This is a genomic window from Bradyrhizobium sp. Crot121, assembly GCF_059512385.1.
The window spans coordinates 1-52,766 of the sequence record NZ_JCAMOR010000056.1 but is presented as its reverse complement, the minus strand read 5'-3'; the positions used below and the strand labels follow the sequence as shown (position 1 = coordinate 52,766).

The 52,766-nt window shown below is 63.6% G+C and carries 50 protein-coding genes; 29 read left to right on the top strand and 21 right to left on the bottom strand.

Going from position 1 to position 52,766, the window contains the following annotated elements; all coding sequences use genetic code 11:
• Positions 1-176: 176 nt before the first annotated feature.
• Entirely contained in the window at positions 177-4,031 is a 3,855-nt protein-coding gene (gene metH / locus AC5ZGW_RS33255; protein ID WP_130228500.1) for a methionine synthase, read from the bottom strand.
• Positions 4,032-4,063: 32 nt separating this feature from the next.
• Positions 4,064-4,960, bottom strand: coding sequence for a methylenetetrahydrofolate reductase [NAD(P)H] (gene metF, locus AC5ZGW_RS33250; protein WP_130228501.1), 897 nt, complete (start codon positions 4,958-4,960; stop codon positions 4,064-4,066).
• A gap of 383 nt (positions 4,961-5,343) precedes the next feature.
• Here metF and AC5ZGW_RS33245 point away from each other — a divergent pair, with 383 nt between their 5' ends.
• Positions 5,344-6,363, top strand: coding sequence for an LLM class flavin-dependent oxidoreductase (locus tag AC5ZGW_RS33245; RefSeq protein ID WP_130228502.1), 1,020 nt, complete (start codon positions 5,344-5,346; stop codon positions 6,361-6,363).
• Positions 6,364-6,486: 123 nt separating this feature from the next.
• Here AC5ZGW_RS33245 and AC5ZGW_RS33240 read toward each other — a convergent pair whose 3' ends face one another.
• Complete coding sequence (locus AC5ZGW_RS33240; RefSeq protein ID WP_130228503.1) at positions 6,487-7,347, bottom strand: prephenate dehydratase; 861 nt, start codon at positions 7,345-7,347, stop codon at positions 6,487-6,489.
• Positions 7,348-7,368: 21 nt separating this feature from the next.
• Positions 7,369-8,109 carry a 3-deoxy-manno-octulosonate cytidylyltransferase gene (locus AC5ZGW_RS33235; protein ID WP_130228504.1) on the bottom strand — a complete coding sequence of 247 codons (741 nt, stop codon included), beginning with the start codon at positions 8,107-8,109 and terminating at the stop codon, positions 7,369-7,371.
• A gap of 202 nt (positions 8,110-8,311) precedes the next feature.
• Here AC5ZGW_RS33235 and AC5ZGW_RS33230 point away from each other — a divergent pair, with 202 nt between their 5' ends.
• From AC5ZGW_RS33230 to AC5ZGW_RS33205, 6 genes are all read left to right on the top strand, one after another.
• The gene (locus AC5ZGW_RS33230) at positions 8,312-8,857 is read left to right on the top strand and encodes a c-type cytochrome (protein ID WP_130228505.1); all 546 of its coding nucleotides are present in this window, start codon (positions 8,312-8,314) and stop codon (positions 8,855-8,857) included.
• A 204-nt stretch (positions 8,858-9,061) separates the two neighbouring features.
• Positions 9,062-10,957: an extracellular solute-binding protein gene (locus AC5ZGW_RS33225; protein ID WP_130228506.1), complete on the top strand. Its 1,896-nt coding sequence runs from the start codon at positions 9,062-9,064 to the stop codon at positions 10,955-10,957.
• A gap of 14 nt (positions 10,958-10,971) precedes the next feature.
• Complete coding sequence (locus tag AC5ZGW_RS33220; RefSeq protein ID WP_165435428.1) at positions 10,972-12,837, top strand: extracellular solute-binding protein; 1,866 nt, start codon at positions 10,972-10,974, stop codon at positions 12,835-12,837.
• A 3-nt stretch (positions 12,838-12,840) separates the two neighbouring features.
• Entirely contained in the window at positions 12,841-13,950 is a 1,110-nt protein-coding gene (locus tag AC5ZGW_RS33215) for a microcin C ABC transporter permease YejB (RefSeq protein ID WP_130228508.1), read from the top strand.
• A complete protein-coding gene (locus AC5ZGW_RS33210; RefSeq protein ID WP_130228509.1) occupies positions 13,950-15,128 on the top strand; it encodes an ABC transporter permease in 1,179 nt (392 codons plus the stop codon). Before AC5ZGW_RS33215 ends, AC5ZGW_RS33210 begins: the two co-directional genes overlap by 1 nt.
• A gap of 11 nt (positions 15,129-15,139) precedes the next feature.
• A complete protein-coding gene (locus AC5ZGW_RS33205) occupies positions 15,140-16,765 on the top strand; it encodes an ABC transporter ATP-binding protein (RefSeq protein WP_130228510.1) in 1,626 nt (541 codons plus the stop codon).
• A gap of 267 nt (positions 16,766-17,032) precedes the next feature.
• Here AC5ZGW_RS33205 and AC5ZGW_RS33200 read toward each other — a convergent pair whose 3' ends face one another.
• A complete protein-coding gene (locus tag AC5ZGW_RS33200; protein WP_130228511.1) occupies positions 17,033-17,875 on the bottom strand; it encodes a C40 family peptidase in 843 nt (280 codons plus the stop codon).
• Positions 17,868-19,250: a leucyl aminopeptidase family protein gene (locus AC5ZGW_RS33195; RefSeq protein WP_130228512.1), complete on the bottom strand. Its 1,383-nt coding sequence runs from the start codon at positions 19,248-19,250 to the stop codon at positions 17,868-17,870. Before AC5ZGW_RS33195 ends, AC5ZGW_RS33200 begins: the two co-directional genes overlap by 8 nt.
• Positions 19,251-19,364: 114 nt before the next feature.
• Between AC5ZGW_RS33195 and AC5ZGW_RS33190 the strand changes: the two genes are divergently transcribed.
• Positions 19,365-20,174: a tetratricopeptide repeat protein gene (locus AC5ZGW_RS33190; RefSeq protein WP_130228513.1), complete on the top strand. Its 810-nt coding sequence runs from the start codon at positions 19,365-19,367 to the stop codon at positions 20,172-20,174.
• A gap of 156 nt (positions 20,175-20,330) precedes the next feature.
• On the opposite strand, the gene AC5ZGW_RS33185 is transcribed toward AC5ZGW_RS33190, so the two are convergent.
• The 9 genes from AC5ZGW_RS33185 to AC5ZGW_RS33145 all read right to left on the bottom strand — a co-directional run bounded on the left by AC5ZGW_RS33185 (position 20,331) and on the right by AC5ZGW_RS33145 (position 29,232).
• Positions 20,331-21,305: a type II secretion system F family protein gene (locus AC5ZGW_RS33185; RefSeq protein WP_130228515.1), complete on the bottom strand. Its 975-nt coding sequence runs from the start codon at positions 21,303-21,305 to the stop codon at positions 20,331-20,333.
• A gap of 10 nt (positions 21,306-21,315) precedes the next feature.
• The gene (locus AC5ZGW_RS33180; RefSeq protein WP_130228516.1) at positions 21,316-22,293 is read right to left on the bottom strand and encodes a type II secretion system F family protein; all 978 of its coding nucleotides are present in this window, start codon (positions 22,291-22,293) and stop codon (positions 21,316-21,318) included.
• 11 nt (positions 22,294-22,304) lie between these two features.
• On the bottom strand, positions 22,305-23,768 hold the full coding sequence (locus tag AC5ZGW_RS33175; protein ID WP_028165101.1) for a TadA family conjugal transfer-associated ATPase: 1,464 nt from the start codon (positions 23,766-23,768) through the stop codon (positions 22,305-22,307).
• A gap of 18 nt (positions 23,769-23,786) precedes the next feature.
• Positions 23,787-25,052, bottom strand: coding sequence for a CpaE/TadZ family protein (locus AC5ZGW_RS33170; protein ID WP_130228517.1), 1,266 nt, complete (start codon positions 25,050-25,052; stop codon positions 23,787-23,789).
• Positions 25,049-25,798 carry a CpaD family pilus assembly protein gene (locus AC5ZGW_RS33165; protein ID WP_130228518.1) on the bottom strand — a complete coding sequence of 250 codons (750 nt, stop codon included), beginning with the start codon at positions 25,796-25,798 and terminating at the stop codon, positions 25,049-25,051. The genes AC5ZGW_RS33170 and AC5ZGW_RS33165 overlap by 4 nt, the downstream gene beginning before the upstream one ends.
• Before the next feature lie 9 nt (positions 25,799-25,807).
• A complete protein-coding gene (locus tag AC5ZGW_RS33160) occupies positions 25,808-27,259 on the bottom strand; it encodes a type II and III secretion system protein family protein (RefSeq protein WP_433994518.1) in 1,452 nt (483 codons plus the stop codon).
• A 41-nt stretch (positions 27,260-27,300) separates the two neighbouring features.
• Entirely contained in the window at positions 27,301-28,098 is a 798-nt protein-coding gene (cpaB, locus tag AC5ZGW_RS33155) for a Flp pilus assembly protein CpaB (protein WP_028165105.1), read from the bottom strand.
• Positions 28,099-28,226: 128 nt separating this feature from the next.
• Positions 28,227-28,751: an A24 family peptidase gene (locus AC5ZGW_RS33150; RefSeq protein ID WP_130228576.1), complete on the bottom strand. Its 525-nt coding sequence runs from the start codon at positions 28,749-28,751 to the stop codon at positions 28,227-28,229.
• A gap of 316 nt (positions 28,752-29,067) precedes the next feature.
• Complete coding sequence (locus tag AC5ZGW_RS33145) at positions 29,068-29,232, bottom strand: Flp family type IVb pilin (protein WP_130228575.1); 165 nt, start codon at positions 29,230-29,232, stop codon at positions 29,068-29,070.
• Between the two features lie 485 nt (positions 29,233-29,717).
• On the opposite strand from AC5ZGW_RS33145, the gene AC5ZGW_RS33140 reads away from it, so the two are divergent.
• The 3 genes from AC5ZGW_RS33140 (at position 29,718) to AC5ZGW_RS33130 (ending at position 31,619) form a co-directional block, all read left to right on the top strand.
• Positions 29,718-30,233 (top strand): pilus assembly protein N-terminal domain-containing protein, encoded by a 516-nt coding sequence (locus tag AC5ZGW_RS33140; protein WP_130228574.1) that lies wholly within the window; start codon positions 29,718-29,720, stop codon positions 30,231-30,233.
• Positions 30,234-30,390: 157 nt separating this feature from the next.
• Positions 30,391-30,972 (top strand): TadE/TadG family type IV pilus assembly protein, encoded by a 582-nt coding sequence (locus tag AC5ZGW_RS33135; RefSeq protein ID WP_130228573.1) that lies wholly within the window; start codon positions 30,391-30,393, stop codon positions 30,970-30,972.
• Between the two features lie 8 nt (positions 30,973-30,980).
• Positions 30,981-31,619, top strand: coding sequence for a TadE/TadG family type IV pilus assembly protein (locus AC5ZGW_RS33130; protein WP_349645108.1), 639 nt, complete (start codon positions 30,981-30,983; stop codon positions 31,617-31,619).
• Between the two features lie 86 nt (positions 31,620-31,705).
• Here AC5ZGW_RS33130 and AC5ZGW_RS33125 read toward each other — a convergent pair whose 3' ends face one another.
• The 3 genes from AC5ZGW_RS33125 to AC5ZGW_RS33115 form a co-directional block, all read right to left on the bottom strand.
• Complete coding sequence (locus AC5ZGW_RS33125; RefSeq protein ID WP_028165110.1) at positions 31,706-31,918, bottom strand: cold-shock protein; 213 nt, start codon at positions 31,916-31,918, stop codon at positions 31,706-31,708.
• A 263-nt stretch (positions 31,919-32,181) separates the two neighbouring features.
• The gene (gene infA, locus AC5ZGW_RS33120) at positions 32,182-32,472 is read right to left on the bottom strand and encodes a translation initiation factor IF-1 (protein ID WP_027579226.1); all 291 of its coding nucleotides are present in this window, start codon (positions 32,470-32,472) and stop codon (positions 32,182-32,184) included.
• 25 nt (positions 32,473-32,497) lie between these two features.
• Positions 32,498-33,925: a DEAD/DEAH box helicase gene (locus AC5ZGW_RS33115; RefSeq protein WP_130228571.1), complete on the bottom strand. Its 1,428-nt coding sequence runs from the start codon at positions 33,923-33,925 to the stop codon at positions 32,498-32,500.
• Between the two features lie 571 nt (positions 33,926-34,496).
• Between AC5ZGW_RS33115 and urtA the strand changes: the two genes are divergently transcribed.
• The 15 genes from urtA (at position 34,497) to AC5ZGW_RS33040 (ending at position 48,815) form a co-directional block, all read left to right on the top strand.
• Positions 34,497-35,822, top strand: a complete 1,326-nt coding sequence (urtA, locus tag AC5ZGW_RS33110) for an urea ABC transporter substrate-binding protein (protein WP_130228570.1) — start codon at positions 34,497-34,499, stop codon at positions 35,820-35,822.
• A gap of 91 nt (positions 35,823-35,913) precedes the next feature.
• Positions 35,914-37,527 (top strand): urea ABC transporter permease subunit UrtB, encoded by a 1,614-nt coding sequence (urtB, locus tag AC5ZGW_RS33105; protein WP_130228569.1) that lies wholly within the window; start codon positions 35,914-35,916, stop codon positions 37,525-37,527.
• Positions 37,524-38,699, top strand: coding sequence for an urea ABC transporter permease subunit UrtC (gene urtC / locus AC5ZGW_RS33100; RefSeq protein ID WP_130228568.1), 1,176 nt, complete (start codon positions 37,524-37,526; stop codon positions 38,697-38,699). The genes urtB and urtC overlap by 4 nt, the downstream gene beginning before the upstream one ends.
• Positions 38,696-39,457, top strand: coding sequence for an urea ABC transporter ATP-binding protein UrtD (urtD, locus tag AC5ZGW_RS33095; RefSeq protein ID WP_028165115.1), 762 nt, complete (start codon positions 38,696-38,698; stop codon positions 39,455-39,457). Before urtC ends, urtD begins: the two co-directional genes overlap by 4 nt.
• Positions 39,458-39,460: 3 nt before the next feature.
• Positions 39,461-40,156 carry an urea ABC transporter ATP-binding subunit UrtE gene (urtE, locus tag AC5ZGW_RS33090; protein ID WP_028165116.1) on the top strand — a complete coding sequence of 232 codons (696 nt, stop codon included), beginning with the start codon at positions 39,461-39,463 and terminating at the stop codon, positions 40,154-40,156.
• A gap of 30 nt (positions 40,157-40,186) precedes the next feature.
• Positions 40,187-41,023 carry an urease accessory protein UreD gene (locus AC5ZGW_RS33085; protein ID WP_130228567.1) on the top strand — a complete coding sequence of 279 codons (837 nt, stop codon included), beginning with the start codon at positions 40,187-40,189 and terminating at the stop codon, positions 41,021-41,023.
• Positions 41,024-41,050: 27 nt separating this feature from the next.
• The gene (locus tag AC5ZGW_RS33080; RefSeq protein WP_028165118.1) at positions 41,051-41,353 is read left to right on the top strand and encodes an urease subunit gamma; all 303 of its coding nucleotides are present in this window, start codon (positions 41,051-41,053) and stop codon (positions 41,351-41,353) included.
• Positions 41,354-41,485: 132 nt separating this feature from the next.
• Positions 41,486-41,791, top strand: coding sequence for an urease subunit beta (locus AC5ZGW_RS33075; protein WP_028165119.1), 306 nt, complete (start codon positions 41,486-41,488; stop codon positions 41,789-41,791).
• Between the two features lie 100 nt (positions 41,792-41,891).
• Positions 41,892-42,431 (top strand): HD domain-containing protein, encoded by a 540-nt coding sequence (locus AC5ZGW_RS33070; protein WP_130228566.1) that lies wholly within the window; start codon positions 41,892-41,894, stop codon positions 42,429-42,431.
• A 25-nt stretch (positions 42,432-42,456) separates the two neighbouring features.
• Positions 42,457-44,169: an urease subunit alpha gene (ureC, locus tag AC5ZGW_RS33065; protein ID WP_130228565.1), complete on the top strand. Its 1,713-nt coding sequence runs from the start codon at positions 42,457-42,459 to the stop codon at positions 44,167-44,169.
• Positions 44,170-44,217: 48 nt separating this feature from the next.
• Positions 44,218-44,517, top strand: coding sequence for a putative quinol monooxygenase (locus tag AC5ZGW_RS33060; protein WP_028165122.1), 300 nt, complete (start codon positions 44,218-44,220; stop codon positions 44,515-44,517).
• Between the two features lie 12 nt (positions 44,518-44,529).
• Entirely contained in the window at positions 44,530-45,156 is a 627-nt protein-coding gene (locus tag AC5ZGW_RS33055; RefSeq protein WP_130228564.1) for an urease accessory protein UreE, read from the top strand.
• Positions 45,143-45,874 carry an urease accessory protein UreF gene (locus AC5ZGW_RS33050; protein ID WP_130228578.1) on the top strand — a complete coding sequence of 244 codons (732 nt, stop codon included), beginning with the start codon at positions 45,143-45,145 and terminating at the stop codon, positions 45,872-45,874. Before AC5ZGW_RS33055 ends, AC5ZGW_RS33050 begins: the two co-directional genes overlap by 14 nt.
• Positions 45,875-46,096: 222 nt before the next feature.
• The gene (gene ureG / locus AC5ZGW_RS33045; protein WP_130228563.1) at positions 46,097-46,747 is read left to right on the top strand and encodes an urease accessory protein UreG; all 651 of its coding nucleotides are present in this window, start codon (positions 46,097-46,099) and stop codon (positions 46,745-46,747) included.
• Positions 46,748-47,156: 409 nt separating this feature from the next.
• Positions 47,157-48,815, top strand: a complete 1,659-nt coding sequence (locus AC5ZGW_RS33040; protein ID WP_130228562.1) for a CHASE domain-containing protein — start codon at positions 47,157-47,159, stop codon at positions 48,813-48,815.
• Between the two features lie 316 nt (positions 48,816-49,131).
• On the opposite strand, the gene AC5ZGW_RS33035 is transcribed toward AC5ZGW_RS33040, so the two are convergent.
• Together AC5ZGW_RS33035 and AC5ZGW_RS33030 are read right to left on the bottom strand one after the other, a co-directional pair.
• Positions 49,132-49,680: a sigma-70 family RNA polymerase sigma factor gene (locus AC5ZGW_RS33035; protein WP_027579243.1), complete on the bottom strand. Its 549-nt coding sequence runs from the start codon at positions 49,678-49,680 to the stop codon at positions 49,132-49,134.
• Positions 49,680-49,892 (bottom strand): NepR family anti-sigma factor, encoded by a 213-nt coding sequence (locus AC5ZGW_RS33030; RefSeq protein ID WP_028165127.1) that lies wholly within the window; start codon positions 49,890-49,892, stop codon positions 49,680-49,682. Before AC5ZGW_RS33030 ends, AC5ZGW_RS33035 begins: the two co-directional genes overlap by 1 nt.
• A 275-nt stretch (positions 49,893-50,167) precedes the next feature.
• On the opposite strand from AC5ZGW_RS33030, the gene AC5ZGW_RS33025 reads away from it, so the two are divergent.
• Both AC5ZGW_RS33025 and AC5ZGW_RS33020 read left to right on the top strand, forming a co-directional pair.
• Positions 50,168-50,974, top strand: a complete 807-nt coding sequence (locus AC5ZGW_RS33025) for a response regulator (protein WP_130228561.1) — start codon at positions 50,168-50,170, stop codon at positions 50,972-50,974.
• Between the two features lie 264 nt (positions 50,975-51,238).
• Positions 51,239-51,403 carry a Flp family type IVb pilin gene (locus AC5ZGW_RS33020; protein WP_130228560.1) on the top strand — a complete coding sequence of 55 codons (165 nt, stop codon included), beginning with the start codon at positions 51,239-51,241 and terminating at the stop codon, positions 51,401-51,403.
• 81 nt (positions 51,404-51,484) lie between these two features.
• On the opposite strand, the gene AC5ZGW_RS33015 is transcribed toward AC5ZGW_RS33020, so the two are convergent.
• Complete coding sequence (locus AC5ZGW_RS33015; protein WP_130228559.1) at positions 51,485-51,814, bottom strand: hypothetical protein; 330 nt, start codon at positions 51,812-51,814, stop codon at positions 51,485-51,487.
• A gap of 191 nt (positions 51,815-52,005) precedes the next feature.
• On the opposite strand from AC5ZGW_RS33015, the gene AC5ZGW_RS33010 reads away from it, so the two are divergent.
• Complete coding sequence (locus tag AC5ZGW_RS33010; RefSeq protein ID WP_130228558.1) at positions 52,006-52,401, top strand: hypothetical protein; 396 nt, start codon at positions 52,006-52,008, stop codon at positions 52,399-52,401.
• Positions 52,402-52,766: the final 365 nt, after the last annotated feature.

The following is a 52,766-nucleotide window of genomic DNA, read 5'->3' as shown; positions in this document are numbered from 1 at the left end:
GCTCTTCACGCCCAAAGAATGCGCAAGCTACTTGGCAAACTCAGGATATGCACGAACCTAACTTCATCACGCTCTAGAGCATTTTCGGTTCTGATGGAATCAGAATCGGAGCTCTAGATTCTAGTTTTGACGCGTTTTCTTCGCGCGAACCGATGTCCACTTCGCTCGAAAACGCGCTAACCCGCGCCGACGGCTTTCTTGCGCCAGGCGAGATGGACGGCGCAGGTGCAACCGGGTGGGTGTGAGGTGACGTCGTTGGCGGGCGTGGCGACCGGTGCGGGCGCGGGCGTTGGCTGCTTCGCGTTCTGCGAGGGGATGTAGTTCAGCACGGGCGCGAGCCAGCGTTCGATCTCACCGACCGCCATGTCCTTGCGCGCGGCATAGTCCTCGACTTGGTCGCGCTCGATCTTGCCGACGCCGAAATAGAAGCTTTCGGGATGGCTGAAATAGAGGCCGGAGACCGAGGAGCCCGGCCACATCGCAAAGCTCTCCGTCAGCTTCACGCCGGCCGTGTTCTCGGCGTCAAGCAGCGCGAACAGCGTCGCCTTCTCGGTGTGGTCGGGCTGCGCGGGATAGCCGGGCGCCGGGCGGATGCCCTGATATTTCTCCAGGATCAACTCGTCCGACGAGAACGCCTCGTCGGGCGCGTAGCCCCAGAACTCCTTGCGCACGCGCTGGTGCATGCGCTCGGCGAAAGCTTCGGCGAGGCGATCGGCCAGCGCCTTGCACAGGATCGAGGAATAATCGTCATTGGCGTTCTTGAAGCGGTCGGCGACCGCGTCCTCGCCGATACCCGCGGTGACGACGAAGCCGCCGATATAGTCAGGTACGCCCGACGATATTGGCGCGATGAAGTCCGACAGCGCGGCGTTGAAGCGGCCTTCGCGCTTCTCGAGCTGCTGGCGAAGCGTGTGGAAGGTCGCGATCTTCTTCTTGCGCGTCTCGTCGGCATAGACGGCGATGTCGTCGCCTTCGGCATTGGCGGGCCAGAAGCCGATGGTGGCGCGCGCCGTGAACCATTTCTCCGCGATGATGCGCTCAAGCATCTTCTGCGCATCATCATAGAGCGAGCGCGCGACCTCGCCGACCTTCGGATCGTCGAGGATGGCCGGGAAGCGCCCGGTCAATTCCCAGGTCTGGAAGAACGGCGTCCAGTCGATGTATCTTGCCAGTTCCGCCAGATCGTAGGCATCGAAGCTCTTGATGCCGAAGAAGGCCGGCTGCTTCGGCGGCGTCTTGGCGAAATCGATCTTGACGCCATTGGCGCGGGCATCCGCAAGCTTCAGCCGTTTCTTGTCCTGCTGCGCTCGGAAATGTGCCGCGGAGATCTTTGCGTATTCGGCGCGGATATCGGCGGCATAGGCCTCGCGCTTCTCGGGCGAGAGCAGCGAGGAGGCGACGCCGACCGCGCGGCTGGCGTCATTGACGTGGACGACTGGTCCGCCCGGATAGTTCGGATCGATCTTCACGGCGGTATGGACGCGGCTGGTGGTGGCGCCGCCGATCAGGAGCGGCAGGTTCAGGCCCTCGCGCTCCAGCTCGCCGGCGAGAAAGCTCATCTCGTCGAGCGAGGGCGTGATCAGGCCGGAGAGGCCGATGATATCAGCGCCTTCGGCCTTTGCCGTCTCGATGATCTTTGCCGCCGGCACCATCACGCCGAGGTCGATGACCTCGAAATTGTTACATTGCAGCACGATGCCGACGATGTTCTTGCCGATGTCGTGGACGTCGCCCTTCACGGTGGCGAGCACGATCTTGCCAGCGGCATTGCGGCCGTCGCCGGCCACGCCATTAGCGAGGTTGCGGGCCTTCTCCTCCTCCATGAATGGCATCAGATAAGCGACCGCCTGCTTCATCACGCGCGCGGACTTCACCACCTGCGGCAGGAACATCTTGCCGTCGCCGAAGAGATCGCCGACCACGTTCATGCCGGCCATCAAGGGACCCTCGATGACGTCGAGCGGACGGGAAGATGCCTGTCGGGCCTCCTCGGTATCCTGCTCGATGAATTCGGTGATGCCGTGCACCAGTGCGTGGCTGAGCCGCTTCTCGACCGGCCATTCGCGCCAGGCGAGATCGGCTTCCTTGCTCTGCCTCTCCTTGCCGCGGAATTTTTCGGCGAGCGCCAGCAGTCGCTCGGAAGCGCCGGGATCGCGGTTGAGGATGACGTCCTCGCACACCTGCCGCAGTTCGGGATCGATGTCGTCATAGACGATCATCTGCCCGGCATTGACGATGCCCATGTCCATGCCGGCCTTGATGGCGTGATACAGGAACACCGAATGCATCGCCTCGCGCACCGGCTCGTTGCCGCGGAACGAGAACGAGAGATTGGAGACGCCGCCGGAAATATGCGCGCCGGGCAGGTTCTGGCGGATCCAGCGCGTGGCCTCGATGAAATCGACGCCGTAATTGTTGTGCTCCTCGATCCCGGTCGCGATCGCAAAGATGTTGGGATCGAAGATGATGTCCTCGGCCGGGAAATCGAGCCGGTTCACCAGGATATTGTAAGCGCGCTTGCAGATCTCGGTTTTGCGGGCGAACGTGTCGGCTTGTCCCGTCTCGTCGAACGCCATCACCACGACGGCTGCGCCATGACGCTTGGCGATCGTGGCCTCGTGGATGAACTTCTCCTCGCCCTCCTTCATCGAGATCGAGTTCACCACCGGCTTGCCCTGGATGCATTTCAGGCCAGCCTCGATCACGGCGAATTTCGAGGAATCGACCATAACAGGCACGCGGGCGATGTCGGGCTCGGCGGCGACGAGGTTGAGGAACGTCACCATCGCCTTCTCGGAATCGAGCAGGCCCTCGTCCATGTTGACGTCGATGATCTGCGCGCCATTCTCGACCTGGTCACGCGCCACCTGCAGCGCGGCCGTGTAGTCGCCCGCGGTGATCAGCTTGCGGAAGCGCGCCGATCCCGTCACGTTGGTGCGTTCGCCGATGTTCACGAAAGGAATGGCGTCGGTCAGCGCGAACGGCTCGAGGCCTGACAGCCGGAGACGCGGCGCGATCTCAGGAACAATGCGCGGCTTGTGCGGCGCAACCGCCGCGGCAATCGCGGCGATATGGTCCGGCGTGGTGCCGCAGCAGCCGCCGACGATGTTGACGAGGCCTGCTGCTGCGAACTCGCCGATCAGCCGCGCCATATAGTCCGGCGTCTCGTCGTACTGCCCGAATTCGTTGGGCAGGCCGGCGTTCGGATAGGCGCAGACGAGCGTATCGGCGACGCGGCCGATGTCTGCGATGTGGCTGCGCAGGTCCTCCGCGCCGAGCGCGCAGTTGAAGCCGATCGTGATCGGCTTGGCATGCCGCACCGAATTCCAGAACGCCTCCGGCAATTGCCCCGAAAGCAGGCGGCCGGACTTGTCGGTGATGGTGCCCGAGATCATCACGGGCACGTCGATGCCGCGCTCTTCCGTAATCTCGGAGATCGCATACAGCGCGGCCTTGGCATTGAGCGTGTCGAAGATGGTTTCGACCAGGAGAAGATCGGCGCCGCCGTCCAGCAGGCCGTTGATCTGCTCGCCATAGGCCTTGCGCAGGTCGTCGAACGTCACCGCACGGTAGCCGGGATTGGAGACGTCCGGCGAGATCGAGGCGGTGCGGTTGGTGGGCCCCAGGGCGCCTGCGACGAAGCGCGGCCTGCCGTCCTCGGCACTGACCTTCTCGGCGGCGGCGCGCGCGAGCCTTGCGCCCTCGCGGTTGAGCTCATAGGCGAGATCCGACATGTCGTAGTCGGCTTGCGCGATCGAGGTCGAGGAGAAGGTGTTGGTCGCGACGATGTCGGCGCCGGCGCGCAGATAGGCGGCGTGGATGTCCTCGATCGCCTGCGCTTGCGTCAGGATCAGGACGTCGTTGTTGCCCCTGATGTCGCGGTGGAAATCCTTGAAGCGCTCGCCACGGAAGGCGGCCTCGTCGAATTGCAGGCCCTGGATCATGGTGCCCATGGCGCCGTCAAGCACGAGGATGCGCTCGCGCGCGGCGGCGATGAGGGCGGTACGCTTGGGAGAGACGGGTACGGTCATTTGATCAGGCAGCTTTCTTCAAGCAGCTTTTTTCAAGCGGCTTTCTTGGCGCCGTTCGGACGGATGCCGAGCAGATGGCTGATCGCGAACACGAGATCGGCGCGGTTCATGGTGTAGAAATGGAAGGTGTCGACGCCGTGTTTTGCGAGCTTCTGCACCTGGCCGGCGGCAACCGTAGCCGCCACCAGTTTGCGGGTCTCGGCATCATCATCGAGGCCGTCGAATTTCGCGGCGAACCAGTCCGGCACCGTGGTGCCGGCGCGGGTGACGAAATTGCGGGCCTGCTTGAAATTGTGCATCGGCATGATGCCCGGCACGATCGGGATCTCGATGCCGCGGGCCCGCACCCGGTCGAGGTAGCGGAAGTAGAGATCGTTGTCGAAGAACACCTGGGTGATGGCGCGCGTGGCGCCGGCATCGACCTTGGCCTTCAGCGTGTCGATATCGGCATCGAAGTTCGCGCTCTCCGGATGTTTTTCTGGGTAGGCCGAGACCGACACCTCGATATCGGGATGACGCTTCTTGATGCCGGCGACCAGCTCCGGCGAGCTCTGGTAGCCGTCCGGATGCGTGTAATAGGGCGTGCCGATGCCGCCCGGCGGGTCGCCGCGCAGCGCCACGATGTGGCGGACGCCGACCTCGTGATAGCGGTCGACAATCTCGTCGATCTCGCCGCGGGAGGCGCTTACGCAGGTCAGATGCGCGGCCGGCAACAGGCTAGTTTCGTTCAGGATGCGCGCGATGGTCGAATGGGTGCGCTCGCGAGTCGATCCGCCGGCGCCATAGGTCACCGAGACGAAGGTGGGCGACAGCGGCGCCAGCCGGTTGATCGTGTCCCACAGGTTACGCTCCATCTCCTCGGTCTTCGGCGGGAAGAACTCGAAGGAAATGGCGGGAGTCCTGAACGGCGGGGCAGCAACCTCGGTCATGGCTCTCACAAGCTCCACGGAACAATCGGCGACAGGCTGGGCGGTCGAGCAGGTAAGATAGGGCAAAGCGGGTCGCCCAAACAGCCCATCGATAATGGGATTTTGCCCACTTTTGATGAATCTGCTAGCTCTCGATGGCAACCTAAATTCGTAATGGGCAAAACTATGAGTTTCGCGGCTTATCGCGAAAATCCGGAAATTATAGCCATATTCTGTAGTTCATGGGAAAGTCAGTTCCCTCCTCCGGTGTGGGCAAAGGTGAATTATTGCGGGTTAACGATATTTTGTCCCACTCTCGATCGGCGTCAGGTTCAAAGTGTCGCGGAGCTGATCTGCACGCGGAGGGGCTTTGTGGTTTCAATGTGTCGCCCTAGCTTGGTGCGATGATCCCGCTTTCGGTCCTGGACCTCTCGGTCGTCACCACAGCCACAAAGCCCGCCGCGGCGCTGCGCAACAGCATCGATCTGGCGCGCCACGTCGATGGGCTCGGCTATATCAGGTACTGGCTCGCCGAGCACCACAACCTTGCCTCCGTCGCGAGCCCCGCGCCGGATCTGATGATTGGGCAGATCGCTGCCGTCACCAGGAACATCCGCGTCGGTTCCGGCGGCGTGATGTTGCCCAACCACGCGCCGCTGGTGGTCGCCGAGCGCTTCAAGATGCTGGAGGCGCTGTTCCCCGGTCGCATCGATCTGGGCCTCGGGCGGGCGCCCGGCACCGACGGCGCCACCGCCTATGCGCTGCGGAGCCGGCTCGACCGCCGCGAGGGCGACGATTTCCTGGAGCGGCTGCATGAATTGACGCTGTGGGAGACGCGGGATTTCCCGCCCGGCCATCCCTTCAACAATGTGGTGGCGATGCCCGACGATTCGCCGCTGCCGCCGATCTGGCTGCTCGGCTCCAGCGGCTATTCGTCCGAACTCGCCGCGCAGGTCGGCATGGGCTTCGGCTTCGCGCATCATTTCGCGACCCATGACGCGGTCGATGCGATGACAAACTACCGCGCGCATTTCAAGCCGTCGCCCTGGCGCCAGACGCCATATGCGATCCTCGCAGTGGCGGCGGTGGCGGCCGAGACCGATGAAGAGGCGGAAAAGCTGGCGCTGTCGATGGACCTCAACCGCCTGCGCCGGGACCGCGGCCAGTATCTGCCGCTGCCGAGCGTCGAGGAGGCGCTGGCCTATCCCTATACGGACGCCGAGCGCGCTTCCATCCCGCGGAACCGCGCGCGTTTCTTCGTCGGCAGCCCGGCGACGGTGATGGCAAAATTGCAGCCGCTGATCGCGGCCACCGAGGCGGATGAGCTGATGATCATCACCGCGGTGTTCGATCACGAGGCGCGGAAGAAGTCATACAGCCTGCTGGCGGACGCGTTCGGGCGTGGGAAGAAGGAGGCCGCCTGACCTTACACGCCGTCATTCCGGGGCACGCGAAGCGTGAACCCGGAATCCATCGGGAGGCTCACACAAGCGGAGAAATGGATTCCGGGCTCGATGCTGGCGCATCGCCCCGGAATGACAGGCCCCTTAGTCCGCTTTTTCGCTGAAGGTCGCGCGGAAGGGGTGGGCGGGATAGACGCCCACGATGCGGAATTCGCGGGAGAAGAATTTCAGCTCTTCCAGCGCAAAAGCCAGTCCGCGGTCGTAGGGATGGCCGTCGACGTCGGCATAAAATTGCGTCGCGAAGAAATTGCCGTCGACCATGTAGCTTTCGAGCTTGGTCATGTTGACGCCGTTGGTGGCAAAGCCGCCGAGCGCCTTGTAGAGCGCGGCGGGTAAATTGCGCACCCGGAAAACAAATGTGGTGACTAGGGGGCCTGAATCCTGCTCGGCCCATTTGGCTTCGCGTGCCAGCACCACGAAGCGGGTGGTGTTGTGGGCTTCGTCCTCAATGTCCTCGGCGAGGATATCAAGGCCGTAAATGTCGGCGGCAAGGCGCGAGGCGATGGCGGCGACGCTCTTGTCGCCGCGTTCGGAGATGTCGCGCGCGCTGCCTGCGGTATCGCCGGCGACGATCGGCCTGACGCCGAGCTTGCGGATGATGCGCCGGCACTGGCCAAGCGCGTGCACATGGCTCTCCACGCTCCTGATGTCGCCGAGCTTCGCCCCCTTCACCGCCATCAACTGATGCCGGACCGGCAGGAACCATTCGCCGACGATGAACAGGCCCGAGGCCGGCAACAGATGGTGGATGTCGGCGACGCGGCCGGCAACCGAGTTCTCGATCGGAATCATGCCGAGATCGGCCTCGCCGGAGGAAATCGCCGACAGCGCGTCCTCGAAGGTCGCGCACGGCATCGGCTCGGCGTCGGGATAGGCCTCGACGATCGCGATGTGGGAATTGGCTCCGGACTCGCCCTGAAAGGCGATTTTCAGCTTCTTGGTCATGGCGGGGGTTTTAGCAGCGGTTCAGGTTTTCGCCAGTATGCGCCGGGCGGTTTCGAGGTCGGCCGGGGTGTCGACGCCGCGCGGCACGGTGTCGACAATGGTGACGTCGATCCGCATCCCGGCCTCCAGCGCGCGGAGCTGCTCGAGTTTCTCCTGCTGTTCCAGGGGCGAGGGCGGCAGCCGCACGAAGCGCCCCAGCGCGGCGCGGCGATAGGCGTAGAGACCGATATGGTGGTAGCGCGGCCCGTCGCCGAATGGCGCGGTGGCGCGAGTGAAATAGAGCGCGCGGAGCCGCCCTGCCGTGATCGGCGAGCCGACCGCCTTCACCACGTTCGGATTGAGGCTTTCCTCTTCGGTGTGGATCTCGGAGGCGAGGGTGGCGATATCGACTGCGCCGTCGTCGAGCGGCGGCAGCACGGCGCGGATCGTGTCGGGCGTGATGGTCGGGAAATCGCCCTGCAGATTGACCACGATGGCGGCTTGGCCTTGCGGATCGAGCGTGGTCGCGGCCTCAAAAATGCGGTCGGAGCCGGAGGGGTGATCGGCCCGGGTCATCACCACCTCGCCGCCGGCCAATTTGACGGCCGCGGCGATCTCCGGCGTATCGGTCGCAACCGCGACCCGGCCGATGTTAGCCTCGATCGCCCGGCGCAATACGTGGACAATCATCGGCTGGCCGGCAATGTCGAGGAGCGGCTTGCCCGGCAGCCTCGTGGCCGCCATGCGGGCGGGAATCAGCACCAAAATCCGCGAGTCAGCCATCGTATCGAAACCCTGCCGGAGGCAGGAAACAGGGTGGGGACGGGACGAAAGTCGGCGCGTTTATACGGGTTGCCAGAGCGCAGGCAAACCGATATCTCCACTCTGCTCGGGGGAGGCGCGACGAGGGCTGATTCCGAGGCTCACCCCCGCGGCCGTTCGGCCCGCCTGAAGTCGACATTTTCGGCCTGGAGCCTGATCCGAAATGGACTCCTTCGAACTCAACAAGATTCTGGGTGCGATTCTCGGCACCTGCCTCATTATCCTGGTGACGAGCTTTGCCGCGCAGGCGGTGTTCACGCCCAAGCCGCTGGAGAAGCCCGGTTTCGAGATCGCCGTGAAAGAGGAGAGCAAGGGCGGACCGGCGGAAGCCGCCGCACCGTCCGAGCCGATCGAGAAACTGCTGCAGACCGCTTCTGTGGAAAAGGGCGCCGCGGCCGCCAAGAAGTGCGCGGCCTGCCATACCTTCGAGAAGGGCGGTCCGAACCGGGTCGGTCCGAATCTCTTTGGCATCGTCGGCGAGCCGAGGGGCGAGGGACGCGGGTTCAACTTCTCGGCCGCGATGAAGGCCAAGGGGGGCACCTGGACCTTCGACGACCTCAACAAGTTCCTCACCAACCCGAAGGGTTTCATCCCGGGCACCGCGATGGGTTTCGCCGGTATTCCGAAGGACAGCGAGCGCGCAGACGTGATCGCCTACCTGAACTCGCTGTCGGATCACCCCCAGCCGCTGCCGACCGCGCAGAAATAGCATTTCCCTCATGGATTCAATCGGAACGGCCAGGCATTGCCTGGCCGTTTCCGTATGGGTCGCATCTTTGTCAGCGGGACGTTTCGCCGCAGACGTGATGGCCCCCAGGCTTCCAAGATGAGGAAAAAGCAACATAATCCGCCGAAACCTTGCCCTATATTACGCACTTAGTGCGTAACCCCGGTTCACGACAGGAAGCTCCCTTTGGCCATTACCCGACGACACCTTCTGCAGACCGGCGCGGTGGCCGCGCTGACCCCCATCATGGGCGTGGCAGCCGGCATCCCGGTGATGTCGAGCGCGCAGGCGGACCCGGGAGGCAGCGAGCCAGCGTGGCGCCACGCGCTGTCGCTGTTCGGCGATATCAAATATCCGGCCGGCTTCCAGCGTTTCGACTACGTCAATCCGGATGCACCGAAAGGCGGCGTCGCGCGGATTATCTCGCTCGGCACATTCGACAACTTCAACGTCGCGGTGATGGGCGTGAAAGGTTCGATCGCACCGGCCGCGATCATGATCTATGAGACGCTGATGTCGCGCTCGCAGGACGAGATCGCGACCGAATACGGCCTGCTCGCCGAAAGCGCGGCCCATCCCGACGACTACAGCTGGGTGATCTACCGGCTGCGCAAGGAGGCACGCTGGCACGACGGCAAGCCGGTGACGCCGGAAGACGTCATCTTCTCGCTCGAGACGTTGAAGAAGCAAAGCCCGTTCTATTCGTCCTACTACCGGCACGTGGTAAAGGCCGAAAAGAGCGGCGAGCGCGACATCAAATTCACCTTCGACACTCCCGGCAATCGCGAACTGCCGCACATTGTCGGCGAACTGCTGGTGCTGCCGAAGCATTACTGGGAAGGCACGGACAGCCAGGGCCGCAAGCGCGATATTTCCGCGACCACGTTGGAGAAGCCGCTCGGTTCGGGCGCTTACCGGATCGCCGATTTCGTCGCCGGCCGTTCCGTCCGGCTCGAGCGCGTGAAGGACTATTGGGGCGCCAAGTTGCCGGTCCAGGTCGGCCAGAACAATTTCGACGAGCTGCGTTTCGAATTCTTCCGCGACAACGTCGTCGCGCTCGAAGCTTTCAAGGCCGACCAGGCGGACTGGATCACCGAGAACTCGGCGAAGCAGTGGGCGACCGCGTACGACTTCCCGGCCGTAACCGAGAAGCGCGTCGTCAAGCAGGAATTTCCGATCAACGATTCCGGTCGCATGCAGGGCTTCGTGCTCAACCTGCGCCGCGATCAATTCAAGGACGCCCGCCTCCGGCGCGCATTCAACTTTGCGTTCGATTTCGAGGAGATGAACAAGCAGCTCTTCTATGGTCAGTACAAGCGCATCAACAGCTATTTCGAGGGTACGGAATTGGCTTCGTCCGGCTTGCCGCAGGGGCAGGAGCTCGAACTCCTCGAGACCGTGCGTGACAAGGTGCCGCCGGAAGTCTTCACGACGCCGTACACGAACCCTGTCGGTGGCAATCCCGAAGCGGTGCGCGCCAATTTGCGCGAGGCGACCAGGCTGTTGAAGGAAGCCGGCTTCGAGGTGCGCGAGCGCAAGCTGGTCGATCCGTCGGGCAAGCCGGTGAGCGTGGAGATCCTGGTGCAGGATCCTTCCTCGGAGCGGATCGCGCTGTTCTTCAAGCCGTCGCTGGAACGCATCGGCGTCACGACCTCGATCCGCGTCGTCGACGACGTGCAGTACGAGAACCGCATCCGCAGTTTCGATTTCGACATCATCACCGACCTCTGGGGCCAGTCGCTCTCGCCCGGCAATGAGCAGCGCGAATTCTGGGGGTCGCAGGCCGCGGATCAGCAGGGATCCAAGAATACCATCGGCATCAAGAACCCGGCAGTGGATGCGTTGATCGAGAAGGTCATCTTCGCCAAGGACCGGGCTAGCCTCGTCGCCGCGACCAAGGCGCTGGACCGGGTGCTGCTCTGGAATTTCTACGTGGTGCCGCAGTTCGGCTATCCCTACGCGCGCTATGCGCTCTGGGATCGCTTCGGCCATGCGGAACTGCCGAAATACGCGCGCTCCGGCCTGCCCTCGTTGTGGTGGTACGACGCGGAGAGGGCGAACCGGATCGGCAAACGGTCTTGAGGGATTTTTCGCGCATGGCGCTATTCACCCGTCGGCACGCGCTCGGCTTCGGTATCGGTGCGCTATGCGCGACGCGGCTTCGTCCGGCAGCCGCCGATAACGGCGTCGACATGCACGGCATGTCGGCGTTCGGCGACTTGAAATATCCCGCCGACTTCCACCATTTCGACTATGTCAACGTGAATGCCCCCAAGGGCGGCACGTTCTCGCTGATCCCGTCGGTCCGCGCCTACAATCAGTCCTATTTCACGTTCAATTCGCTCAACGCCTACATCCTCAAGGGGGAGGGCGCGCAGGGCATGGACATGACGTTCGCGACGTTGATGGGGCGCGCCAACGACGAGCCCGATGCGATGTATGGGTTCGCGGCGAAGTCGGTGCGGATTTCGCCCGACAAGCTCACCTATACTTTCACGATGCGGCCCGAGGCGCGGTTTCACGACGGCTCGAAGCTGACGGCGCAGGACGTCGCCTTCTCGCTGAACACGCTGAAGGAGAAGGGTCACCCGATGATCCTGGTTCAGCTCCGCGACTTCATCAAGGCCGAGGCGCCCGACGATGCCACCGTCGTCGTCAGCTTCGCGCCGAAGCGCGCGCGCGATGTGCCGCTCTATGTTGCGAGCCTGCCGATCTTCTCGAAGGCCTACTATGCCAACCGGCCGTTCGAGGAATCGACGCTCGATACGCCCCTCGGCTCGGGGCCGTACAAGGTTGGCCGCTTCGAGGTCAACCGCTTCATCGAATATGACCGCGTCAAGGACTGGTGGGCTGCCGATCTTCCGGTCTGCCGCGGCAGCTTCAATTTCGATACCGTCCGCTACGAGTTCTATCGCGACCGCGACGTCGCCTTCGAAGGCTTCACGGGCAAGAACTATCTCTACCGCGAGGAGCTCACCGCGCGCATCTGGGCAACGCGCTATGATTTTCCTGCGATCAAGGACGGCCGCGTCAAGCGCGAGCTGTTGCCGGACGAGACGCCGTCGGGCGCGCAGGGCTGGTTCATCAACATGCGCCGCGACAAGTTCAAAGATCCGCGCGTCCGCGAGGCGCTGATCTATGCCTTCGATTTCGAGTGGACCAACAAGACCATCATGTACGGCGCCTATGCGCGCACCCATTCGCCATTCCAGAATTCGGACATGATGGTGTCCGGCCCGCCGTCGCCGGAAGAGCTGGCGTTGCTGGAGCCGTTCCGCGGGCAGGTGCCGGACGAGGTGTTTGGCATGCCCTTCGTGCCGCCGGTGTCTGATGGTTCGGGGCAGGACAGGGCGCTATTGCGCAAGGCGGCGCAACTGCTGAGCGACGCCGGCTGTGTCGTCAAGGACGGCAAGCGGTTGCTGCCGAACGGTGAGCCCTTCACCATCGAATTCCTCAATGACGAAGCCTCGATCCAGCCACATCACGGGCCCTACATCAAGAACCTTGGCGTGCTCGGCATCGACGCCACCTTCCGGCTGATCGATGCCGTGCAGTATCGCGCGCGGCTGGAGGATTTCGATTTCGACATGACCATCCAGCGCTTCTCGATGTCGGCGACCCCGGGCGATGTCATGCGGGCGTTCTTTTCGTCGCAGGCTGCCAGCACCAAAGGCTCCTATAACCTCGCAGGCATTTCCAGCCCTGTGATCGATGCGCTGGTCGAGAAGATCATCGCCGCCGAGACCAGGGCGGAACTGACCACCGCCTGCCGCGCCTTCGACCGCGTGTTCCGTGCCGGGCGCTATTGGGTGCCGCAGTGGTACGCCAACACGCACAAGGTGGCCTATTGGGATCTGTTCGCCCATCCGCCGAAGCCGGCGCGCTATGCACAAGGCGTGGGAGCGCCGGATAACTGGTGGGCCGACCCGGCCAAGGCCGGTAACGCCGAACAGCCGAAGTAAGACATGAGCGCCTATATCGCCCGCCGCATTCTCCTGATGGTGCCGACGCTGCTCGGCATCCTCTTCGTGTCTTTCGTGGTCGTGCAGTTCGCGCCGGGCGGACCGGTCGAGCGTGTGCTGGCCCAGCTCTCCGGCGCCGATACCGGCGGCTCCTCGCGAGTCTCGGGGTCTTCCGGCGGTGATTTTGCCGCGCGTGCGCCGGGCGGCGCCTCGGCGGATGCGGTGAGTTCGAAGTACCGCGGTGCGCAGGGCCTCGATCCGGCCTTCATCAAGAATCTCGAAAAGCAGTTCGGCTTCGACAAGCCGGCGCCCGAGCGCTTCCTGCTGATGGTGTGGAACTTCGCCCGCTTCGATTTCGGCAAGAGCTATTTCCGCGACGTCAGCGTGATCCAGCTGATCAAGGAGAAGCTGCCGGTGTCGATGTCGCTCGGCATCTGGATGACGCTGCTGACCTACCTGATCTCGATCCCGCTCGGGATCCGTAAGGCCGTGCATGACGGCTCGCGGTTCGACACCTGGACCTCGGCGGTGGTCATCATCGGTTTTGCGATTCCCGGCTTCCTGTTCGCGATCCTGCTGATCATCCTGTTCGCCGGCGGCTCGTTCTTCAACCTGTTCCCGCTGCGCGGGCTGACCTCGGACGGCTGGTCGCAGTTCCCCTGGTACTGGAAAATCATCGACTATTTCTGGCACATCACGCTGCCCTTGATCTCGATGGCGCTGGGGGCGTTTGCCACCATGACGCTGCTGACCAAGAACTCGTTCCTGGATGAGATCCGCAAGCAATATGTCATGACCGCGCGCGCCAAGGGCTGCAGTGAGCGGCAGGTGCTGTACGGCCACATCTTCCGTAATGCGATGCTGATCGTGATCGCGGGTTTTCCGAGCGCGTTCATCCACGCCTTCTTCTCCGGCTCGCTTTTGATCGAGACCATCTTCTCGCTCGACGGGCTCGGCCTGCTCGGCTTCGAGAGCGTGCTGAACCGCGACTATCCTGTCGTGTTCGGCACGCTGTTCATCTTTTCGCTGGTCGGTCTGGTCGTGAACCTGATCTCCGATCTCGCTTACATGTGGATCGATCCAAGGATCGATTTCGAGGCGAGGGAAGTCTGATGACGATGCTTGCGCCCCAGCCGGTCGAGACCACGACGCAGTCGCCGCTCGGCGAAGCCGTGCCGCCGAGCCGCCATCCCTTCGAGCCGTCGCCGCTTAACAAGCGCCGCTGGCAGAACTTCAAGGCCAACCGCCGAGGCTACTGGTCGTTCTGGATCTTCCTCGCGCTGTTCGTGATCTCGCTGTTCGCCAATTTCATCGCCAATGATCGCCCGCTGATGGTCCGCTATGACGGTCGGCTCTATTGGCCGGTGCTCTTCAATTATGCGGAGACGACGTTCGGCGGCGATTTCGAGACCACGGCGGATTACCGCGATCCCTATTTGCAGAAGCAGATCGCGGCCAAGGGCGGCACCATCATCTGGCCGCCAATCCGCTATTCCTACGACACCCACAATCTCGATCTGCCGACGCCGGCGCCGTCGAAGCCGACCTGGCTCCTGACCGAAGCGCAGTGCAAGGAGGTGGTCGAGAGGAAGCAGCTCAGCGGCTGCCGCGACCTTGAATACAACTGGCTTGGCACCGACGACCAGGGCCGCGACGTGGTGGCACGCCTGATCTATGGTTTCCGGATTTCGGTGCTGTTCGGCCTGACGCTGACCATCCTGTCCTCGATCATCGGCGTCGCCGCCGGCGGCGTGCAGGGCTATTTCGGCGGCTGGATCGATCTGACGTTCCAGCGCCTGATCGAGGTCTGGACCGCGATCCCCTCGCTCTATCTGCTGCTGATCATCTCGGCGGTGCTGCCACCGGGCTTCTTCATCCTGCTCGGCATTCTCCTGTTGTTCTCCTGGGTGTCGCTGGTCGGCCTGGTGCGCGCGGAATTTTTGCGCGGGCGCAATTTCGAGTACATCCAGGCGGCGCGCGCGCTCGGCGTCTCCAATGCGGTGATCATGTTCCGCCACCTGTTGCCGAACGCGATGGTGGCGACCATGACCTTCCTGCCGTTCATCGTCTCGTCCTCGGTGATGACGCTGACCGCGCTGGACTTCTTAGGATTTGGCTTGCCGCCGGGCTCGCCTTCGCTCGGTGAATTGCTGGCGCAAGGCAAGGCCAATGTGCAGGCGCCGTGGCTCGGCTTCACCGGCTTCTTCTCGGTCGCGATCATGCTCTCGCTGCTGATCTTCATCGGCGAGGCCGCGCGTGACGCCTTCGACCCGCGCAAGACGTTCAGGTAGAGGGCCGCATCATGGACGCCATCAACCAGCCGCTGCTCGATGTCCGCGACCTCTCGGTCGCCTTCGGCCCGTCGATCGCGGTCGACCATGTTTCGTTCTCGATCAAGCGCGGCGAATGCGTCGCGCTGGTCGGCGAATCCGGCTCGGGCAAATCCGTCAGCGCATTGTCGGTCCTGAGGCTGTTACCCTATCCGGCCGCGTCCCATCCTTCCGGCAGCGTCCGGTTCAAGGGGCGCGACCTTCTTACCGCCTCGGAGCGCGAGATGCGCGAGATGCGCGGCAACGACATCTCGATCATCTTCCAGGAGCCGATGACCTCGCTCAATCCGCTGCACACCATCGAGTCGCAGATCGGCGAGATCCTGTCGCTGCACAGCGGTGTGCGCGGCGCGGCGGCGCGGGCGCGCACCATCGAGCTCCTGACGCAGGTCGGCATTCCCGAGCCGGAGACGCGGCTGCAGAGCTATCCGCATCAGCTCTCCGGCGGCCAGCGCCAGCGCGTGATGATCGCGATGGCGCTCGCCAACGAGCCCGACCTTCTGATCGCGGACGAGCCGACGACGGCGCTCGACGTCACCGTGCAGGCGCAGATCCTGGCGCTGCTGGCCGAAATCCGCACCCGGCTCGGCATGAGCATGCTGTTCATCACCCATGATCTCGGCATCGTCCGCCGGATCGCCGATACCGTCTGCGTCATGAATGGCGGCAAGATCGTCGAGCATGGTCCGGTCGAGCAGGTCTTCACCGCGCCGAAGCATCCTTACACCCGCGATCTCCTCGCCGCGGAGCCGAAGCCCGATCCGGCGCCGCCGCGCCCGGACCAGCCGGTGGTGATGTCGGCGGATAATCTGAAGGTCTGGTTCCCGATCAAGCGCGGATTGCTGCGCTCGACTGTCGGTCATATCAAGGCGGTCGACGGCGTCAGCATCGCCGTGCGCAAGGGCGAGACGCTCGGCGTGGTCGGCGAATCCGGCTCCGGCAAGACCACGCTCGGGCTCGCGCTGCTGCGATTGATCTCCTCCGACGGGCCGATCGTATTCTTGGGTAGCAACATCCAGGGCCTGCGCTTCAAGCAGATGCGGCCGTTCCGCCGCGACATGCAGATCGTGTTCCAGGATCCGTTCGGCGCGCTGAGCCCGCGCATGTCGGTCGGCGACATCGTGGCCGAAGGGTTGACCGTTCATCAGCGCCAGTTGTCGGCCGAGGAGCGCGAGGCGCGGGTGATCAAGGCACTGACGGATGTCGGCCTCAAGCCGGATTGGCGCTTCCGCTATCCGCATGAATTTTCCGGCGGCCAGCGCCAGCGCATCTCGATCGCGCGCGCGGTGGTGCTGGAGCCGAATTTCGTGGTGCTCGACGAGCCGACCAGCGCGCTCGACATGCTGTTCCAGGCGCAGATGGTCGACCTCTTGCGCGAATTGCAGCGCAAGCGCGACCTCACCTACATGTTCATCTCGCACGATCTGCGCGTGGTGGCGTCGCTCGCCAGCCATCTGATCGTGATGAAATCCGGCAAGGTCGAGGAGGAGGGCCCGGCCTCCGAACTGTTCAAGAACCCGAAGAGCAACTACACCCGCGCCCTCTTCGCCGCCGCCTTCCGCCTGGAGACGGCAGGCAATGGTGCCGTGGCAACGTAACTCCATGCTGGCCTGTCTCGAGTCGCGTTGAGGGAGCCGCGGGCTCGGTTCACCTCTCCCCAGCGGGGAGAGGTCGATTTGCGCAAGCAAATCGGGTGAGGGGGGCAGGTCCCTCGAGAGAGCGGAGCCCCTCACCCGGCGCTGCGCGCCGACCTCTCCCAATGGGAGAGGTGAAGGAGCGCCATCGTTAGTCCATAACCCGGGGTCCGCCGGTGGGACCTTGACGCAGCTGTCCCGGGTTGCGCTGCGCTCCACCCGGGCTACGAGTTAAAGCCGCTTGATCGCGACCACGTCGCTGCCGGCCGCCTTGATGCGGGCGATGGCTTCCGTGGTGTGCTCGATCACGGTTGCCATGTGATGCGCATTGGCATGCACGATCGTGGTCGCATCGCGCACGATGGCGACATGGCCCTTCCAGAAGATCAGGTCGCCGCGTTGCAGTTTCTTTGCTTCCGCCGCGCTCAGCTCGCGCCCGAGGCCTTGCTGCTGCATGTCGCTGTCGCGCGGACAGCCGGTGCCGGCGGCGGTCAGCGCGATCTGCACCAGGCCGGAGCAATCGATACCGAGGCTGCTCTTGCCGCCCCAGAGATAGGGCGTGCCGACGAAACGTTCGGCCACGGTGACGAAATCATCCTCGATCCCGTCGATGCTGCCGACATGGCGGCGCGGCAGATACCAGCCCTCGCGCGTCACCGCGAACGTGCCGTCCTCGCGCGCGACGTTCAGCCTGGCGCCGAGCGACAGCGTCTCGACCGGCGGTAGCTTGATCGAGGGACCGGGGAACGCAAAAGTCCGCAGCGCCGTCACCTTCTGGGTCGGCGCGGCGGAAGGTTTTGCCAGTGCGGCGTCGGGCAGCCAGCCGACATAGCCGTCGCTGCCAAGCTGGCCCCAGGCGAATCCCTCGCTGTTGCGGTCATAGATGGTGACGCGCTCGCCCTTCAGAGCCTGCGTCAGCAGCGTAGCGTCGGAGCGGGGGCCGTCGCGGAGCGGTGCGAGTGCGTGCGCGATCTCGAACTCCTCGCCCGCAACGAAGCGCTCAGCGCGCACCTTGCCTTCGAGATATTTGGCTGCGATGTCGCCGCGGGAAGGTGTCAGGCGCGGATCATCCATAGCGCTGGCTCAACAGTTTGTAGATCGCGCGCGCCGCCTGGCATTCGCCGCCCTCGGGCCGCGCCGGTTTCGCGCTGGGAGTCCAGCCGTAGATATCGACATGCAGCCAGCGTTTGGCGTGCTCGACGAAGCGCTGCAGGAACAGCGCGCACGTGATCGAACCGGCGAAGGTGCCCGACGGCGCGTTGGTGATGTCGGCGGTCTTCGAATCCAGCCAGGCATCGTAGGCAGGCCATAGCGGCATGCGCCATAATGGATCATGCTCCGCTCTCGCATGCGCCGCCACCTCCGCTGCCAGCGTATCGTCCTGCGTATAGAATGGCGGCAGGTCCGGCCCCAACGCCACGCGCGCGGCGCCGGTCAGCGTACCCAAATCGATCAGGAGATCCGGCTTCTCCTCATCGGCGAGCGCCAGCGCGTCGGCAAGCACCAGCCGTCCCTCGGCGTCGGTGTTGCCGATCTCGACCGTCAGCCCCTTGCGCGAGGTGAAGATGTCGAGCGGGCGGAAGGCGTTGCCCGCGACCGCATTCTCGACCGCGGGGATCAGCACGCGCAGCCGTATCTTGAGCTTCGCATCCATCACCATCTGTGCCAGCGCCAGCACATTGGCGGCGCCGCCCATGTCCTTCTTCATGATGAGCATGCCGCTCGATGGTTTCAGATCGAGCCCGCCGGTGTCGAAGCAGACGCCCTTGCCGACCAGCGTCACCTTGGGGTGATCGGGGTTGCCCCAGGTGAAATCGATCAGGCGCGGCGCGCGGTTCGACGCCATGCCGACGGCGTGGACCAGCGGAAAATTCTGTCGCACCAGCTCGTCGCCGATGATGCAGTTGAAAGTGGCGCCGAACCGCGCCGCGACCTGCTCCGCCGCCTGCGCCAGCTCTTGCGGCCCCATGTCGTTCGAGGGCGTGTTGATGAGGTCGCGCGCCAGGCATGCGGCCTCCACCATGCGCGCCAGGTCTGCCGCGTCGACGCCATCCGGCGGCACCAGCTGCACGTCGGGCGCTTCCGCCTTGCGATAGCGGCCGAAACGGTAGCTGCCGAGCGCAAAGGCGAGTGCTGCGAGCCGCGTATCGTGCGGCGCATTGGCGAAGCGGTAGAGGCCTGATGGCAGCAATCCGGGCAGGCTGCCCGGCCGGAATGGATCGCGCGACCGGCTTGCCTCATCCTCAAGTCCGAACAGCACCTGTGCGAGCGAACCGTCGGGCGCCGGAAGCGCGAGATATTTGCCGGGCCTGGCCGCAAAGCCATTGGCCTGGGCGAACTGCCGCGCATGCGCGGGAAGCGTCTCGCGGATCTGCTCCCAGTTCGATTTGGTGACGAAAGTGATGGGAATGGCGTTCGACACGGACGCAGTTTCGAAGATGGATGGCATGCGACTCTCGTCAATGGCAGGGGCGCTGCCTAATTAACCAGACGTTAGGGTTGACAGTCTATTGCTGGTGCATTCGGCTCGTTCTTTTCGCGCGAAATTGTGAGTTAAAGCGCCATGCGTCGACAGTCCAGTCTTGCCCGCGCGCTCGCGTCGGCTGCCCTTTCGGCGCTGCTGGCGGCAAGTCTTGGCGGCTGCCAGACGCTCTCCGACGTCGCGGGCTCCCTGACCACGCGGACGAGGACTGCCGCAGCCGCGCCGGATGACCCGCGCCGCGCCGTCGAATTCTATGGCGAGCGCTATCGCGCCAATCCGAAGGATGTCGACGCCGCGATCGGTTACGGTCAGGCGCTGCGCACGACCGGGCAGCGGGCGCAGGCGGTCGCGATGCTGGAACAGGCCACCATCGCCAATCCCGGCAACCGGCCACTGCTCGCAGCCTACGGCCGGGCGCTTGCCGACAACGGCAATGCGCAGGCGGCGTTCGACGTGCTGAGCCGCGCGCACTCACCCGACAATCCCGATTGGCGCATCCTGTCGGTGCAGGGAACCACGCTCGACAGGCTTGGCCGGCATGACGAGGCGCGCCGCTATTATGCGAGCGCGCTGCGCCTCGCGCCGGACGAACCGTCCGTACTGTCCAATCTCGGCCTGTCCTACATGCTGAGCCGCGACCTGCCCAAGGCGGAAGAGAAGCTGCGCCGTGCCTATGCCAGCAGCCGGGCCGACAGCCGGGTGCGGCAGAACTTTGCCCTGGTGGTCGGCTTGCAGGGCCGATTCGCGGAAGCCGAGAATATCGTCAAGGCCGACCTGCCGGCGGACGAAGCCGCCGCCAATGTCGCCTACCTCCGCGACATGCTGAAGGGCCGGGACAATCCGCGAACCGCAGCGGCGAAACCGGTGCCGATCGTAGCGCGCGACGACTGATCCGTCTCCGGCGTTCCAGCTCCAGATCGCTCGAGCATTTTCGGTTCTGATTGAATCAGAACCGAAGCTCTAGATTCTTGATTTGACGCGTTTTCTTCACGCGAACCGGTATCCACTTCGCTCGAAAACGCTCTCGCAGGGACGCGCGCAACCGCTTCAGTGCAGCTCGGTGATCCTGATGTAGCTCGGTCCGAGAATGACGATGAAGAGGCAGGGCAGGAAGAACAGGATCATCGGTACCGTCAGTTTCGGCGGCAGCGCGGCAGCTTTCTTCTCGGCCTCCGACATGCGCATGTCGCGATTTTCCTGCGCCATCACGCGCAGGCTCTGGCCGAGCGGCGTGCCGTATCGCTCGGACTGCTGCAGCGCCAGGCAGACCGACTTCACGCTCTCGAGCCCGGTGCGGGCGGCGAGGTTTTCATAGGCCGTCTTGCGGTCCTGCAGGTAGGAGAGCTCCGCCGTGGTGAGCGTGAACTCTTCCGACAGCGCGACCGATTGCCCGACGATCTCGGTTGCGACTCTCCTGAAAGCGACCTCGACCGACATGCCGGACTCGACGCAGATCAAGAGCAGGTCGAGAGCATCGGGGAAAGCGCGCCTGATCGAAAGCTGACGCTTGGTGATGGCGTTCTTCAGGAACAGCATGGGCGCCTGCAATCCGAGATACGCCGCGCCGAGGCAGATGCCGATATTCATCAGCATCGAGCCCTCCAGTTTCGCAATCACGAAAACATATAGTGCGGCGCCGACCAGCATGGCGATCGGCGTCAGGGCACGGAAGAACAGAAAGGTGATGTAGGGTGCGTTGCCGCGATAGCCGGCCATGATGAGCTTGTCGCGAGCGCTCTCCTGCGCCACCCATTTGCTCAGGTTGAGGTCTTCCACGACCTTGGAGACGAACTGCCTCGGCGCCTGCCGCAGCGACGCTTTCTCCGATTTGGCCATCCGCTCGCGTTCGCGCTGGCGGATGCGCTCGCGTTCGCTCGCCACCGCCTTCATCCGCTTCTGCAGATTCTCGCCGGCGAACAACGGCATGATCAGCGAGTAGCAGGTTGCGCTCACGGCGATCGCCGCAAGCAGCATGGTCATGAACCTGACGTCGTGGAGCTTGCTGGCCAGAAGATCAATCATGCTTCACCCATCAGAAATCGAAATTAATCATCTTCTTCATCACGAAGACGCCGATGCTCATCCAGAGCACGCAGGCGACCAGCATCAGTTGGCCGGTCGGATGGGTCCACAGCAGGGAGATGTAATCGGGTGCTGTGATATAGACGAGCATCATGACGGTCGGGGGCAGTGCGCCGATGATGCTTGCGGAAGCCTTGGCTTCCATTGACATCGCCTTGATCTTCTCTTTCATCTTCTTGCGGTCGCGCAGCACGCGGGAGAGGTTGCCAAGCGCTTCCGAGAGATTGCCGCCGGATTTTTGCTGGATCGAGACCACGATGCCGAAGAAGTTCGCTTCCGGCAGCGGCATGCTCTCGTAAAGGCGGGCGCAGGCATCGCCGAGCGGCATGCCGATGGTCTGTGTCTCGATGATTGCCTTGAACTCGCTCTTGAGCGGTTCAGGCGAGTCGCTGGCGACCACCTTGAGCGATTCAAACAACGGCAGTCCGGCTTTGATGCCGCGCACGATCACGTCGACGGCGTCGGGGAGCGCCTTGAGGAACGCTGCCTCACGGCGCTTTTTCAGGTAGCCGAGCAGCCAGCGCGGCAGTCCGAAGCCCGCGGCGAAGGCAATGCCTACTGCGCCGAGCAGTCCGCCGCCGATCACGTAGGAGAGCGCAAAGCCGATCGCTGCAAGGACGGCGGAAATGATCCAGTACTTCTGAGGCGTCCAGTCGAGGCCGGCCTGGGTCAGGCGCTTGCTCAGCGGAAGCTTCGCCTCCTTCTGCCGTCGCGCGTCGAGCTCGCGCAAGGTTCCTTCGACCTGCTCGCGGCGCGAACGCTGGGTTCGTTCGGCCTGCCGAACGGTTGCGGGTTCGGAACGGCCGATCGAGGCGCGGCGCGCTTCCGCCTGCTTCTCCCCCGACAGCAAAGGATAGAGGAAGACCCAGCCGAGGCCGCCGACCGCGGTTGCCGCGAGGAAGGCGAGGGCAAGCGATTGCAGGTTCATCATCGGCTTCCTTATGCCGGCGGCGGCGCTTCGGCGGCGTCGAGCGCAGCGGCCAGGCGATTCTCCTCGTTGTAGTAGCGGGCGCGCTCCCAGAATTTCGGCCGGCCGATGCCGGTCGAACGATGCCGGCCGATGATCTTGCCGTTGGCGTCCTCGCCGACGATGTCATACAGGAAGACGTCCTGCGTGATGATGGTGTCGCCTTCCATACCCATCACCTCCGTAATGTGGGTGATGCGGCGGGAGCCGTCGCGCAGGCGCGCCGCCTGGATGATGACGTCGATCGAGGCGCAGATCATCTCGCGGATGGTGCGCGAGGGCAGCGCGAAGCCACCCATCGTGATCATGGATTCGCAGCGCGACAGCGCCTCGCGCGGGTTGTTGGCGTGCAGCGTGCCCATCGAGCCGTCATGGCCGGTGTTCATCGCCTGCAACAGGTCGAACGCCTCCGGTCCGCGGACCTCGCCGACGATGATGCGCTCGGGGCGCATACGCAGGCAGTTGCGGACCAGTTCGCGCATCGTGACCTGGCCTTCGCCTTCGATATTGGGCGGCCGGGTCTCCAGCCGGACCACATGCGGCTGCTGCAGTTGCAGCTCGGCGGCGTCCTCGCAGGTGATGATGCGCTCGTCGTGCTCGATATAGTTGGTCAGGCAGTTCAGCAGGGTGGTCTTGCCCGAACCGGTACCGCCGGAAATCAAGACGTTGCAACGGACGCGGCCGATGATCTGCAGGATGCTTGCGCCTTCCGGCGTGATTGCGCCGAACTTGACGAGCTGCTCCAGCGTCAGCTTGTCCTTCTTGAATTTACGAATGGTGAGCGCGGGCCCGTCGATCGCGAGCGGCGGCACGATGGCGTTGACGCGCGAGCCGTCGGCGAGACGCGCGTCGCAGATCGGCGAAGACTCGTCGACGCGGCGGCCGACCTGGCTGACGATGCGCTGGCAGATGTTGAGAAGCTGCTGGTTGTCGCGGAAGCGGATGCCGGTGCGCTGGATCTTGCCGCCGACCTCGATGTAAACCGTGCCGGCGCCGTTGACCATGATGTCGGCGATGTCGTCGCGCGACAACAGCGGCTCGAGCGGGCCGTAGCCGAGCACGTCGTTGCAGATGTCGTCGAGCAGGTCCTCCTGCTCGGCGATCGACATCACGATGTTTTTGATCGCGATGATCTCGTTGACGATGTCGCGGATTTCCTCGCGCGCGGAGTCGCCGTCGAGCTTGGCGAGCTGGGCGAGATCGATTGCCTCGATCAGCGCGCCGAAGATGGTGGCCTTGACCTGGTAGTAAGTGTCGGACCGGCGCGTGTCGACGGTCGGCGCCGGCGGCGGCTTGGGCGGGGCGATCGGGGGCGAAGGCATGGTCGGAGGCGCCATCTCGCGCGCCGGCGTGGCTGCGGCGGACGGTTCCGGCGCGTGAGCAGCGGGCCTCAGTGCCCGCACTTCACTGTCATTTGCGCTACGCTTACCAAACACGACTCTACTCCAGAGCGGCTATTTCGCCCGCAGCTTCCCCAGCAGGGGCGACAGGAACGACCCTTTGGTTTTCTTGGTCTCGCCGCGGCCCGTCAGCCGCTGCGCGATCTGAAGGAACATCTCGATGGTGCGATGATTGGTGGAGATCTCCGCGATCATCTGGCCGTTATTGGCGGCCGAGCCGAAGATCTGCGGATCGAACGGAATCGTTGCGATCGGCTCGGCCTCGATCGCCTTGGCGAATTCGGCGGCGTTGATCTCGGGGCGCTTCGGCACGCCGACCTGGTTGAGGCAGTAGAGCGGCGCGCGGTCGTTCGGCCGCGAGGCCTTCAAGAGGTCGACCAGGTTCTTGGTGTTGCGAAGGTTGGCAAGGTCGGGGACTGCGACCACCAGGATGTCGTCGGCGGCGATCAGTGCCCGCTTGGTCCAGCCCGACCATTGGTGGGGGACGTCGAGCACGGTGCAGGGCATGGTGGTACGAAGCGTGTCGAAGATTGCATCGAAGGCCTCGGCGCCGAAATCGTAGACGCGGTCGAGCGTGGCCGGCGCCGCCAGCAGGCTCAAGTGATCGGTGCATTTCGACAGCAGCCGGTCGATGAAGGCGGTGTCGACGCGGTCGGGCGAGAACACGGCCTCGGCGATTCCCTGCGGCGGATCCTGGTTGTAGTCGAGGCCCGCGGTGCCGAAGGCGAGATCGAGATCGGCGACGACGGAATCCAGCGCCAGGTCGCGCGCGATCGCCCAGGCGACGTTATGCGCCACCGTGGACGCGCCGACGCCGCCTTTGGCGCCGACCACGGCAAGGATGCGCCCGACCGCCTTGGCCTCCGGCGCCGAGAACAGGTTGCAGACCGAGCGCACCACGTCGATGGCGACAACAGGCGCGATCATGTAGTCGCTGACGCCGCGGCGGACCAACTCGCGATAGAGCGCGACATCGTTGAGGCGTCCGATCACGATCACGCGCGTGCCGGCGTCGCAGACCGCGGCAAGTTGGTCGAGACCGCCGAGGATGTCGCCATTGGCCCCGGTTTCCAGGATGATGACGTTTGGCGTCGGCGCCGAGCGATAGGCCTCGATGGCGGCGGCCATGCCGCCCATCTGGATCTTCAGATGCGCCTTGGCGAGCCTGCGGTCCTCGCCGGCCGACTGCACCGCCGCGGCGGTCTCCACCGTGTCGCAGAATGCCTGCACCGACACCCGCGGCGCCGGCGCGATATGCTCCTCCGTCGGCGGCGGGACGTCAGGCTGGGCGTCGGAATTCTGGCGCGCGTAGCTGATCATTTGCCCACATCGCTCAGCTTGGCCTTGTCGGCCTCGGGATAGGTGGTCGTCGTCGAGGTGCCCTTCCGGTATTTCGCGAAGGCGATGTCACGCCGCTCGGTGTATGGCGGCGTCTCCGCGCGCGGTTGCACGAGGTCACTCGGATTGTCGACCATGGCGGCGAGGTTGCGCTGGTAGGCACAGCCGAAATTGTAATAGGGCTTGTTGTCGAAATAGCTCTTGTTGTTGATCGACGGTCCGAGGTCCTCCGGCCAGGTGCCGCAGGGGCCGGCCACCGCCGAGATCCGCGCATAGTTGATCCTGATGGCCGCGAAATGGCGCGGATCCTCGGGGTGATACTGGCGCACGGCGACCGCGCGCGGCGGCACGCCGGCGGCGGCGAAGGTCGCCTGGATCTCACGCAGGGAATCGGCGGCGGCGCGCGCATTCGGCGCGCCGACCGGTGTGTCGATGCTGATCGCGCCCGTGCCTTCGCGGAGCCAGGTCTGCGCCAGCCCCATCACGTCGGCGCGCTGTTCGGCGGTGAGGCCGCCGCGGCCGCTGCCGGCGAACACCACGATGGAGCGGTCGGCTTCCTGGACTGCGATCGGATGGCGCAGACGATAATCGTCGGGATAGCTCGCGAGCGGCGAATCATCTGTGTGCCGACAGGCACCGAGCGCCACGGCAATGCCGATCAGTGCCCCGAGACGGGCGAGGGCGCGGCTGCGATCGGCGGAACGTTTGGATGTCAGCTTGGGTGTCATCGTCCCGCCTCAGTCGGTAATGAAGCCGTAGGTGCCGCGGTAATTTCGCCCCGGCTCCGTACGGCCCGGCACGCCATAGATGCGGTTGATGCTGCCGAGGAAGTCGGCCTGCGGGTCCGAGGCGTTGGCAAAGCCGTCATCCGGCCGCGACAGGTCCTTCTGCGCCACCGCGCGCACGACATAGGGGGTCACCAGCACCATCAACTCGGTCTGGTTGTTGACGAAGTCGCGGCTGCGGAACAGCGTGCCGAGGATCGGCAGTTGGGCAAGACCCGGAAAGCCGTTGATGGCCTGCTTGGTTTGCTCCTGGATCAGGCCGGCCATCGCCATCGCGCCGCCGGAAGGGATTTCCAGGGTCGTTTCCGCGCGGCGGGTCTTGATCGAGGGAATGGTCAGCGTGTTCACCTGATTGGCGGTGACGGATTGCGAGAGCGTGATCGAATTGTCGTTCGACAGTTCGGACACTTCGGTCATCACCCGCAGGCTGATGCGGCCTTCGGTCAGCACGACCGGCGTGAAGTTCAAGGAGATGCCGAATTTCTTGAACTGGATCTGCGTGATACAGACATGGGTGACGGGGTCGCAGGAGTAGCCTGCGGGGATCGGGAATTCGCCGCCGGCGATGAAGGTGGCCGACTCGCCGGAAATGGCCGTCAGGTTCGGCTCGGCCAGCGTTCGCACCACGCCCGCGCTTTCCATCGCGCGCAGCGTCGCCGATACCGAGGGGCTGGCGCCGAACGCGGTTGTCGCCGTGTTGTTGGGCAGCAGCGGGCGACCAAAGGCGGTGAAGGGGTTGTCGTTCCTGAAACTCACCACCGCGGTGCCGTAGTTCAGGTTGGCGGTGAGGTCGATGCCGAGCTGCTTGATGATGTTGCGCGCGACCTCGGCGACGGTGACCTTGAGCATCACCTGGTCGCGGCCGCGGACCACGATCGAATTGACTACCTTTTCAGCGCCGCCGGCAAGCCGCGCGGCGAGATCGCCGGCCTGCTGCGCCTCGATCGGGCTCGAGGCCGTACCGGTCAGCACCACGCCGTCGCCGACGCCGTCGATCTGGATGTCGGCATGCGGCAGCGCCTGGCGGAGCGCCGCGCGTACCCCATTGAGGTCGCGTTTAACGGCGATGTCATAGGCGGCGATCTGCGCGCCGGCAGAATCGAAGAACACGATGTTGGTCTGGCCGACCGCGGCGCCGATGATGTAGGCGCGCTGCGAGGAGCGGATCACGGCATTGGCGATCTTGGGATCGGCCACCAGCACGTCCTTGATGTCGCGCGGCAGGTCGATCACGACCGATTTGCCGACCCCGAGCGACAGGAAGCGCGCACTGGCTTGGCCGTCGGCCGCGGGCGGCGCCGCGACGCGGTAATCGCTCGCCACCACCGGCGTCAGGGCCGGGTTCAGTGTGAAGGCGACAGCGGCCGAAAACGACAGGGCGCGAACGACGAAAGCCCGCATCATCGATCGATTCCCCCAGCCCTTCATTCCCTGCGCCCTTTCGCTCACTTCTGTACCGTTTGCGGGCTGGCGATGCCGTACCGGATGACGTTGATGCTTTGGCCGCGCCGGCGTGTTTGATTGTCGGCGTTGGCCTCGACGATATTGACGTCGGCGATGCTGCGCAGCGCCAGCGTCAGCGTGCCGCTCTGGCGCGCACGCGCCAGCGTTTCCGCCTGTTCGGGCTTGAGCTCGAGCGTCACGGTCTTGCCGATCAGCGCGCTGGTACCGTCCTTCTCCTTCGGCGCCTGGTCGATCGCGAGCACGCGGACATTGCTCAGGATGATCTCCGAATTGACGATGTCGGCGCCCTGGCCGTCCGGGTTCTTCTCGCGCCGGGAGAGAATGACGTCGACCCGGTCGTTCGGCAGGATGAAGCCGCCGGCAGCGGTCTCCGGCGAGATTTCGGTCGAAATCGCGCGCATGCCGGACGGCAGGATCGCGGCCATGAAGCCGCTGCCATCGGCCTTCACCAGCTTCTGCTCGCGGATCGGCTCGCCGGCGATGAAGGGGGCGCGGGCAATCGAGCCAATGACGTCCTTCATGGCGTCGGCCTTGCCGTCGCGCCGCATGTACGAGCCGCTCGCGCTCGAGGCCGGCCAGGTCTGCCACTGCAAATCGTCGGCCTTGACCGACTGGCCGAGACCGATGTCGGACTTCGCGACGAGGATGTCGATGGTCGGCAGTTGCGCCGCGGGCTGGGATTTGGGAGCGGGCTGGTTATTGCTTCCGCTCGCCAGATACAGGGCCGCGAGGCCGGCAACGCCGGCGATAGCCAAGACCACAATGCGTGCGGTGTTCATTACGCTTCACTTTCCACAGGACGACGCGACGGTTCCGCCGCCGTGATCGGCAGTTGACCAGCTATTCGTCAAAGCATGGTTAATGAGGCGTATCTAAATCGCCTTAACGGGCAGTTACTTCCGCCCTTTCAACGCATTACGAAATGCGCGAAGTCGACCGCCTTCATCCACCCGGTCTCGGGATAGATCACGAGCGCGCCAAGCGCGAGCGCGATGCCGTAGGGAATGCCGGTCTCCTTGGCATGCAGCCGCAGCAGCCAGGCCTGGCCCAGCAGCGGGTAGGGCAGCGGCCATCGTCGGAACTGGAGCAGCAGCAGCGTCAGCGCGCCGCCGAACACGGACGCATAGAGCAGATAGGGCAGGAGATGATCGAAGCCGAACCAGAGCGCAGCGCCGGCTGCAACCTTGGCGTCCCCGCCGCCAATCCAGCCGAACGCAAAGCAGGCAAATCCAGCCGCGAGCACGGCGGCGCCGGCACCGGCATGCGAAAGCACCTCATAGAACCCCATGCCGCTCGCAAGCGCGAGCACGACGAAGCCCGCCACGAGCGCCAGCGACACACGGTTTGAAATCGTCATGCTGACAAGGTCGCTTGCAGCCGCGAACGCCATCAGTGCGGGAAACAGCAGCAGGCGAAGAATGTCGAGGATCATGTGATTACGCGAGCCCGAGCGGTCAGGATGAGTGGCGCCTCGAATCTAGCCGCGAGAGATGAATAATCGGCGAAGGCCGGCACGTCACCAGACTGCCGCAATGCGCCAGGCGAGCGTGATAACTGCCAGTGCCAGGGCGACGCAGACGGTCTGCGCGGGTGCGTCGTTCAGATTGCCGGCACGAAAGCAGCTCTTTGTGACCGCGAGGCGCGGAACAGTTGATCTACGCATACCGTCGCCGTTCAATTCGACGAATAAGACATAAGACATAAGACAAAGGCCCCGGATCGCCGGGGCCTTTGCCGAAAAGAGCGGATTACTTCAGCCCGTTGTCCACTGCCACCAACTTGGCGTTGAGATCGGTGCCGATGACTCGAAGGGTGCCAATGATCACGACGGCAATGAGGGCGGCGATCAGACCGTATTCGATGGCGGTCGCGCCCGATTCGTCCTTAATGAAACGCGAAACGAGGTTCTTCATAGATTGCTCCTGGTGTGCACGTGGCTGGTCGAACTTAGTGTTTTGGTCACCCCAGCGTTCTCAGCGCCGTGACCATGCACGCGAACCTAGGGGTGCGACAATTGCGCAGCAGTTAATTCGATTGCAGAAAGATCGCGCCAAATTTGACAGTTCCGACGCAGAGTCAACGCGGGCTTAAGACAATCGATAAAATGCACATATCTTGGGTTCGATGAGAGACTCGATCGTGCTCCTCTATGGCGCGCCACGCCAAGAATGCAGCGATCGCGTCCGAGCCGCCCCATGGTTGATCCTCACGGGGGAGACCTCGGTTCGACAAGCTAGATCATCGGGCAGTTCGTTTGTCCCTCCTGGAAATGAATGCGGATGAAATTGCGGAAGCGCTTTTTGCACTTCGTTCATGAATTGTTGTCAGTTTAGCTCTGTCGGGTGTCGCTTCCGCTGCGTATCGCGGTTGCCGGCTTGTCAATGCCCCGGGGTAGAGTATGTCGTTCAAGTCAGAGCGTGTCCGCACGTTGGCGGGTCTTGCCTTCAGCCTTCTCGCAGCCGCCGCCGCGGCATGGCCTTCCGCAAGCTTTGCCGCGGCCGATCCTGATCGGATCGAGGTCAATGTCGACCAGGCCAAGCTCGTCAAGCTCCCGACCGGCATCGCCACCATCGTGGTCGGCAACCCCATGATCGCCGATGTGACGCTGCAGACCGGCGGCGTCGTGGTCGTCACGGGCAAGGGTTACGGCGCCACCAATTTCATCGCGATGGACCGCAACGGCGAGATCCTGGTCGACCGCCAGATCCAGGTCCAGGGCCCGAGCGACCAGCTCGTCACCGTCTATCGCGGCATCGAGCGGGAATCCTATAGCTGCATGCCGATCTGCCAACGCCGCGTGACGCTCGGCGACGGCGAGAACTACTTCAAGTCCACGATCGATCAGGCCGGCTCGCTCAGCACCCAGGCAAGCGGGCAGGGCGGGACCGCCCCCAAACCGTCGTCCCCCAACTAACGAAACCTGCAGAGGCCGTCGGCGGCGGCCTTGCGCTGTCCGCCCATGCTTAACGCCGACCTAACGGAACGGGTCGTGCTGTCGCGATCCGACGAAACATTTCGACAATCTGTTTCAGATAATCGTTGCGGCACCACCCCGCTACGAGACTCCTCCGATGCCACAGCCTCCAGGCTCTTTCCGGAAATTGTTGCGCCGGTTTCGCCGCGATCGTCGCGGCGTAACCGCCGTCGAATTCGCCCTCGTCGCTCCGGTGTTCTTCGTGTTGTTGTTTGCGATCATCGAGACGGCGCTGATATTCTTCGCCGGCCAGGTGCTCGAGACGATCACCCAGGATTCCGCGCGCTTGGTCCTGACCGGACAGGCGCAAAGCGGCTCGCTCAGTCCGCAGGACTTCAAGAATGCGGTCTGCGCCCACAAGCTCAGTTTCATGTTCGACTGCAAGGGCATCTATGTCGACGTTCGTAGTTACCCGCAGGTCAACGTGATCAAAATCCCTAACCAGATCGGTTCGGGCGGCGCCTTCATCGATGATATGAAATACTGTCCTGGCCAAGACGGCAATTTCGTCGTGGCTAGGTTGTTCTATCAGTGGCCCGTCATCGTCACCAAGATGCTCAACTTTGGAGACGTGCTCGGCTACGACCCCTCCAATCTGAATGGCAGCAAACGCCTGTTGTCGGCAATCGCGGTCTTCAGGAACGAGCCCTTCCTAACTGGCGGGACGACATGCTCATGAGCGAAACGATGAAAATGAGGTTTCTCTCATCGATCTGGCACGTGCGCCGCCAGGTCCGCAATCTCGTCAACGATTGCCGCGGCGTGGCAGCGACCGAGTTCGCGCTGATCGTGCCCATTATGCTGGTGCTGGTCTTCGGAACGGTCGAGGTCAGCTCCTTCGTCGCCATCCAGCGCAAGCTGGCGCTGGTGGCGCGCGCGGCATCCGACCTGACGTCGCAATCGCTGAACAGCGTCACCACCACGGACATGCAGAATGTCTTCGCCCTGAGCGGAGCAATCCTGTTGCCTTATTCCTTGACACCGCTGACCGCGACCGTCTCGGAAGTATTCATCGACAAGAACGGTATCGCGAAGATCCAGTGGAGCCAGTCGGCCACCGTCACAATGAGCGGCTCGCCGACAGCCGCGCTTCAGAATTCGCCGCACAAGCCGAATGATACGGTACCGGTTCCACCGGGGTTATTGATACCGAATACCTGGCTGATCTGGAGCGAGGTCAGTTACAAATACAAGTCGCTAACTGGTTACGTGCTCAAGACCGAGATTCCATGGCAAGACCAAGCCTACACCCGGCCGAGACAGTCGCCCTGCGTCGACTATCCGCCGCCCACCAAGCCAAGCAGTAGCTGCACGCCGGTTTCTTAAAGCGAAAAGCCGCGCGGTCGGCGCGGCTTCTCTTTGTTCAGTGTTCTTGATGCGTATGGGCGCTGCGGACGCAGGCCCGTCGTCGGTCAGCCCGCCGAACGCAGATTGTCGGCGGCGGATTTGCCGGACCGACGATCGGACACGATCTCGTAGGAGATCTTCTGGCCTTCGCGCAGCGTGCCCAAGCCAGCGCGCTCGACAGCGCTGATGTGCACGAACACGTCGTTGCCGCCGTCATCGGGCTGAATGAAGCCGTAGCCCTTGGTTGCGTTAAACCACTTCACGGTTCCCATGCTCACGGGATAGTCCCTTCTCAGATAGACAAGTCAAAGCCCGCTTGTGGCAGGCTGGTGGATCGAATTTTGGAAGGGTCGTCAGCGCCGAACCGGGATACCGGTGGATGGCTAATGTCGTCCGGCCGAAAATCGATTAACCCGATATTATGCGAAAAACGGGCCTAAAACAATCCTGACGTGCGCGGATTTCGTTCGAACGTGGAAACCGCAGGGATCGCGCAAGACGTCAGGGCGTCGTGCGCGATTCCGGACGGCTTCGGGGCACGTCAGCGGCGGCGGAACTGGCCGCCCCGTGGCGGCTGGCCGCGTGGCGGGCCGCCGGGCGAACTCGGGCGTTCATCCTTGTGACGGAAAATCAGCCGCCCCTTCTCGAGGTCGTAGGGCGACATTTCAATCGTAACCCGGTCGCCGGCCAGCGTCTTGATGCGATTTTTCTTCATCTTGCCGGCCGTGTAGGCGACAATCTCGTGTCCGGTATCGAGTTGCACGCGATAGCGTGCGTCGGGGAGGATTTCGGTCACCAGCCCCTCGAACTGGATCAGCTCTTCCTTAGCCATGTGGGTCTCCAGAATCGATAGACGGCTAGTGCTGCGTTTGGTTGTTGCGGTTGGGCTGCGGTTTCGCCCGGCTTTCGCGGTGCAAGAAGGCGACGCCTTGAATGCCGCCCTGCTTACCCTCGCTCTTGCCGATCTGCGGCGAACGTGGCGACTCGCCCCGGTTCGCCTGTGGCGCGCCATTCTTACCACCTCGACGGCGGCGGCGGCGAGGGCCTTTTGCTGCCTGAGGTGATTCATTTCCTCTGGTCTGATGGGGGCGCTGCGCCGATCGTCCAGCCGCCCGATGTGGGGCGGCGGGAGCAGGCGCCTGCTCGCGATTGCCCGGTGTACGGCGATCTTCGCGCGGCAGCGCCACCCGGATCAGCCGTTCGATGTCGCGCAAGTATCCCATCTCCTCTGCGCCCGCGATCAGCGAGATTGCAACGCCGTCGGCGCCGGCGCGTGCGGTGCGGCCGATGCGGTGCACATAGGTCTCCGGCACGTTGGGAAGGTCGTAATTGACGACATGGCTGATGCCGTCGACGTCGATGCCGCGCGCGGCGATGTCGGTCGCGACCAAGGTGCGGATTTCGCCGGAACGAAATGCCGCCAGCGTGCGCTCGCGGTGATTCTGCGACTTGTTGCCGTGTATAGCGTTAGCCGCGATGCCGGCCTTCTCCAGCCCCTTCACCACCTTGTCGGCACCGTGCTTGGTGCGGGTGAACACCAGCGCGCGGTTGACCGGTTCCTGCTTCAGCAGTTGCGCCAGTATGGCGGGCTTGGCGGTGAAATCGACCTGGATGATGCGCTGCGTGACGCGCTCGGCGGTCGAGGACACCGGTGTTACCGCCACGCGGGCCGGATCACGCAGCATCGCTTCGGCGAGCTCGGCGATATCCTTCGGCATCGTCGCAGAGAAGAACAGCGTCTGTCGCTTCTGCGGCAGCTTGGCGACGATCTTCCTGATGTCATTGATGAAGCCCATGTCGAGCATGCGGTCGGCTTCATCGAGCACCAGGAACTCGACCTGATTGAGCTTCAAGCCGTTGCTCTGCACGAGGTCGAGCAGGCGGCCGGGGGTCGCGACCATGACCTCGACGCCCTGCATCACCGAGCGGACCTGCCGCCCCATCGGCACGCCGCCGATCGCGAGCGCGGAAGAGAGGCGGATGTGGCGGCCATAGGCATTGAAGCTGTCGAGGATCTGCCCCGACAATTCGCGGGTCGGCGAGAGCACCAGCACGCGGCACGACTTCGGTTGCACCTTGGTGCGGTTCTGCAGCAGGCGGTTGAGGATCGGCAGCGCGAAGGAAGCGGTCTTGCCGGTGCCGGTTTGCGCTATGCCGATCACATCGCGGCCTTCGAGCGCGAGCGGAATGGTCTGGGCCTGGATCGGAGTGGGGGTGACGTAGTTCTCTTCCCGAAGCGCGCGGGCGATGGGATCGGCAAGGCCGAAATCCTGAAAGGAGGTCAAAAGGGAGGTCTTTCCATCAAAACGTCAGGCGCGCCGGCCATGTGGGCCGGGCGCGTGAGGGCATCAGTGATACCCGCGTGTTTGGGGCATCGGTGCTGTTGGCTGATCAAAGGCAAGCCAAAAGCCGCCGAGGCTGGTTGGAACCAAGGCGGCCTAGAACACGCAAGCTTGCGCCGACCCGGCGATTCGCGCGGGTCATGACAGTCATATGGAACATGAACGCGGCACTTTCAAGGTAAACTCTCCTCGGATTGGGTCGGCCTCGGGAGCGAAGTTGCTATTGCAGGGGCGAGTCCGATGTCGTGACAGCGTCACAATTGGCTGCCGGAAATTTAGCCAGCTCGGTTTAATTGCTCAAAAAATGAACTGATTGCCGCTTTGGCATACATTTTTGTCGCCCAATAATTGGGCTGCCGTTCTCTGCATTCTTCCTGAAACGCCAAATTGCGGTGCGCCAGCAGTGGCTTAAGCGGTGCCTCGACCGTGGCATGGTTCTTGCGATTCCTTTTGTCGCAGGCGGCCGTGGGGCCGTTCGCATGCGTTCACGCCTGCGTCAGGGAGATGACATTTCATGATCACACAGCTTACTCACGATATAGCAAGGCTGAGCCGCCGCGGCTGGCTCGCTGCCGCCGCGGGCCTGGTTTTGGGCTTGGCGTCGTCGCCATTTTCTCCGGCCAAAGCGGCCGACGACACCATCAAGATCGGCATCCTGCATTCACTCTCAGGCACCATGGCCATCAGCGAGACCACGCTGAAGGATACGATTCTCTTCCTGATCGACGAGCAGAACAAGAAAGGCGGCGTGCTCGGCAAGAAGCTCGAGGCTGTCGTCGTCGATCCCGCATCGAACTGGCCGCTGTTCGCGGAAAAGGCGCGCGAGCTCATCACCAAGGACAAGGTCGCGGTCGTGTTCGGCTGCTGGACCTCGGTGTCGCGCAAATCCGTGCTCCCGGTGTTCAAGGAGCTGAACAACATCCTGTTCTACCCCGTGCAGTATGAGGGCGAAGAGTCCGAGCGCAACGTGTTCTACACCGGCGCCGCTCCGAACCAGCAGGCGATCCCCGCGGTCGACTACCTGATGAAGGACGAGAAGGTGAAGCGCTGGGTGCTGGCGGGCACCGACTACGTCTATCCGCGCACCACCAACAAGATCCTGGAAGCCTACTTGAAGTCGAAGGGCGTCAAGCAGGAAGATATCATGATCAATTACACGCCGTTCGGTCATAGCGACTGGCAGACGATCGTGGCCGACATCAAGAAGTTCGGCTCGGCCGGCAAGAAGACGGCGGTGGTCTCCACCATCAACGGCGACGCCAACGTTCCCTTCTACAAGGAGCTCGGCAACCAGGGCATCAAGGCGACCGACATCCCGGTGGTCGCGTTCTCGGTCGGTGAGGAAGAACTGGCCGGCATCGACACCAAGCCGCTGGTCGGCCATCTCGCCGCCTGGAACTACTTCGAGTCGATCAAGACCCCCGCCAACGAGAAGTTCATCAAGGACTGGCAGGCCTACACCAAGAATCCGAAGCGCGTGACCAACGACCCGATGGAAGCGCACTACATCGGCTTCAACATGTGGGTGAAGGCGGTCGAGAAGGTGAAGTCGACCGATCCGGACAAGGTGATCGACGCGCTGCCCGGCATCGAAGCGCCGAACCTGACCGGCGGCGTCTCCAAGATGCTGCCGAACCACCACATCACCAAGCCGGTGTTCATCGGCGAGATCAAGGGCAATGGCCAGTTCGACGTGGTGTGGAAGACTCCCGGCCTCGTCGCGGGCGATGCCTGGTCGAAGGAGCTCGAAGGCTCCAGGGACCTGATCGGCGATTGGGTCGGCAAGAAGTGCGGCAACTGGAACACCAAGACCAACAAGTGCGGCGGTCAGGGCTCCTGATCTGATCCGTTCATTCAACAACCTTCCAAGAGACTGGAGAAGGCGGCGGTGTTCGTCGCCTTCTCCTCACCACTCCTGCCGGGGTCGTCACGTGTTTGGCTATTTTCTTGAGCGTTTTCGCGCGCTCGTTCTTTCAGTCCTGCTGATCGCTTGCTTCGCGCTGCCCGCCTTCGCGGGCCCGTTCGAGGATGCGGTCGCCAAGTTCGCCAATGACGAATTTTCCGATACCGCGGAAGCGATCGAGGCGGTCGCAAGCTCGGGCAATCCGCTCGCCTTCCCGATCATTTCGGCGCTCCAGGAAGAGCGGCTGTCGGCCGATCCTGAGAGCAAGAAAGTCTTCATCACGCAAGCAGACGGCAAGATCATCGATGCCGCCACCGGCGCTGTGGTCGACAAGCTGCCGGACAATGCGGCGTCCGTCCGTCTCAACAACCGCCTGCGCCGCACGGTCGAGGCCGCGCTTGGCAGCCTGACGCTGCTCTCGCCCGACCCGGCGAAGCGCGTCGCTGCCGCGCAATCCGTTTTCAAGAGCCATGACGAGAACGCGCTTCCCGTGGTGGAGGGCGCGCTTGCGAAGGAGACCGACAAGGCGGCCAAGCAGGCGTTCACCGAGGCCCGTGCAGCGATCATCCTGTTCAAGTCTGACGCCTCCGAGAACGACAAGCTCGACGCTGTCTCGGTCATCAAGGCCCGCGGCGACCAGGAAGCGCTGGCGCTACTCACCAGCGCCGGCTCCGACCAGCCGCCGCTGGTGGCGCAGGCCATCACCGGCGCGATCACCTCGATCCAGAGCAATCTGGCGATGTGGTCGGCGGTGCAGAACGCCTGGTATGGTCTCTCGCTCGGCTCGGTGCTGCTGCTGGCGGCGATCGGGCTTGCCATCACCTTCGGTGTGATGGGCGTCATCAACATGGCGCATGGCGAGATGGTGATGATAGGCGCCTACACCACCTTCGTGGTGCAGGAGGTGATTCGCACCCGCTATCCCGGCCTGTTCGACTATTCGCTCCTGATCGCCGTGCCGCTGGCTTTCCTGGTCGCGGGCGGGATCGGCGTTGCGATCGAGCGCAGCATCATCCGCTTCCTCTACGGCCGTCCGCTGGAAACGCTGCTGGCGACATGGGGCCTGTCGCTGGTGCTGCAGCAGGCGGTGCGCACCGTATTCGGTCCGACCAACCGCGAGGTCGGCAACCCCTCCTGGATGAGCGGCGCGTTCGAGCTTGGCCAGATCACCATCACCTACAACCGGCTCTGGATTCTCTGCTTCACGCTCGCGGTGTTCGTGATCCTGCTCGCGATGCTGCGCTACACGGCGCTCGGGCTCGAGATGCGCGCGGTGACCCAGAACCGCCGCATGGCGGCCTCGATGGGCATTGCCACCTCCCGCGTCGACGCGCTGACCTTCGGCCTCGGCTCGGGGATTGCCGGCATCGCCGGCGTCGCGCTGTCGCAGATCGACAATGTCAGCCCCAATCTCGGCCAGAGCTACATCATCGACAGTTTCATGGTCGTCGTGTTCGGCGGCGTCGGCAATCTCTGGGGCACGCTGGTCGGCGCCTTCACGCTGGGGATCGCCAACAAGTTCCTGGAGCCGGTCGCCGGCGCCGTGCTCGGCAAGATCGCCATCCTGGTCCTGATCATCCTGTTTATCCAGAAGCGGCCGCGCGGCCTGTTCGCGCTGAAAGGGCGGGCGGTGGAAGCATGAGCGCGCATATCCTCACCCGCTCGCTTGACCGCGCCGCGACCGCCTTCATCCTGATCGTCGCGGCCGTCGGCATCCTGGTCCCGTTGTCGAACCTGTTGCTGCCGCAGGGCTCGTTCCTGCAGGTGCCGACCTATCTGGTCGCGCTGTGGGGCAAATATGTCTGCTACGCCATCCTCGCGCTCTCCATCGATTTGATCTGGGGCTATTGCGGCATCCTCTCGCTCGGCCACGGCGCCTTCTTCGCGCTCGGCGGCTACGCCATGGGCATGTATCTGATGCGCCAGATCGGCAGCCGCGGTGTTTATGGCAACCCGATCCTGCCTGATTTCATGGTGTTCCTGAACTGGGACAAGCTGCCCTGGTACTGGTACGGCTTCGACATGTTCCCCTTCGCGGCGCTGATGGTGCTGCTGGTGCCGGGCCTGCTCGCCTTCTGCTTCGGCTGGCTCGCCTTCCGCTCCCGCGTCACCGGGGTCTATCTCTCGATCATCACCCAGGCGATGACCTATGCGCTGCTGCTTGCCTTCTTCCGCAACGATTTCGGCTTCGGCGGCAACAACGGCCTGACCGACTTCAAGGACATCCTGGGCTTCAACGTCCAGGCCGACGGCACCCGCGCCGCTTTGTTCGCGCTGAGCTGCCTGGCGCTGATCATCGGTTTCCTGATCTGCCGGGCGATCGTGACCTCGAAGCTCGGCAAGGTCTTGATCGCAGTGCGTGACGCCGAAAGCCGCACCCGCTTCCTCGGCTACCGCGTCGAATCCTACAAGCTGTTCGTGTTCACGCTGTCGGCCTGCATGGCCGGCGTTGCGGGCGCGCTTTATGTGCCGCAGGTCGGCATCATCAATCCGAGCGAATTCGCGCCGGGCAATTCAATTGAGGCGGTGATCTGGGTCGCGGTCGGCGGCCGCGGCACGCTGGTCGGCGCTGCGCTTGGCGCCGTCGTCGTCAACTATGCCAAGACGTTCTTCACCTCAGGGCCACTCGCGCCGTACTGGCTGTTCATGCTGGGCGCGCTGTTCATCCTGGTGACGCTGCTGCTGCCCAAGGGCATCGTCGGCACCTTCAATTCCTGGTGGGAGCCATGGAGGGCGCAGCGCGTCGCGGCCGTGGAAAGCGCCGCGCGCGAGGACGGCATCAGCGAACCCAATTCGGCGGAGCAGGCGCAATGAACGTGATGGATACCCGTGCCACGTCCGCGATGCTGTATCTCGACGGCGTGCACGTCTCCTTCGATGGCTTCCACGCCATTAACAACCTCTCGCTCGCGCTCGAGCCCGGCGAGATGCGCGCCATCATCGGCCCGAACGGCGCCGGCAAGACCACGATGATGGACATCATCACCGGCAAGACCAAGCCGGATGAAGGCACCGTGCTGTTCGACGGGGTCACCGACCTGACCCGGCTGGACGAGACCCGCATCGCCGAGCTCGGTATCGGTCGCAAATTCCAGAAGCCGACGGTGTTCGAAAGCCAGACCGTGCAGGACAATCTCCTGCTCGCGCTCAATGTCGACCACAGCGTGCGCGGCACGCTGTTCTGGCGCGAGAGCAGGGCCGAGACCGAGCGCATCCAGAAAGTGCTGGAGACCATCCGTTTGACCGACGCGCGCAACCGTCTCGCCGGCAGCCTGTCGCACGGCCAGAAACAGTGGCTGGAGATCGGCATGCTGCTGGCGCAGGATCCGAAGCTGCTATTGGTCGACGAGCCCGTGGCCGGAATGACCGATGTCGAGACCCACCAGACCGCGGAGCTGCTCAAGGAGATCAACAAGGACCATACCATCATGGTGGTCGAGCACGACATGACCTTCGTGCGCGAGCTCGGCGTGAAGGTGACCTGCCTGCATGAAGGCACGGTGCTGGCGGAGGGGAGCATCGACCAGGTGTCGTCGAACGAGCGGGTTGTCGAAGTGTATCTGGGTAGGTAAGCGATGTTGAAGGTCGAGAACATCAACCTTTTCTATGGCGCAGCGCAGGCGCTGCGCGGCGTCTCGCTGTCGGCCGAACCCGGCAAGGTCACCTGCGTGCTCGGGCGCAACGGCGTCGGCAAGACCTCGCTGCTTCGCGCGATGGTCGGCCAATATCCGATCGCGTCGGGCTCTATCGAGTTCGACGGCAGCGACATCACCGGTTTGAGGCCGTATGAGCGCGCGCGGCGCGGCATCGGTTTCGTGCCGCAGGGCCGCGAGATCTTTCCGCTGCTGACGGTGGAGGAAAATCTCAAGACCGGCTTCGGTCCGCTCAAGCGCGAGAACCGCTTCATCCCGGACGACGTGTTCTCGCTGTTTCCGGTGCTGCAATCGATGCTCGGCCGCCGCGGCGGCGACCTCTCCGGCGGCCAGCAACAGCAACTCGCGATCGGCCGCGCGCTGGTGATGCGGCCGAAACTGTTGCTTTTGGACGAGCCGACCGAGGGCATCCAACCCTCGATCATCAAGGACATCGGCCGCGCCATCTCCTATTTGCGCAATCTCGGCAACATCGCGATCGTGCTGGTCGAGCAATATCTCGATTTCGCCTGCGAGCTCGGCGACTCCTTTGCGGTGATGGACCGTGGCGCGGTGAAATATGCCTGCGACCGCTCCAATCTCGATCCCGCTGAAATCTCCCGCCAAATGGCGCTATAAGGGACGCAACCGGCCAACGGGGGGGGACGGATGCACACCGAGAATGCACGCGCTGATGCAGCGACCTTTGCGGCCAACCGTGCTCGCGGCGCGGTGCGGTTCGGTGTGCACCTGCAGGATGGTGTTACCCGCCGCGGCGACTTGCACGAATCCGGCTCGCTGCGGGTGCGTTTTCCGTCGCCGGAGGGCGAGGGGCTGTCGGCGGTGTTCGTCAATACCGCTGGCGGGGTTGCCGGCGGTGATCGCTTTGACATCGATATCGCTACTGGTGAGGGCGCGCGGCTGACGCTGACGACAGCCGCCGCCGAGAAAGTCTATCGTGCGGCCGGACCCGCCGCCCAGCTCAATATCGCGCTGAAAGCCGCAACCGGTTCGCATCTGTCCTGGCTGCCGCAGGAGACCATCCTGTTCGACCGCGCCCGGATTTCGCGGCGGATCGATATCGACCTCTCGGAGGGCGCGTCGCTGCTGCTGTGTGAAATCGTGGTGTTCGGCCGCTCGGCCATGGGCGAGACCATGCGCCACGGCGAATTCGTCGACCGCTGGCGGATGCGCCGCGGTGGTAGATTGGTGTTTGCCGAGACCATCCGGCTCGACGGCAATATCGGTGAAAAGCTCGCCCTATCAGCTGTCGCCAATGGCGGCGTCGCGATCGGCACTGCGCTGATCGTGCCCGGAGATGAGGCGGTCGTGGAGCGTATACGCGAGGCGCAGGATTCCTTCCGTGGTGAAGTCGGCGTCTCCTGCTGGAATGGGTTTGCAATGGCGCGCTTCTGTGCCCAAGATGCGATGAGGCTGCGCGCCGACATGATGACGGTGCTCGGCCGCGCCTCCGCCGTCCCGCTGCCGAGGCTGTGGCTCAACTAATCATTCGAAAACCATCAGAGTGCCCGCATGAATTTGTCTCCCCGCGAAAAGGACAAGCTCCTGGTCTCGATGGCCGCCATGGTGGCGCGCCGCAGGCTCGAGCGCGGCGTCAAGCTGAACCATCCCGAGGCTATCGCCCTGATCACCGACTTCATCGTCGAAGGCGCGCGCGACGGCCGCACCGTCGCCGACCTGATGCAGGCCGGCGCACAGGTCCTGACCCGGGCGCAGGTGATGGAGGGAATTGCCGAGATGATCCACGACATCCAGGTGGAGGCGACGTTCCCGGACGGGACGAAGCTCGTCACCGTGCACGAGCCGATCCGGTGAGGAGCGGAAGTCCATCAATGTTGTCATGCCCGGGCTCGACCCGGGCATCCACGCCCTTCGGGCTGAGCGGTGAGACGTGGATTGCCGGTCAAGCCCGGCCATGACGCAGCAGAGCGATACGAGGTAGCACACATGATCCCCGGCGAACTCTTCATCCAGGACGGCGAGATCGAGCTCAATGCCGGCCGCAAGACCGTGACGCTCACCGTCGCCAACACCGGTGACCGCCCGATCCAGGTCGGCTCGCACTACCATTTCTTCGAGACCAACCCGGCCCTCAAATTCGACCGCAAGAAAGCCCGCGGCATGCGCCTCGACATCGCCGCCGGCACCGCGGTCCGCTTTGAACCGGGCCAGACCCGCGACGTCCAGCTCGTCGCCCTCGCAGGCAAACGCGTCATCCACGGCTTCCGCGGCGAGGTGAAGGGCAAGCTGTGATCCTTGGCGCCAAGTTCGCTGTCGCCCGGCCGTCCCCTCTTTCGCAAGGCAGGAACGGAGTGCGCGGTGGCGCGGTTGAGGCAAAAAGGAGTTTTTCGCCATGCTGCAGCCAATCCGCCTCATCTCCGAAGCCGCCGAGTTCGCCGCGCATCGCCACACGGGCATGGCCCGCAAGGGTCGTGGCAATGAACCCTATATCAATCACCTCGCCGAGGTCGCGAACCTGCTCGCAACAGCGACCGATGGCGCCGACGCCGAACTGGTGGCGGCCGGCTGGCTGCACGACACGGTCGAGGACACCGACGCCACGCGCGAGGAACTGGCGGCAAAATTTAGCGAGCGCGTCGCCGCGCTCGTGGTCGAGGTGACCGACGACATGACGTTGTCGAAGACCCAGCGCCGGCAAAAGCAGATTGAGGATGCCCCGCACAAATCGCCCGGCGCCAAGATGATCAAGATCGCGGACAAGATCAGCAACACGCGCGCCCGAATCGGGCCGAACCTGAGCGAAGACGAGCGCGAAGATCTCGCCGCCTATGTCATATGGGCCGAAAAAGTCGTCGCCGGATGTCGGGGCGTCAACCCGATGCTCGATGCCAAATTTGATGAAGTCGCCAAAACCGCGAAAAGCGCGTTTTGAAGGCAAGTGAAGTAGGGGGCTTACAGTGTCCGTGAAGATCAAACGTTCCGTCTATGCCGACATGTTCGGGCCCACCACCGGCGATCGTGTGCGACTCGCAGACACCGATCTCATCATCGAGGTGGAGAAGGATTTCACCACCTATGGCGAGGAGGTGAAGTTCGGCGGCGGCAAGGTGATCCGCGACGGCATGGGGCAGTCGCAGGTCACGAGCGCGCAAGGGGCGGCGGATACCGTCATCACCAATGCGCTGATCGTCGACCATTGGGGCATCGTCAAGGCCGACGTCGCGATCAAGGAAGGCATGATTTCGGCGATCGGCAAGGCCGGCAATCCCGACATCCAGCCCAATGTCGACATCATCATCGGTCCCGGCACCGACGTGATCGCGGGCGAGGGCAAGATCCTCACCGCAGGGGGATTCGACAGCCACATCCATTTCATCTGCCCACAGCAGATCGAGCACGCATTGATGAGTGGCGTCACCTCGATGCTGGGCGGCGGCACCGGCCCCTCGCACGGCACCTTTGCGACGACCTGCACGCCGGGGCCATGGCACATGGGCCGGATGATCCAGTCCTTCGACGCCTTCCCGGTCAATCTCGGCATCTCCGGCAAGGGCAACGCATCGCGGCCGGCGGCGCTGGTCGAGATGATCAAGGGCGGCGCCTGCGCGCTGAAGCTGCATGAGGACTGGGGCACGACGCCGGCGGCGATCGACAACTGTCTTGCGGTCGCCGACGATCACGATATCCAGGTGATGATCCACACCGACACGCTCAACGAATCCGGCTTCGTCGAGGACACGGTGAAGGCGTTCAAGGGCCGCACTATCCATGCCTTCCACACCGAGGGCGCCGGCGGCGGCCACGCGCCTGACATCATCAAGATCGCCGGGCTGAAGAACGTGCTGCCGTCCTCGACCAACCCGACGCGCCCGTTTACGCGCAACACCATCGACGAGCATCTGGACATGCTGATGGTGTGCCACCACCTCGATCCCTCGATCGCCGAAGATCTCGCCTTTGCCGAAAGCCGCATCCGCAAGGAGACGATCGCAGCGGAAGATATCCTGCACGATCTCGGCGCGCTCTCGATGATGTCCTCGGATTCGCAGGCCATGGGCCGGCTCGGCGAGGTCATCATCCGCACCTGGCAGACCGCGGACAAGATGAAGAAGCAGCGCGGATCGCTGCCCGAGGAGAAGGGCAACAACGACAATTTCCGCGTCAAGCGCTACATCGCCAAATACACCATCAACCCCGCGATCGCGCATGGCGTCTCCAAGCTGATCGGCTCGGTCGAGAAGGGCAAGCTCGCCGACCTCGTGCTGTGGTCGCCGGCGTTCTTCGGCGCCAAGCCGGACCTGATCATCAAGGGCGGCTCGATCGTGGCGGCGCCGATGGGCGACCCCAACGCCTCGATCCCGACCCCGCAGCCGGTGCATTACCAGCCGATGTTTGCGGCGTACGGAAAATCGCTCACCGCATCCTCGGTGGTCTTCACGTCCAAGGCGGCGGTCGCCGGCGGGCTGGCGCGCAAGCTTGGTATCGGCAAGAAGCTCTATGCGGTCCAGAACACGCGCGGCAAGATCTCCAAGAAGAGCATGATCCACAATGACGCCACGCCCAGGATCGAGGTCGATCCGGAGACCTATGAGGTGCGCGCCGACGGCGAGCTTCTGACCTGCGCGCCCGCCGAGGTGCTGCCGCTGGCGCAGCGCTATTTCATGTTCTAAAACCTCTCCGGCAAATACGCCCAGAAACCAAAGCCGGGAGGAAATTCCGTGATCTACGTCGTCGCCACACTGACCATCAAGCCTGAAACGCGCGCCGAATTCATTGCGGCCGCCACCGCCTGCATCAAGGAGACGCGGAAGGAGCCCGGCAATATCGCCTATGATCTGCACGAGAGCGTCACCGATCCGACCAAGATGGTGTTCGTCGAGCAGTGGGAGAATGCCGAGGCGCTGGTGCCGCACCGCACCGCCGATCACATGAAGACCTTTGGCCGCGTCGCGGTGAAGTGCTTCTCGGCGCCGCCGAAGATCGAGGTGATTACGCCCGAGAAGGTCGAAGTTCGGTAAAGAGAAAGCCACATGATCCGCGCGACGTCCGTCAAGCCGCAACACCGCTGGAATGAGCCGGCGGCCGATACCGTGGTGCTCGATTTCGACGACCGCCACCGCCGTCGGATGGCGATGACGGGCACGCGCGGATTGGAGTTCCTGCTCGATCTCGAGAACGCGATCGCGCTGCGCGGCGGCGACGCGCTGGTCCTGGAGGACGGCCGGCTGGTCGAGGTGGTCGCCGCGCCCGAGCCGCTTCTGGAGATCCGCGGCGCCGACCCGCACCATCTGATCCGCGTCGCCTGGCATCTCGGCAACCGCCATCTGCCGACGCAGATCATGAAGAAGGGCCTGCGCATCCGGCGCGATCACGTCATCGAGGCGATGGTGAAGGGGCTGGGTGCACGCGTGATCGAGATCGAGGCGCCGTTCGATCCCGAAGGCGGCGCCTATGCCGGCCATGCGCATGAAGGCGACGCGGCCGCGCATCACCACACCGGCCATGACCATGCGCATGATCATGGCCACGATGATCATCACCACCATCACGGTGCTCACGATCACCATCACCACGGTGATCACGATCACCACGACGAGCATTGCGACCACGACCATCACCACCATCACGACCACTCCCATGCTCATGACCACAAATGAGCTGCCGCGCAGCGAGGCGTGGGGTGGGATGACGGAGAGCGAGGCCGCCTCGCTCTACCGTTTGATGACCTGGCTGTCGCCGTCATTCCCGGTCGGGGCCTTCTCCTATTCCAGCGGCCTCGAATGGGCGGTCGAGGCCGGCGACATCAAGGATGCCGCCTCACTGCGCGGCTGGCTCGCCGCGATGCTGAGCGACGGCTCCGGCTTCTGCGATGGTGTGTTCCTCGCCCAGACCCATCGGGCGACCATGGCGCACGACCTTGGAAGGCTCCGCGAGATCGCCGAGCTGGCCGCCGCCTTCGTGCCCTCGCGCGAGCGCCAGCTCGAGACCACGACGCAGGGCCGCGCCTTTATCGACACGGCGCGCGCCGCCTGGTTCTCGCCCGGCTTCGACGAGTTCATCGCCGCCTGCGACGGCGCGATCGTCTATCCCGTCGCGGTCGGCCTGGTCAGCGCCACCCATGACATTCCGCTTGCGCCAGTGCTGCACGCGTTCTTCCATGCGGTGGTCTCGAACTGGATCTCCGCCGGCGCCCGCCTGATCCCGCTCGGCCAGACCGACAGTCAGCGCGTGCTTGCCGCTCTCGAACCGGTGGTCAGTGCGACCGCAACACGTGCGGGCGTAGCTTCGCTCGACGATCTCGGCAGTGCCACCTTCCGCGCCGATCTCGCCAGCCTGCGCCACGAGACGCAATATACGAGGCTGTTCCGGTCATGATGTATTTGTCGTTCCCGCGTTCCGCCGTCATTGCGAGCGGAGCGAAGCAATCCATCGCACCGCTTGCTGAGGCATGGATTGCTTCGCTACGCTCGCAATGACGAGGAGAGGGCAGCGCCTCGTTCCTTCTTGTGAAGGGCGGCGGTCAGCTCGCCTTATCGAGAGATCACGCGGTATGGGTCCCGGCCTTCGCCGGGACGACGCTTAGGAGGATTGGCTCTCATGACATCTTCTCACGGCCCGCTTCGCGTCGGCGTCGGTGGTCCGGTCGGATCCGGCAAGACCGCGCTGATGGACCTGCTCTGCAAATCGATGCGCGAGCGTTATGACATCGCCGCGATCACCAACGACATCTACACCAAATGGGACGCCGAGTTCCTGGTGCGCTCGGGCTCGCTCACGCCGGACCGCATCGCCGGTGTCGAGACCGGCGGCTGTCCGCACACCGCGATCCGCGAGGACGCCTCGATGAATCTGGCGGCGGTCGCCGACATGCGCGCGAAATTTCCTGGCCTCGATCTGGTGCTGATCGAGTCCGGTGGCGACAACCTGGCCGCAACCTTTTCGCCGGAGCTTGCCGACCTCACGATCTATGTCATCGATGTCGCCGCCGGTGACAAGATCCCATCCAAGGGCGGCCCCGGCATCACCCGTTCCGACCTGCTGGTGATCAACAAGATCGACCTCGCTCCTTATGTCGGCGCGTCGCTTGAGAAGATGGAGACCGATGCGAAGCGGATGCGCGGTGAGCGTCCCTTCGTCATGACCAACCTGAAGAAGAGCGACGGGCTTGAGCGCATCATCGCCTTCATTGAGGCCAAGGGCGGCCTACGCCCGAAAGCCTCTGCCAAAGGCAAGGCAAAGGCGGGTTGAATCGTGTGTTAATATGATATCCGATTTGTTAATATTTTAACGCGGCGAGCTCCTAGCTACGGGTGAAGCGACGCGCAACCCGGGACATCTGCGTCGACGTCCACGAGCGGTCCGGTTTACGCTCACTATTTTCACGCAAGCTGCAAACGGCGGGTGCGACGAAATATTCCTTGCCGCAATGGGAACAAAATCCAGCCACTCCCATTAGCCAACTCTGACGTTGCTTTCGCCAGCCGGAGCCGGCGCCGGCCGTCGCTCACGTTAATTGCCGCCTTCCGTTGCGTACCGATGCTCGCCACTCCATATTCCGCCGCGGTTGGCGTTCACCCCGTATCCGATCGTTGTCGCCCCCGCAGACGCCAGATGTCCGCTGTTGATCTCCGCCAACCCACAGTCTCCGAGTAACAGCGTGGTCCGGCTGGGCTTCATTATCGCCTTCATTGCGCTGATCGGGGTGCTGCTCTCCGGTCTCGCGGCCTATCGCGTGCACGAGCAGGAGCTGACGCTCGACGGCATCGCGCTGGCGCGGGCGATCGACGTCCACGCCAGCCTGGTGCAGGACCGGCTCACCGAGCGCGAATTGCTCGCCCGCGTCTCCTCGGGCCTGTTTCGCGCGCCGTCGGTGGTGAAGGCAGACATGCTGCAGCCGCTGCGCTCCTCGATCTATGCCTTCAAGACCGATTTCGTGATTGCCGCCTGGATTGCGCGGCTCAGGCCCGACGAGCTCGCGGCGGCGGAGCAGGAGCTGAAGAAGGCCGGCTTCCCCAATCCGACCATCCGCGACTTCGACGACCAGCCCCTCGACATCAAGGCGCTCGATAAGCCCGTCAACGTGATGATGGACCTGGAGCCGCGGACGCCGGAGACCATCATCCTGTCGGGCCGCAGCTTTGACCACCATTCCGTGATCGGGCCGATGCTGGCGCAGGCGATGGCGGACGGCAAGCCGGTGGCGTCGGATCCGATTCCGCTGTTGCGCCAGAATGGGCCGATCGGGGTCGCGCTCGCCGCGCCAGTGTTTCAGCAGGGCGCTTCGGAGCCCGCGGGATTCGTCACATTTTCGTATGAGCTCGGGCCGTTGATGCTGGCGAATGACGATATGTCGCTGTTCTCGGTGGTGCTGAAGGACCCGCGCGATTCCAACGACGAGCTGGTCGCCAACGACCAGGGCGTCATCACCTCGCGCGCGGTGCGGCCGGATGGGCCGGCGCCGTCGATGGTCCGGACGGTGACGTTCGGCGGCCGGGATTGGTCACTCGCTTATTACGCCAAGACCTCCGCCGCCGCGCGGGCGAACCAGACCGCGGCGATCGTGGCGGCCATCGGCCTCGCGCTGACCGGCATCGTCTGCGGCCTGTTCGGCTACGTCGCCTACAACAATCTTCGGCTCAGCCGCGAGATCGAGGTGAGGATCGGGTTCGAGCGGCGGCTGACCGCTGTGATCGACGAGCTCAACCACCGGGTCAAGAACATCCTGGCCGTGATCCAGTCGATCGTCACGCGCACATTGCGCCATGGCTCGGACATCGATGCCGCGCGCGATCTCCTGATCGGCCGCATCCACGCCATGTCGAACGTGGTCACGCTGCTCAGCGAGAGCCAGTGGCAGGGCGTGAAGCTGAAGGGATTGTTCGAGGCCCGCGCGATCCCGCATGCCGAGCGCATCGCGATCTCCGGTCCCGATATCGCGGTCAGCGCGCGCGCTGCGCAGTCGCTGTCGCTGTTGTTCTTCGAGCTCGCTTCGCATTCCGACGAGGGCCTGTCCCTGGTCGGCAAGCACCCGCACATCGTCGCTAACTGGGAAGTCAACGGCAAGGATGCGGAGGCGATCTTTCATTTCCGCTGGGAGGAGTTCAACACCAGCGAAGCCACCCGCCGCCCCGATTCCGATTTCGGCCTGATCCTGCTCGACCGCGTTGCCCCCGAAGCGCTCGGCGGGACGGCGAAACGCTACTTCACCGACATCAGCTACGTCTACGAGCTCACCGCGCCGATGGAAACCGTCATCGACATGAACGAGCGCGACCGCACGGAGAAGTTTTCCGCACCGTTGAGGCCGGCGCGCTGATTGCAGGCCGGTGGCGACCCTGCTTCCCCTCATGGTGAGGGGATAAGTAGGAGCGCGCCGTCGGAATAGATCCGTAGGTAAGTCGTGTAGGAGCGCAGCGTGCCCACCATTCACGGGTGGTGCAAGAGAAGGTGGGCGCGCGGAGCCGGTGATCGGGCGCGCGTTCGCGCGACCCGTTGGCTTCGCCCACCCTACGCATTGCTCTCGCCGTCATTGCCGGGCTTGACCCGGCAATCCATCATCCCTCAGAAAAATCTCTTTTCCGAGATGGATGCGCGGGTCAAGCCCGCGCATGACGATCAAGAGTTGGCGAGCATCAGCCGCCGTTGCCGCCGATCACGGCGCGCACGGTGTCATCAGGGCCGAAATCTTCCGCGCCTTCGACATAGAGCAATGCGCTCAATTTCGATCGCGCGCGGTTGACGCGGCTCTTGATGGTGCCGACGGCGCAGCCGCAGATCGCAGCCGCGTCCTCGTATGAGAAGCCGGACGCGCCGACCAGGATCAAAGCTTCACGCTGGTCTTGCGGCAGCTTGTCGAGTGCGGCGCGAAACTCCTCGAACTCCAGATGCGCATTCTGCGCAGGCTGGGTCTTCAGAGTCTTGGCATAGTTGCCCTCGGCGTCCTCCACCTCGCGCCGCCGCTTGCGATAGTCGGAGCGGAACAGGTTGCGCAGGATGGTGAACAGCCAGGCCGGCAGGTTCGAGCCGGGTTGGAACGAGTCGATGTTGGCGATTGCGCGCAACAAGGTCTCCTGCACCAGATCGTCGGCGCGGTCACCATTGCCGGAGAGCGAAATCGCGAACGCGCGTAGGCTTGGCACCGACGCCAAAATATCGTCGCGAAGTTGGTCGGTGAGAGGCATCAGTCCCTCCCGTCATTTTTTGCTGCTTGCTGCTCGTCAGTCTCTGCCAAATGCTTGGCGGCCTCCGCGGGATCATCGAGCTTGCGGATAAGCTCCGCAAAGCGGTCCGGCACGCCCTGTCGCACCACATCATCGTACATGGCGCGAAGCTGGTGGCCGATTCTCGATTGGATCTCAGCGTTGAGACCGCCCTGCTTCTTGGTTTCCTTCATGATCTGATCCACGTTTCCCCGAGAGGTTAAGTCCCTGTGTTCCAAGCAGTTTCCTCGAAATTCGGTCTTGGCCGCGTTTGCTGCCGGTCGTACGCTAATTCGAAGTTCGCCCGAAAGTTCCGAATGTCCGGAACTTTTTGTGGAACTTTATCGGCGCTCAAGCGTAGTCCGGGCGTAACGCTCAAGGGGAAGGCGGGTCGCCCCACCGGATGTGCCGGCCCGAGGGATATAAAGGCGTTTCAGGCAATTGCCTCGAACACAAGGATGGAGTGGGAATGTCCCGATCGCAGCTCGTTGCCGAACACTTGCCATTGTTGCGGCGCTACGCCCGCGCGCTGACCGGAAACCAGGCGTCGGGCGACGCCTATGTCGCGGCCATGCTGGAGGCCCTGCTTCAGGACCCCGCGCTTCTGGATGAAACGCACGGTCCGCGTGCCGGCCTGTTCCGGCTGTTCACCCAGATCTGGAATTCGGTCTCGATCAACGACAACGCCGACGTAGCGACGTTGGCGCTGCCGCCGGAGCGCCGGCTTTCCAACATCACGCCGCTGCCGCGGCAGGCCTTCCTCCTGCTGTCGCTGGAGGGCTTCTCGGAAGAGGAGGTGGCCTACATCCTCAACATCGATATCGGCGAGACGCGCAAGCTCACGGATGCCGCCGGCCGTGAGATGGCCGCCGAGATCGCGACCGACGTCCTGATCATCGAGGACGAGACCTTCATCGCGATGGATCTGGAAAGCCTCGTGCGAAATCTCGGCCACAATGTCATCGGCGTCGCCCGCACCCATTCGGATGCGGTGGCGCTCGCCAAGAACAAGAAGCCCGGCCTGATCCTCGCCGACATCCAGCTCGCCGACGGTTCGTCGGGCCTGGACGCGGTGAATGAGCTATTGCGCGTGTTCGAGGTGCCGGTGGTGTTCATCACCGCCTATCCCGAACGCTTCCTGACCGGCGAACGCCCGGAGCCGGCGTTCCTGATCTCAAAGCCGTTCCAGCCCGCAATGGTCTCGGCCGTTGCGAGCCAGGCGCTGTTCTTCCAGCGCAATTCGCGCAACCGTGCGCCGCGCGCCGCCTCGGCGTGAACTGACCCTGGTTAGGTCGGCTGATCCGGCGTGCCGCACGGCGCGCCGGATTTTTTGCACCGAGACATCCGCCTTTCATGTGACCTTTGTGCTGGGCGAGGCTGTTCGCCTTGCCGGTTGCGCGTGACGAGTATTTGTTTCGAATGCAATCTCTTCAGGTTAACCCTGCTTAAGAGAGTTCGCGGCTTTCGATTCACCGACCTTTAGGCCGGCGCGCATATGGTTGCATGCGTTCAGCCACACAACCATCCCAGGAGACCAGCCGTGCGTAACCTTGTTTCCCGTTTCATTAAGGACGAGTCTGGCGCGACCGCCATCGAGTACGGTCTGATTGCCGCTCTTATTGCCGTCGTGATCATCGGCACCCTTCGAGTCATCGGCACCGATCTCAATACCAAGTTGGTAGCGGTGGACGACGGCCTGAAGTAAGTCGCCGGCTCTTTCTCAGAGGGTGTGCACGTGGAAGGTCCGGCCAAAGGCAGCTTTGGTCGGCTTTCTATTAGGGAGTCATCAAATGCGTATTATGGTCTTGCTGGCGCTTGTCGTCTTTAGCGCCGGAGCCGCCCACGCTGATACAGAAATCGTTACCCGCACTCGCAGGGACAGCTTGGGATACACCACGACCACTTCGACTTCGAAGCATGGCACGTACACCATCACCACCGGCCGCAACAGCTTGGGTGAGACGGTCACCACTTCGCGTTGGCAATCGAATAGGCCCCGGAGCTTCCAGAAGCGGGCCATGGGGCACTGACCGCCGAAGGTAGGGAAGCCGGCCTGCCCCTCGAAAACTCCGACGAAAACTCCGACAAAAAAGTAGAGCGCGACCGGCATCACCACGGTCGCGCCCTACATCGCCGGTCAATGGGGCAGGGGGAATAACCGGCTGCCAGAACGACGCGGACCGCGAAAAAACGTTCCGAGATTCCGAAAATAATTTTGAACACGGTTAAGTGATCCGCAGACATACGAACGGGGGCGTTTCGTTCGAGTTGTGTTCGTGATCGCCATGGGGCGAGGGATGAATCGCCATGTCACAGATATTGAAGGGAATTTTAGGTGCGCTCGCCGTTTCTTTGACCTTCGGCGCCGTGCAATTTGCCTCCGGGCATGATCTCATCGGGGGTCAGAGCCTCATCACCTCCACCAAGGCGGAACATGACGTCAACCGTACGGCGAAGGCCGACCGGGCGACAGTTCCGGCAGCCACCGGCAAAACCGAAACCATTTCGCTGAAGCTCGACAGCCTGGCCGAGACCTCGGTCGTGATCCGCGTTCCCGTCGTCAGGGACGAGGCGCGCAGCCACCCCAAGCCGCCCGCGCTGATCAAATCTGGCGAGCGCAGGATGACGGTCGCCTGCGAGCCCGTGGTGAGCGTGCTGACCGAAGTAGCAAAGCGCCTGCAGCCCGGCCGCTGCGTCACCTAAGCTGATCGTTCTTCGTTCTCTCTCCATCCGTCATTCCGGGGCGATGCGAAGCATCGAGCCCGGAATCCATCTGTCCGCTCGCGCATGTGGCGCAATGGATTCCGGGCTCGCGCCAAGAGGCGCGCCCCGGAATGACAGCGGAGGAAAAATTCGTGAGCAATTCCAACCTGATTTGCGCCGTCCACCCCTCGCGCGAAAAACATTCCGCTTTCGTCGTCGGGCAAATCAGTGATTTAACTCCGCGCGTCTCACCCAGATGAGGGGCGGCTCGCGATCGTCACGAACGTCGCGGTGAGATGCGGTGGACGTGAAGCGTGTGACTGACGAGCACGCGCATCACGGACGGCGAAGTCGTGTGGTCCTGG

What these genes read in the sequence shown, in the direction of transcription:
- metH (WP_130228500.1), bottom strand. Translation starts at nt 4,031, where the DNA reads ATGACCGTACCCGTCTCTCCCAAGCGTACCGCCCTCATCGCCGCCGCG.
- metF (WP_130228501.1), bottom strand. Translation starts at nt 4,960, where the DNA reads ATGACCGAGGTTGCTGCCCCGCCGTTCAGGACTCCCGCCATTTCCTTC.
- AC5ZGW_RS33245 (WP_130228502.1), top strand. Translation starts at nt 5,344, where the DNA reads ATGATCCCGCTTTCGGTCCTGGACCTCTCGGTCGTCACCACAGCCACA.
- AC5ZGW_RS33240 (WP_130228503.1), bottom strand. Translation starts at nt 7,347, where the DNA reads ATGACCAAGAAGCTGAAAATCGCCTTTCAGGGCGAGTCCGGAGCCAAT.
- AC5ZGW_RS33235 (WP_130228504.1), bottom strand. Translation starts at nt 8,109, where the DNA reads ATGGCTGACTCGCGGATTTTGGTGCTGATTCCCGCCCGCATGGCGGCC.
- AC5ZGW_RS33230 (WP_130228505.1), top strand. Translation starts at nt 8,312, where the DNA reads ATGGACTCCTTCGAACTCAACAAGATTCTGGGTGCGATTCTCGGCACC.
- AC5ZGW_RS33220 (WP_165435428.1), top strand. Translation starts at nt 10,972, where the DNA reads ATGGCGCTATTCACCCGTCGGCACGCGCTCGGCTTCGGTATCGGTGCG.
- AC5ZGW_RS33215 (WP_130228508.1), top strand. Translation starts at nt 12,841, where the DNA reads ATGAGCGCCTATATCGCCCGCCGCATTCTCCTGATGGTGCCGACGCTG.
- AC5ZGW_RS33210 (WP_130228509.1), top strand. Translation starts at nt 13,950, where the DNA reads ATGACGATGCTTGCGCCCCAGCCGGTCGAGACCACGACGCAGTCGCCG.
- AC5ZGW_RS33205 (WP_130228510.1), top strand. Translation starts at nt 15,140, where the DNA reads ATGGACGCCATCAACCAGCCGCTGCTCGATGTCCGCGACCTCTCGGTC.
- AC5ZGW_RS33200 (WP_130228511.1), bottom strand. Translation starts at nt 17,875, where the DNA reads ATGGATGATCCGCGCCTGACACCTTCCCGCGGCGACATCGCAGCCAAA.
- AC5ZGW_RS33195 (WP_130228512.1), bottom strand. Translation starts at nt 19,250, where the DNA reads ATGCCATCCATCTTCGAAACTGCGTCCGTGTCGAACGCCATTCCCATC.
- AC5ZGW_RS33190 (WP_130228513.1), top strand. Translation starts at nt 19,365, where the DNA reads ATGCGTCGACAGTCCAGTCTTGCCCGCGCGCTCGCGTCGGCTGCCCTT.
- AC5ZGW_RS33185 (WP_130228515.1), bottom strand. Translation starts at nt 21,305, where the DNA reads ATGATTGATCTTCTGGCCAGCAAGCTCCACGACGTCAGGTTCATGACC.
- AC5ZGW_RS33180 (WP_130228516.1), bottom strand. Translation starts at nt 22,293, where the DNA reads ATGAACCTGCAATCGCTTGCCCTCGCCTTCCTCGCGGCAACCGCGGTC.
- AC5ZGW_RS33170 (WP_130228517.1), bottom strand. Translation starts at nt 25,052, where the DNA reads ATGATCAGCTACGCGCGCCAGAATTCCGACGCCCAGCCTGACGTCCCG.
- AC5ZGW_RS33165 (WP_130228518.1), bottom strand. Translation starts at nt 25,798, where the DNA reads ATGACACCCAAGCTGACATCCAAACGTTCCGCCGATCGCAGCCGCGCC.
- AC5ZGW_RS33160 (WP_433994518.1), bottom strand. Translation starts at nt 27,259, where the DNA reads ATGATGCGGGCTTTCGTCGTTCGCGCCCTGTCGTTTTCGGCCGCTGTC.
- cpaB (WP_028165105.1), bottom strand. Translation starts at nt 28,098, where the DNA reads ATGAACACCGCACGCATTGTGGTCTTGGCTATCGCCGGCGTTGCCGGC.
- AC5ZGW_RS33150 (WP_130228576.1), bottom strand. Translation starts at nt 28,751, where the DNA reads ATGATCCTCGACATTCTTCGCCTGCTGCTGTTTCCCGCACTGATGGCG.
- AC5ZGW_RS33145 (WP_130228575.1), bottom strand. Translation starts at nt 29,232, where the DNA reads ATGAAGAACCTCGTTTCGCGTTTCATTAAGGACGAATCGGGCGCGACC.
- AC5ZGW_RS33140 (WP_130228574.1), top strand. Translation starts at nt 29,718, where the DNA reads ATGTCGTTCAAGTCAGAGCGTGTCCGCACGTTGGCGGGTCTTGCCTTC.
- AC5ZGW_RS33135 (WP_130228573.1), top strand. Translation starts at nt 30,391, where the DNA reads ATGCCACAGCCTCCAGGCTCTTTCCGGAAATTGTTGCGCCGGTTTCGC.
- AC5ZGW_RS33130 (WP_349645108.1), top strand. Translation starts at nt 30,981, where the DNA reads ATGAAAATGAGGTTTCTCTCATCGATCTGGCACGTGCGCCGCCAGGTC.
- infA (WP_027579226.1), bottom strand. Translation starts at nt 32,472, where the DNA reads ATGGCTAAGGAAGAGCTGATCCAGTTCGAGGGGCTGGTGACCGAAATC.
- urtA (WP_130228570.1), top strand. Translation starts at nt 34,497, where the DNA reads ATGATCACACAGCTTACTCACGATATAGCAAGGCTGAGCCGCCGCGGC.
- urtC (WP_130228568.1), top strand. Translation starts at nt 37,524, where the DNA reads ATGAGCGCGCATATCCTCACCCGCTCGCTTGACCGCGCCGCGACCGCC.
- urtD (WP_028165115.1), top strand. Translation starts at nt 38,696, where the DNA reads ATGAACGTGATGGATACCCGTGCCACGTCCGCGATGCTGTATCTCGAC.
- urtE (WP_028165116.1), top strand. Translation starts at nt 39,461, where the DNA reads ATGTTGAAGGTCGAGAACATCAACCTTTTCTATGGCGCAGCGCAGGCG.
- AC5ZGW_RS33085 (WP_130228567.1), top strand. Translation starts at nt 40,187, where the DNA reads ATGCACACCGAGAATGCACGCGCTGATGCAGCGACCTTTGCGGCCAAC.
- AC5ZGW_RS33080 (WP_028165118.1), top strand. Translation starts at nt 41,051, where the DNA reads ATGAATTTGTCTCCCCGCGAAAAGGACAAGCTCCTGGTCTCGATGGCC.
- AC5ZGW_RS33075 (WP_028165119.1), top strand. Translation starts at nt 41,486, where the DNA reads ATGATCCCCGGCGAACTCTTCATCCAGGACGGCGAGATCGAGCTCAAT.
- AC5ZGW_RS33070 (WP_130228566.1), top strand. Translation starts at nt 41,892, where the DNA reads ATGCTGCAGCCAATCCGCCTCATCTCCGAAGCCGCCGAGTTCGCCGCG.
- AC5ZGW_RS33055 (WP_130228564.1), top strand. Translation starts at nt 44,530, where the DNA reads ATGATCCGCGCGACGTCCGTCAAGCCGCAACACCGCTGGAATGAGCCG.
- AC5ZGW_RS33050 (WP_130228578.1), top strand. Translation starts at nt 45,143, where the DNA reads ATGACCACAAATGAGCTGCCGCGCAGCGAGGCGTGGGGTGGGATGACG.
- ureG (WP_130228563.1), top strand. Translation starts at nt 46,097, where the DNA reads ATGACATCTTCTCACGGCCCGCTTCGCGTCGGCGTCGGTGGTCCGGTC.
- AC5ZGW_RS33035 (WP_027579243.1), bottom strand. Translation starts at nt 49,680, where the DNA reads ATGCCTCTCACCGACCAACTTCGCGACGATATTTTGGCGTCGGTGCCA.
- AC5ZGW_RS33030 (WP_028165127.1), bottom strand. Translation starts at nt 49,892, where the DNA reads ATGAAGGAAACCAAGAAGCAGGGCGGTCTCAACGCTGAGATCCAATCG.
- AC5ZGW_RS33025 (WP_130228561.1), top strand. Translation starts at nt 50,168, where the DNA reads ATGTCCCGATCGCAGCTCGTTGCCGAACACTTGCCATTGTTGCGGCGC.
- AC5ZGW_RS33010 (WP_130228558.1), top strand. Translation starts at nt 52,006, where the DNA reads ATGTCACAGATATTGAAGGGAATTTTAGGTGCGCTCGCCGTTTCTTTG.